The sequence below is a fragment of the Clostridium guangxiense genome (assembly GCF_021043395.1).
Classification (GTDB): Bacteria; Bacillota; Clostridia; order Clostridiales; family Clostridiaceae; genus Clostridium_S; species Clostridium_S guangxiense.
Window position 1 is genome coordinate 57672 of record NZ_JAJNKE010000005.1, and the last position, 57671, is coordinate 115342.

Genomic DNA, 57671 nt, shown 5'->3' on the forward strand with positions numbered 1-57671 from the left:
TAATACCAATTTACACCATCACCTTAGGTAAGGAGCAACTGCTTTAAAATATTTCTTCGTAAATAATTAAAACTTTGCATTATTCAGCAACCATTTTACTACCCCATCATTATTATTACTTTCTATAATGCCTGTTGCTATCTTCTTTAATTCACTATCAGCATTATCTACAGCATAACATTCATCCGATATTTCAAACATGGGAATATCATTCTTTCCATCACCAAATGATATTATTTTGTCACAGTTATACATTTTTTTTAGTTGTAAAATTGCATTTGCCTTGGTTGCAGACTGTGGCATTATTTCTAACCATTGTTCTTTAGTATATATATCCTTTTGATATACACAATAATATTTATTTTTCAAGGCTTCATATAAAGGTAATAATTTCTTTTCACTGTCTATACATGTAAAATAGAATATCTTTCCAGTAATTATCTCTTTCATATTATCTAATGGATTGTCACGAATATCATTTTTTCGGCTATCTAAAAATAGTTTCATACCGCTGTTAACTTTATAGCTTAAATACGAATATTTTTCCTTTCCATTAATCAAAGAATATACAATAGGGAAAACCTCATAATCCCTTAACATTTCCCAAATATTGTTTTTCTGTTCATCCAAAAAAACATTTGTCATCAATCTTTTCTTTGTTTCATTGCTCAATATGAAAGCACCGTTGTAAACTATCAAAGGAATTTTTGCATTCAGACCTTTTGTTACCTTTTGAGATGTAATTGCAGACCTTGCCGTTGCATAGGAAAATATCATTCCTCTATCAACTAAGTCATTCAAGACTTTACAACTATATTCAGATATTTGCTCATTACTATGTAATAATATCCCATCTAAATCTGAAACGTATATAATTTTTTCCATATCGCTTCTCCTTCAAATTATATAACCCCTATATTAAATAACTCCACTTTCCAGTATAGAAAATGTTTTATTATCACAATTAATTCTTTATTAGTTCATCTACAGCTTGTTTCCAAAACTTTTCTGGAATATCTGGCCACGCGCAAGCACCTGTTTTCTCCATGCACAACTTCATGGCTCTTGATAGAACTTTACCATGAGATATATTACCACCATGCAAAATACTTTCAGTTATAACACTCCAGTAAGGCGCGTGTTCATATAGATTTGCTTCGTGCATATCGCTAATTACCATATTAGTATCATACTCAAGACTAATAAATTCCTCTGACCATATTCCATCGTTTCCATGCAGTATCAAAAACTGAGTTTTTCCTCCACTAAAAAGAGGTATACCAACGGCTCCTGGATTTAAAGCACATTTATTGTTATGTACAATTTTTCTTTGTACATGGGAATGGCCACATAATATGATTGATGTTGTTACGGTATTCATAGGCGGTAAGTAAATTATAGGCATATAATAATGAGCCACTGCAAAAATTTTTATCCTTCCAACCCTTTTCACCACCAGCACGATATTTTAACCAATAATCTTCCTTATTTCCTTTGATAAAATAGCATTTATATTTTTCATTCAAATCATATAATATCTGCATTGTTTTTTCTGGGTAGGCTAACTCACCAATATAATCACCCAAAAATAAAAAGGTACTAATGTTGCGTGAAAATGCATATTCAAGGCAGCACTTTAGTGCAACGTAATTGCCATGAATATCTGACACAACTGCTATATCCATATTGTCCTCCTTAATCTCCGCTTCATTACGTCTGCAAATTATACTGCATGTTCTTTTGAAAAAAATTCTTGTTTGATACCCTTGTCATCTGTTCTTCTCGTTTCTGTATAATTTCCTTCTGTATATCTTCCAATAATTTTTCTCCAAAAACATATTGCAGGTTCATTAAAATCAAATTGAGAAACCCTCCATTTACCAGGAAACATATCAAAAATCATATTTGCAGCCCTCTCTCCAATTTTTAACCTTGGGTATTTTCTCATGATAAAGAAGTGCCTCAAATAATTAATACCTTCTTCATCAATAAATTTTATAACTGCTAAACCAGCTAATTTTCCTTCAACTTTAATTAAAAATGAACTATAGTTATCTTTAGTATAATACTCATCAACATCATTTAATGGCTGGTACAACCCATCATCATTTATATCCATCTTATTCAATTCACTAAAATCATAAGCAAATAATTGGTTCAAATTATAGAAAATATCTTTTTCATTTTTTGTAACCTTACTTAGCGATATATTTATCATTTTATCCTCCATAAATATGCAAACATCATGCACTTGATTTACTACAATTTCAATAAATACAACATAAGAGCGGTAAGTGAAAGTCCATCTTTTATTTTATTATCTTTTATCATTCTTTTTATTTCTTTTACAGAAATCCACTTTACTTCTTTTACTTCATTTTTATCAAAGTCACTAACAATTCCAAGGGTTGAGGATTTCACAATATTAAATACTTGATTGGACATTCCATTTGAAGGATTGTACGAATAAATAAAATCAGGTTCTGTGATATCATAGCCTGTTTCCTCTAACACTTCTCTTTTAGCCGCCATGCATGGAGTTTCTCCAGCTTCAATTCCACCAGCAGGTATTTCCCATTCTACGGAATTAGTTGTGTATCTATAAGAATGCACAAATAATATTTCCCCTTTATTATTTTCTACTACTGCTGCAACTGCTTGTTTAGGAAAATCTAACATGTGATGTTTCCCAATTATCCTGCCATCAGGAAAGAGAACTTTATCTGCATATAAATTTACCCATTTACTTTCATAAATAGTTTTTCGCGATAACCTCTTAGGTAACATATGATCTGCACTCCTTCGAAACTTTATTCTTCATTATTCTCCTAATTTATATATATTCCTCACTCTAAACGTAATGACGCCCCATTTCCCCAGCCGTCAGCTTCTGCAGTATCTTCTAAAATATAATATTTATTTTTAAATTTTACAACCACCCTCCCATCGCTAGAAGTAAATATTTCTGTCCCTCTTTTTATCCCATTAGATACGCCATTAGCTTTTGGTTTTAAGAAAAATAATATCTCTTTCCTAACAGTGCCAGCTTTAGTTAATCTAATGCCTTTTAGCTTTTGTGGATCTGCAGCAGCAGGTGAGCATATTACGTACAATTTGTTGTTATATCTTAAATATGTAAAGCATAAATCTGAAGGAATAAATCTATTAACAATCATAGGGCTAAATTCATATATCAATAAAATTATTGCAATTGTAACTATCAGATCTTTTAGAAGTCCTACTATAAAATTTTTTAATTGTTTAAATTTAAAATCAATTTCTATAGGCTTTTTCACTACAAACCTTCACCTCAAATTTTAAAATTTATTTAAAGATAAACCACCTTGAAACTTGAAATGGTTTATTTATAATTACCACAACCAATTATCTTTTTTTAACTCATAATACCTAAATACTTCATCCTCACAAACATATTGAAATCCTAATTTTTTCATAATATATTGACTTCTTGTATTCCTAAGAACAGCATCTGCATACAATGTATTTAATCCGAGCTGTTCAAATGCATATTGAATCATAAGTTTTTCTGCTTCTGTTCCATAGCCCTTTCCATTTACGCTATCGTTTACAAGATGAATTCCCAGATTTCCTTTTTTTACTATATTATTAATATATTTTATTTGAACTTCACCAATAGCTGTTTCATTAACAATAATAGCAAATACCTTTCTTTTAGAATCTTTTATACGTTCATTAGAATAAGCATCAACCTTTTCAACTGAGTATTCATAGGCTTCGTGTGTCATCATTGGATCTGCTACATACTTTTTATATATTTCATGGCATAATTCTCTTGTTAATGGCCTTAACGCAACACTTTTACCTATTATATCCACCTTTATAACCTCCAAATACTTTTCATAAATGAACAAGCTAAAATCTTAGAACTTCTAATATCAAATTCACTCATGTAAATTGGAATTTAGCAAGGTGATATTGATTTGGAATATTAAATAAAGCTAATAAATCTTGGTTCAAAAATTGTAAAATGCTTAGATATTTCAATCTGTTTGAGCGTATGCGAGTATAAACATACGCGGGGTTTGGGCTTTACCCATTATCCTTCTAGAACCCAAAGCAACCACTTTTTTTAAATAACCACTTAGATTTATAGGATTTTTTTAACGCAACGAAGCATTGTTACTTCACAAATTCCAGTTTGTATGGATGAACTTAGTATTTGAAATTTTCAAATTTTAAGTTGTCTATCTATTGCACTGCATTAACAAATTACTATCTATTTCTGTAATTGAAGTATTCTCTGTTTTAAAGTTCAGCATCTTATGAAAAGGCGTTTTAGTTAAATAGCATTGTATGCACATAATCACGGCACTATGAGTTACAATTGCAACATCATCGCAATTCTCATTAATAACTTTATGTAGTACTGATAAAACCCGCTCCAACATTTCTTGATATGATTCACCTTTAGGAGGTTTTGTATATCTTCGATTTATGTGCCATTCTTTATATTCCGCTGGATATTTTTCCTCAACTTCTTTCCATGACATGCCTTCCCACTTTCCAAAGTTAATCTCCTTTAAGTCTTCCATTGCTATATGCTCCACATTAGTAACCTTACTCAAAACCTCTGCTGTTTTAAGCGCTCTTTTCTGTGGACTTGAATAAATTTTTGAGAATTTATAATTATTTTTAAGTACCATATTACTCAGTTCCTCTGCCTATTTGATACCAGTATCATTAAGTTCAGTATCACAGCTTCCCTGTATTTTCCCTTTTACATTCCAGTCTGTTTGTCCATGCCTTATTAAAAATAGTTTCATAAATTATTCCTCCATATAAATATCATCTATAAACTGTTCTAATTCTTTATAATTGCTTATTACCTTTACATTTTATCCTTAATAAAGATTCTCACCTAAAATTCCGTAGGAACGGAGGAATTTTTTTCCTTGCGCTACCGTGGGGGCGAAGTAACAATGCTGAAGGAACAGTTTAAAAAAATTCTAATAAATCTTGGTTCAAAAATCATAAAATACTTAGATATTTCAATCTGTCTGAGTATTTTTTCAGCGAGTAAACATGCACGAGGTTTGGGCTTTGCCAATTATCCTTCTATACCTCAAGCAAGCACTCGCTTAGAATCACCACTTAGATTTACAGGATTTTTTTAATGCGACGAAGCATTGTTACTTCGTAGGTTTCCATAATAGTGCATCCTTAAATGTAGTTTCCTTTACATTTGGAAGTACGTCATAAATAGAACATCCAATTTGCTTTTCAAAATATTCCTTTATTTCAAAAGTGGCATTCCAGCGCTCAACAGTAAATGTAAATATTCCATATCGCCTTGTTGTATTAACAAAACGTTTTTCAAGCATACAAAAACCTTGAGCATCAGCCAATGAATCGCAAAGGATAATTAATTTATCATAATCGTCATACGTTATATTTTTTAAATACTGACGAACAAACTCACTCTCCTCAGCACTCATATCATTTTTTCCTATTTCTTTATCAAAGTCTTGAACTGGAAATGAATGTGTCAAACAAATTCGCCCAACCTCATCAAAATCTTTTTCCTTAGCAAAATTATATCCATCAATACCATGTCTCCTTGCACTTACACCATATCTTCTGCCAATATCATGAAGAAGTCCTAAGACATATGCCTTGCCTGGGTTAAGGCATTTGCACCTTTGCGCAATCATTTGAGCAGCTAGTCCCACATTAATGGAATGTTCTGTCCATGGTCCAGTATTTAATTGTCCTGCTATCTTCAATTCCTCTTCTGCCATTTCTTTATCTGGAAACATTTTTTACACCTCCAATATAAAAGCAACCCAAAAGTATAGGTGCCCAACCATCTTCTACTTTCAAACTTGGTAATGCCGGGAAATGATTATTTTCTAAATTACCGGATATTTTAACATTCCATAAATGTACTACCTCAGTATACCTTGCAAATTTTCTAATAATTTCTTTTTCATCAAAATCTGAATCTATCTTATTTTGTAGATGAAGTCTCCCTGTATCCAAGCATAACCTTACAGCTTTATATTTTTCTAATAAGCTTTCAAGAAAATTTTCCTCGCAAACATACTTATTTAGCCCATCAAATTCTAATACAGGAATAAAATTATACTCAAGACTTTTTTCAGATAACCAACAAAAAAGGTTTTTACTGTATTTCTTAAATTTATCAATGGGATAATCTTGCTCATACATATATTCACTTTCATCTGCAAATCTCCAGATATCTTTTTCATCTTTAAAAAGACATGCCTCTATTCCATAAAAGTTTTCTCTAAAATCTCTATCAAATTTTTTAACGTGACAAAGCATTGTTACTTCACATTATTTTCCCAAAAGTATATTTAAAAGCCTCTCAGTATCATTTAAAAAACCTTTCATAACTGAATAATGTTCAGTTTCTTCATATCTAACAACCCTAATTCCATTTTTTATTTCATATATTATTGAGTCAGGATATGCCATTATTATTGGAGAATGCGTAGCAATAATAAATTGCGAATTTTCCTTTACCAAATCATGCATTCTCGATATCATAGACATTTGCCTTGATGGAGATAATGCTGCTTCAGGCTCATCAAGTATATATAATCCATTTCCTCTAAATCGATTCATAAATACTGAAAAAAAGGATTCTCCATGAGATTGTTTATGCAGTGAAATTCCTCCATATGAATCTATTATTCTTGGAATTTGAGGTTGTTCTAAATCCAAATTATCAATATTGGTAGCAAGATTATAAAAACTCTCTGCCCTAAGAAAAAATCCATCTTCCGGCTTCCTTATACCTTTTATTAGCTTAATATAATTTTGGAGTTCAGAATGAGTATCACATGATGAAAAGTTAAAATTCTTAGTTCCACCTTCTGCATTAAACCCATATGAAGCAGCAACTGCCTCTAATATAGTTGATTTACCAGAACCATTTTCTCCAACTATAAAGGTTACTTTAGGATGTAATTTTAACTTTGATAAATTTTTTATTGCAGACAAATTAAATGGATACTTAGAAAAGGACTCTATTTTATCTCTTTTAAGTTCTATACTCTTTACATATTGATTATTTTCCCATATCTCCATATATAATCTCCTAAATTTAACTATCTTAATACTAATTTATACCATTACCCTAGGTAAGTAGCAAGTACTTTTTGCATTATTTTACACTTATTTAAAATATGCACTTTTACTAATTTCGAATTTTTTCTACATTTCTATTCATAAGCTTACGTCCAATATTTTGATAAATCCACCTTTTTAGCGGAGATAACCGCTGCTTATGCTTCTCGAAAAATTCATCAGGTGAATAGAATACTCCAAAATCGCAGTTAATGCCTTCTTTTTGAATATATGTATTATTGGTATTCCACTCTATTTGAGGATTTTGAAAATTATCCGTAGCAACACCATATCCACAAAAACTAGTTCTGCAATCATAAAACTTTTCTTGAAGCTTTTTCAAATATTCACCGTCTAAAATAAAGCCCTCTATGTTATAAAAGCATCCTTCATATTGAATTTCAACCCAGCTGTGAACAATATTTTGGCGAGCAAGCTTATAAATTAATCCTGTCATTGCACCCTTTTGCAATTTCTTATCAATGGTAAAACCATGAATTCTACAAGGTATCCCAACTGCTCTCAAAAGCGCCATAAATAAAGTTCCCTTTGTGTTGCACTGCCCATAACCATCATTTAAAACTTTAGAAGCGAAAATTGTATCATCTGTATTATATCCGAACCTTATATCATCACGAACAAATTTATAGATTTTTCTGATTTTTTCAAAGTCATCCTCCTTTGACCACTGCTTTTCCCTTATCAATTTCTGAGCTGAACTATGGCTAAAATTTAACATTTGAGTTTCCTTTAAATATTCATTCATTGTGTAACACTTCCTTTCTAATAATTACACAATATCAAAATATGCATCAGAAAACTTTCAAAAATCCGCTATCTCTTATTATATTTGTGGCAGACATTCCAGTCATCATTTTGTTTGTATATGCAAGGTGCGATGAACTATCAAAACCAGCATTAAGTGCTGCTGTCGTTATATTTTCCCCGTTAAATATTAATTCATATGCACGTTGAAGTTTACGCAAAACAATATAACTTTTTAATGGAATTCCAGTTTCTTTTTTAAATAAATGTGCTAAGTAGCTTTCAGAAATATGCATCTTTTGAGATAAATATTTTATTTGATGAAATTCATCTTCACAAGAATAGTCATTCAAAAGGTTTAGAACTTCCTCAATTCGTTCATCGAAGCTTATTATATTACAGGAAGCAAATTTATAATCAATGCTCTTAACAAAGAACATCAAAGCCTCTTTGCCTCTCTTTAAAAGTACGTTTTTAAGATTTTGCTGCATAACAGTTGCCTCTTTATGAGGAAAAACATAAAAAGACTTTTCTTTTAACCTTCTTCTCATAAGGCGCCCTAGCTGTGTTGTAGGATCAAGCAGCATAGTAAAATGGATTTTTCCCTCTACATTAAATGTATGTACCGTGTTCATATTTACAAGAGCAGCATTGCAATTAATAAGCTTTCCATCAACTTCAATATTCAAGTTATCTTCGCAATTAAGAAATATTTGCAGCATCCAATGTTTGTGAAGTTCAGCGCTTACAATATCTGAGATTGCAGCAAAATTTCTACCACATTTAATAATATAGTTCATTTTTTAATTTCTCCTTTTCATATGGCTTTTAATCACAAAAACAACTATAGGATTACCAACTCAACTATTACCTCATGAGTAAATTAAATTTATAGTTTTCCCTTTAATTCCACTGCAGCTTTTATCCAAATAAGCTTATCTTTATAGTTCATAAGCCTATCTTCGTGAACTTTACGATTTTTTTCAAACTCATTTGTCCATATAAACATATGCTTTAACATATCATAACTTGGCTTATAGTTGCTTTTTTCATATCCAATTTTCTGCTTTACAAATCTAGCAATTATCCTATATTTCCTAATATATAAAGGTGTATCTAAGAATATTATTTTATCTGCCAAATCATACAATACTTTTTGGCTTTCTCTATAAGTCCCCTCTACAATCCATGAGTTATTTTCATTTATTTTATAAATTATTTTTTTCTGCTCTTCATTAGAACGTTTATATCTTTTTTCATTTGGAAATCCCCACGCGATACAATCTCCCTCATAATAAGGTATATTTAACTTTTCTGATAAGTGTTTTGCTAAAGTTGTTTTTCCACTTGCGACAATACCAAATATAAGTATTTTCATATTTTCCTACATCCTTACAAGCTTTATTAAAGATAAACCACCTTGAAACTCGAAATTTATTTGTACCAAAATGCCGTCTTCTGGGCATTTTGGTGCACATGAATTTCAATAGTTGAAGCGGTTTATTTATAACAAGTAAATTATATAATACATTGAAATATTTTATAATACCAAATTTCCATAAAGCGATATATTATTTACATTTATGATAAAATAAAGAGTTCAAAACCGAGAATTTAACCCCTAAGCTTTGAACTCCTAATCTCATTATTTTGCAGACTTTAAACTACTTCATTCTTTTAACTGTTTCATCCACTGAAATACATTCTGCATATCTGCCATTCCACATAAATTGATTATAATACTTATAGCTTTGCTCTGAGGACATGAATTTATTATCAACTGTTGTATTTGCATATGCTGGAACTATAACATTAAAGCCATGTTCAAAACCGCATTTTATAGTAGCATCCATGCAATAATCTGTTTGCAGTCCAATAATGATTATATCCTTTTCTCCCTTATCCTTTAGATACTCTAATAAACCTGTTCCTTTAAAAGCGCTGTTGACATTTTTATCAAATATTTTTTCATTCTCCATAGGCTGAAACTTTTCATATATTTCAAAGCCATCAGTTCCTTTTGTTAATTCAGTTCCTGCTCCATCATTATGACGTATATATATTACTTCAATATTATTTTCTCTAGCCTCATGTATTATCTTTTTAACATTAGAAACAAACTTATCAAATTCATATAATTTTTGATTTACTATTAGCTTTTGTGTATCAACTACTAATAAAACCATTTTAATCACTCCTATAAATAGACAACTTAAAAATTTAAAATTAGTACTATTAAATTCATCCTGACAAACTGGAATTTGTGAAGTAACAATGCTTCGTCGCGTTAAAAAGATTCTATAAATCTAAGGTTCAAAAATCATAAAATACTAAGATATTTCAATAACTCGCTATCGCTCAGACAGATTGAAATATCTAAGTATTTTACAACTTTTGAACCAAGATTTATTAGAATTTTTTTAAATCGTTCCTTCAGCATTGTTACTTCACTCACACAGTAGTGCAAGGAAAAAATTCCTCCGTGCCTACGGAATTTTGGCGTGAATCTTTATAGTTCATTATTTAAACAATTTATCACTATTTTTATTGTAAAATCTCGCTAATAGTGTATTTTTCGTAGAGAAACGGAGAAAAATATTCCTTGCCTTTCGGGCCCAGTGAAGTAATGTTGACTTGGGATGGTTTAAATAAAGCTTTATAAATCTTAGATGATAAATCATAAAAGTCTTAGAACTTTCAATCTGTTTGAGCCAAAGGCGAGTTATTGAAAGTTCTTAGAATTTTAGGATTTATCATCTTAGATTTATTAGCTTTATTTAATATCCCAAATCAATATCACCTCGCTAAATTCCAGTTTGTGCAGATAAACTCAAATTTCAGTTTACTTTTGAATTAACTATTATTTCTGCAATTTCACTATGAATCTCTTTAGACACGTGTATTCCATCATCTAAAAAATGATCTTTTATTTTGCCTTCTTTTAATAAAATATTTCCTAAATCTATAACTGTAATATCCTTTTCTTTTCCATACTCAACTAATGATTTTCTCAGTTTAGATAAATTTTTATTTACCTCTTTGTAATCCATATCCTCAAACCATGTCTTCTCTACAATATCCTCATTAACTGGTAGTGGTGTTAATACTATAGGAACAATTTTATTATTTTTGCACATTTGAGTCATCATATTTATGTTATCTAAAACATCTGTTATACTGCTATTTAAAAACAAATCATTTGTTCCACCCATAATTATAACTTTTGATGGTTTAACCTCAATAACGTCCTTTATAAATCTTGCTTTCATTTCGCATGTTGTGTTACCCGGTATACCTTTATTAATAATTCTTTCTTTTATTTTCGTAGATAATACACTAACCCATCCCTCTGTTTCTTTAACTCTATAGCCAAAAGTCAGGCTATCTCCTATACATACAATGCTCATTTAAGACTCACCTTTCTTTTCAATTTCCACCAAAAACATTCATCGTCTTCTTTATAAAATGCCATGCCAATTTTCTGTAGTAACTTTTGAGATATTATATTATCTTTTAAAGTATCAGCAATAACACATTTAACATCGTTGTTCAAAAAAGCCCAATTAAAAATTTCTTTTACCGCTTCAGACATATATCCCTTGCATCTATATTTTTCTTGCATATAATATCCTATTATAACTTCACCATCTTCATTAGGATAACCTTTCAGCATTATGTGTCCAATAATTCTATTTTCTGATTTTAAAATTATGACCCAGGTTGTATACCACATATAATTCACAGGATTACTTTTTACACCTTTTAACCTTATTTTAAAAACATCTTTTTCTCTAATTCCAATGTTTTTTTCTGTAATAGTTAAACCTAAGTTTTTTTCCATCTTATTAAAATCACTTATTGATAGTTCAAGATTATATTCATTTAAAGGTAAAATATTTAATCGCTCTGTATTAAGTTTTAGCATACTTGCCTCCAGTTTGTCATATTTTAATTCTTATATTTTGAATCAAATATTATTTCTGCTATTACGTAATTTTAAGTACCATTTCCCTATTTAATTTTTCAAATCCCATTTTTTTATATAATAGGTAGCCATCATCTGTATAATCTAATTGTATTTTTCCTACTTTTAATTTTTTTGCTTCTTCAATAATTTTTGTAAGTAAATTACAAGCCAAACCTTGATTCCTATAATCCTTAAGTGTATACACATTTAACAAAAGGCCTGCTTTACCATTTAGACAACTTGGAGTAGGCAAAGTTTCATAAACACATAAGATACTTGATGAAACAACTTTTTCATTATCAATAGCAATAAAAGCAATTATAGAATCGTCTTCTAAATGTTTTTTTAAATACTCTCTAGTATGTATTTTAAATTCATCTATGTTTGCAACATTTCTAATTAAACACACAAATTCTAACCTATTATCTACTAACATATCAATATCATTTAATTTAGCTTTTCTTATTTCCACATTCTTCCGCCTCCTTTAAAATTATTTTTGCTTATTCTATGCAATCTTTGATTAGAATATTTCCTATACCTTGTCCTTGAAAAAAGGTATCAATATAAAGTTCAAAAATTTCAGCATCCTTACTATCTATTTTTCCCCATCTAATAAGTCCCTTTACGATTCCATCATCATATACATATAAATTGTCTAACTTATATTCTTTATCTCGAAAATCTAAGGCTAAATCTAAAACCTGCATTTCATTAAAGGAAACATTATCATTATTAAATACTTTTCTGTAGGCAGTTCTTTTTGCAAATATTAAAATTTCTGCAAGCCTTGATGCATCTTTTGTTTCTGCTTTTCTAATCATATTAATAGCTCCTATTATTTATTAAATGACCCAATCTCAATAAGATTGCCTTCCGGATCTGCAATATAGCATGTTCTTTGTCCCCAAGGTTCTGTTGTTGGTTTCATCACTGATTTTGCACCTTTGGAAATAACCTCTTCATATGTAAAATCCACATCTGCATGCTTAGGAACGCTTAAAGCAATTTCATAGTGACCATTTACACCCTTAGCATAATTAAATCTGTTATTTGTCATATTTTCAAAATCATTTCTTCCATAAAACATAAACAATACTCCATCTTTTTTAAGCATTACATTTGGCTCTTTTCCATCCCAATCTATTTCAAAGCCAAGAACATTTTTATAAAAGTCAACCATTACCTCCATATTGATAACAAATATTCCAATACCATCTAATTTCATTTTAAATCTTCCCTTCAATTAAAATTTACAGCTTCTCTGATAAAAATATTTCAATATCATTCTTGCCCTTTTTATCAAAATCAAATTTAATTTTATTATCATACCTAAAACCGCATGACTTAATTAACACATTCATTTCAAGCAATGTTTCATTTTGAATTTCATATGATTTTACATCCTTCCAACTGTGGTAAACTCCAAAACTTAATATTCCATTTTCTCCAATTCCATTACCAGCTCTATAATGCCCCCCTGTATCAAAGTTAATATTAGCATCATAAAGCATAAAGGAAATGGATTCATATCCATATCAGGTACAAGCAAAAATATTCCAAATATAAAAATTGTATTATCCTAACTTACTTTATTTTACCACAGTCCTGTATTTTAGGTACCAATAAATGCTAAGAATTTTATGGTTCAAAACAATGTAATACATTAATATATCAAAGTAAAATATTTAAAGAATAGAAACCCAATATATGTGTAACATGTTTGATATTTTGTAAATTATGTTATAATAAGTATTATTAAAAACTATAATCTAATGAATAATAGTAACTCACAGTACATAACAAAAATAATTTAGAGTATGTTTTTAAAGAGGTAAGGTGATTATTAATGAAAAAGAAAAAGATAAGTATAGAGAAACAGACAGAACTTTTATTAAATGATTTTCAAGAAAAATATGAGCCCAAAAACAAAATTATTGATGAAATTATATTGAAGGGACAAAATGAATTGAGCAAAGGTCAAATTCCTCAAGTTGTTTTAAAACATGTAGTCCTTGCAATTTATCGAGTAGTCTTTATTGAAAAAGTTACTGTTGGGGAAAGAGCTTATATGGTCGGTTGCCTTTAGGAACCTTAGTTCCTTTTTAAAAAATAATAGTATAGGAAAGAACTTATTTGTTATATTGAGTATTATAGTTGGACAATCCTATCTATAATTTTTATATTCTAACACCATATTAAAGCATGGCCTAATATTTCAATTGTTTTAATATCATGTTCTGTCTCGTGAACCCATTCTGTCACCTCCAAAATTAAAAAATCTAAAAACAATAAAGATGTTATTATCCATTATTTTTAACTTTTAATCAGAATAATTTTGTGCCCATAAATTAAGTTTGTCCTTGAACTGCATTTTTTAAGACTTAAATTTTATTCAGCACTACTTATTAATCATTTTTTAGTTTTCTTATAATTCTTCTATTTGCTATACTCCAATTAACGGCTGGATGATAGCTATGATATATAATTTTTCCATAACCTTCTCTGCACAGTTCAATATCAATATAATCTTTCAATTTCTCTGTGCATGCATTTATTATAACTAATGGTTTATAATATTCTATTCTTTGCAAAAAACACTCCCTCATATCGTCAATATTCCATAATTTTAACCAAACATCATTTCTTAACCTATTATTAAGTTTTCCAAATAGTAAGCTCCCTAATGATGTTTGATACTGAATTGGATTTACAATAAGAAAGTTATACGAATTATCCTTAAGTTTAATTCCTTTCAAAACATCACATAAATGTTTTTCAATTAAATTTCCTGCATCAAATGGCTTTTTCCCTTGTGCTGGGGCTATCCCCATATAATACCCATCCAAATCCAATTTAATCTCACTTTTATGTGGAGATTCTAAAAGTAATACAATATTATTTTCCAAATTTTTTGTGATTTGAAAATCACAAAAATTATTTATTTGCTTATTAACATATATCAAATTTCTACCAAAATTACCTGGAATTAACTTTTGTATTCCCTTCTTATTAACTTCTACTTTATACCTCCAAACATCTTGGACTTTTGATTTTTGGATAAAGAAATTATTTAACATATCATTATTATAAAAAAATTGATGTTTGCTTAACTCACATATAATATTATATTCAACATCTACTGAAATTTCTTCAAATTTATCCTTACATACTTCCACAGAAACCTTAAGCTTTTCCATTATTTCCTCCTTTACATTTAAAGTAACCGTAATTCTTGCTGAAGTCGTTACTTTTTTATTAATATGAATTGCATTATTATTATAAAACAAAAATGTAACGCGGTTAATACATGAGTTTTACCAGATGCATTATATCCTTCAATTATATTTATCATTTGTGATTTAAAATCAAAGCTTAATCTTTTAAATGGACCAAAATTAACTATTTCAAGCTTTTTAATATACATTTTATCCTCCTCAATAATATTAATCCTACACATAATTTATTAATCTATTTATTTAAATTATGTGGAGCAAATACATGCAATACTATTATTCCACTTATTGAATAATTTTCCTATACCCTATTTATTATTTTTGAAAATATCTTTTAAAGTTTATTTTGTACTCTTATGCTTACAATACAAAAATAAAAAAGTCGTTTTACATTTTTGTATACTTTTGTTATAATATTTGTAAAATATGGATTGTTAGGAGATATTTAAAAGTGGAAAATTGTACAGTACTAACAGATGGTGATAAATTAAAAAATATCAGAAAAAAATACGTTTTAAAGCAAGAAGAAATTTCAGGAAGTGCTATTACACGAAATTTAATTAGTGAAATTGAAACTAACAAGGCTACCATTACTAAAAATACAGCTGAAATTATAATCAAAAATTTGGCTTTATTGGCAAAAGAAAGACATTTTCAGTTCACCGAAACAGTAGAGTATCTATTAGAAAATGAGACCATGCAAGCAAATAAAATTGTGAATCATTACATAAATGAACTAAAGTCACTAAATATATCCAAGGATGGTAATTTTACTACTAAACTAAAAGAAATAGAAAGCTTTCTACTGAAATACGATATACCAGATAAAAAAATTATAATCTATGAATTAGCAGGTGACTACTACTGCAACAAAAATGAAATGAGTAAAAGCGTAATATACTATGAGAAAGCTATTACCTTGACAGGCAAACTCACATTAAGTAATACATCGTTAACCTTACTTAGAAAACTCTCAATGGTCTATGGATATCTTGGAAGATATAAAGAAAGTATAGAATGTTGCTAATTTGCATTAAATAATTTTACAAACATGTCAAATGAGATGCTGATAACTTTTAGGTATAATAATGCATTAAATTATTACAATCTTAAAAATTATATAATCGCATTAAATAACCTAAGAATAGCTGAAAAATTAGTATCTACATCAAATAAAGAATCTTATTTCTTGATACAAAATAATCTCGGCGGTTATCTCTTTGATATGGGCAATTATACTGAAGCTCTTGACGTTTTTACTGCACTTATTAGTTACTTAGATAAAAACATAACCGATAAATATGTGATGACTCTACTGAATGTAGTAAACGCTTGCTTATCCCTTTCCAAACAATATGAAGCACTTGAAAACTTTAATATAGCCTTAAATGAGTTAAAGAACTTAAATAATACCTCTTACATGGCAGATATCTATTACGAAATCGGAAAAATATACAAAAGACTTAATAAAATTGATTTATCTGAATCCTACTGTTTAAATGTGGTTAATTTTGCTGAAAATTACAAAAATTATGTTTTGTTAAGTAAAATATTATGTGATTTAATAGATATATATTCCAATTCACATAATATTAAAAAAATGGAATATGTTAAAAATAAATTGCTAAAATAACTCATTTACAGGGCTATTTTAGCAATTTATTAGTATATAAATTATTTATTTTCTATGTAGATCATAACAAAGAAACAGCCAAAAATATCGCTAATTTTGCCCTAAATTTTGAAAAGGAGGCTTAAAAATGTCAAAAAAATATTATAAATATTCACTATTAGCTTTAGGAGCAGTAGTAACAACTGCATCCTCAGTATTATTAAATCTTGGTACAAACTTAGGAGTTATAATAGGTCATTATATGTTTTATGTACAGCAAATACATTTGCTTAAATAAAAACTCAAAAGGATAGGTAAGCATTTTCCTATCCTTATATTTTGCACTATCTTTTTTATATTTAATTATCTACTAAATTTTCACACCAAATTTTTATATGTCCCATCTTAACTATCATTGCTTTAATAACTTATTTTATCTTTCTTAACCTTAATCCTTTGAAAATCTATTAAGATTTTCTCTATCTATGTTTCGTAATAAAAAACATCCCCATCTCTCCCACACCCTCTCACCCCTTATCTTTCCTCCCCTAAAGCCACATTCCAATTTCTGTATCATATTAAAAATCCCCAAGCAAAAACAGCTCTATTCTGGAACTTATCCACAGGTTGGAGTTAAGAATAAAACATCAAAATCATAATAAAGTTCCCCAAAAGATCCAATGAAAAAAACACGTTTAAAATGACTGGTTCTTTGCTTGCTTCCTTCAAATATGGAATCAATCTATTCTCAATGAATATTGCTTAATGTAGAGCTAAAAATAAAAAAGCATGAAAGAACACAAGATTTTCTCTTGCATTTGTTCCATGCTTTTAAATCGTACTTTTTAACCAATCCCTATCTATTTTTCCCGAACTTTTTTATGAGTTTGGGGATTTTGAGTTGTAGATGGGGAGGTTTTATTATTAGTATACAAATTTTATCCTATTTATTCATAGCCTCTTCAACAGCAACTGCTACTGCAACTGAAGCTCCAACCATTGGGTTGTTACCCATTCCGATTAATCCCATCATTTCAACGTGAGCTGGAACTGATGATGAACCTGCGAATTGAGCATCTGAATGCATTCTTCCCATAGTATCAGTCATACCATATGAAGCAGGACCTGCTGCCATGTTATCTGGGTGAAGAGTTCTTCCAGTACCACCACCTGATGCAACTGAGAAGTATTTCTTTCCTTGTTCGATACATTCTTTCTTGTAAGTTCCTGCAACTGGGTGCTGGAATCTTGTTGGGTTAGTTGAGTTTCCAGTTATTGATACATCAACGCCTTCATGGTGCATTATAGCAACACCTTCTCTAACGTCATCTGCTCCGTAGCATCTAACCTTTGCTCTTTCTCCATCTGAGTAAGCAGTTTCTTTAACTATTTTAAGTTCTCCAGTGTAATAGTCAAATTTAGTTTGAACATATGTGAAACCATTGATTCTTGAGATTATAAATGCAGCATCTTTTCCAAGACCGTTTAATATAACTCTTAAAGGTTTCTTTCTTGCTTTGTTTGCTGAATTAGCAAGTCCAATTGCGCCTTCAGCAGCTGCAAAGGATTCGTGTCCAGCTAAGAATGCGAAACAATCAGTTTCTTCTCTTAAAAGCATTGCAGCAAGATTTCCGTGACCTAATCCAACTTTTCTGTCATCTGCAACTGATCCAGGGATACAGAAAGCTTGTAAGCCTTCTCCTATTGCTTCAGCAGCGTCAGCAGCTTTTTTGCATCCTTTTTTAATTGCTATTGCAGCTCCAACTGTATAAGCCCAACATGCATTTTCAAAGCAAATTTGTTGAACGCCTTTAACTATATTATAAGCGTCTACGCCTTTTTCATCACAAACAGCTTTAGCTTCTTCTATTGAATTGATACCGTATTTTTTTAATACTGGTAATATTTGGTCTACTCTTCTTTCATAACTTTCAAATAATGCCATAACAATCTTCTCCTCCTATCTCTTATTCTTGTCTTGGGTCGATAATTTTTGCAGCTTCAGCATATCTTCCGTAAGTTCCTGTAGCTTTTTCTAAAGCTTCTGCAGGCTCGATTCCCTTTTTAATGAAGTCCATCATTTTTCCAAGGCTTATAAATTCATATCCTATAACTTCATTGTTTTTATCAAGAGCTATGTGCTTAACATAACCTTCAGCCATTTCAAGATATCTAGTTCCTTTAGCCTTAGTTCCGTACATAGTACCAACTTGGCTTCTAAGTCCTTTTCCTAAATCTTCAAGACCTGCTCCTACTGGAAGTCCACCTTCTGAGAATGCAGTTTGAGTTCTTCCATAAGCTATCTGTAAGAATAATTCTCTCATTGCAACATTTATAGCATCACAAACAAGGTCAGTATTTAATGCTTCAAGGATAGTCTTTCCTGGAAGAATTTCTGATGCCATAGCAGCTGAATGTGTCATTCCTGAACATCCTATTGTTTCTACTAAAGCTTCTTCAATTACACCATCTTTAACATTTAAAGTTAATTTACAACCACCTTGCTGTGGAGCACACCAACCAATTCCGTGTGTTAAACCTGATATATCTTTTATTTCTTTAGCTTGTACCCATTTTCCTTCTTCTGGTATTGGAGCTGGTCCATGATTTGGTCCTTTTGCTACGCATACCATTCTGTCAACTTCTGATGAATAAATCATAAAAAAATCTCCTTCCTTATAATTGATTATGTAGCTTGTTAAAATAAACGCAATCAATAATAATCTATTATTACCAATCTCATTATTCTTCAACTCTTTTATTTTAGCAAATCTAAAGCTTTCTAACAATACGTTTTTATAAAATAATATTTAATTTCTTCTTTCTATACATATTAATTCAAGTGAATTATTAATCTGATTCATGAAAAAAGCTTAAATGCGTTGAATTCCTTTTGATTAATTTTTTGACAAAATTCTTCAACAACTTTCTTTTTTACCACGGCTACAACATTGTTAAAATTATCACTACTCGCAGTTGCATCTCCAATTAAATTGATTTCTTCATGCTCTCAATTTTATCGTCAACATTTTTTTCAAGGATGTCAAAATTTAAATTCTCGGCATCACCGTAATCAAGTATTTTATTATAATCCACCTCATCAGAAATATCAATAATATATGAACGTGTTGGCGTTTCACTTATCTCCATTGATAGTAAAAGCCAACCATTCTCAAGAAGTAAATTTTGAAACTCATTTTTAAAATACTGGCATATATTTTCAAGGGTGGAATTTAATGTTTGAAATGGATCGACCTTATTAAGATATGAGTCTTGATATTTTTCTAAATATTTTTCTATATTCTTTTCTATATCATTAAAAATAATAAAGTTATCCTTTAGCTTTATTGTGTTAAGAGTAATTTCCCAGGTATGTGGATGCTCCTGCCCTAATACTCCATTTAAATATATAGAATGAGAGGCATTAAGATAAAATTTAAACCTATATTGATTATATCTCATTTTCTTACACAACCTTTTTATTTAATATTTTATACGCATATTTTCTAATAAAATACATGATAAAAAATGGTCCTACTATTGATACACCTTTACTTAAAAGTAATTTTATATTATTTTCCATAAAGTAAAATAAATATTCATATGATACATATATAAGTACATCAGCGCAAATAAGACCTAATATAAAAGTTAAAATATATACTGTAAACCCTTTTATTCCATAGCCAGTGTTAAAAACTGATTTAGAAGCTAGAATGTAATGAATAATAAAGCCTAGAATTACAGCTATTGTATTTGCATATATTAAATTCACATTTAAAAAATTTGTTAATGCCCAAACTACAAAAAAATCTATAACTGTAACAATAGTTGAGTAAAAAAGATATTTTAATATCAAAAATATTCACTCCATCCTCTTTTTTGTTCTCTGACACTTTTCTTTGCAGTACTTAAAACATCAAAAATATCATCATTTTCATCATTTTTTATTGCAATTCCAAAGGTAAACTTACAAAGGATTTCAATACAACTATTTTCAATTTTATCTTGAAGTTCATCTAATATTTTATAAGCATCCCTTTCATTTATACTAACAAGCACCAATGCAAACTCATCATCATTTATCCTTGAAATAATATTGTTTTGCCCGCAGTATTCCTTTAAAAGTTCTGCTGTTTTTATTAATGCCTCATCACCTTTGTTATGTCCAAAAGTTTTATTTATCTTTTGTATTCCTTCTATATTTATTACAATAATTGCTATGGGAAAAAACAGTTCAGAATTAATTTTTGATAGAAGTATATGCAAAAATTGACGATTATAAACCTTTGTAACTGCATCATACACACTCGCTCTTTTTAAACTCTGTTCCATCTCCTTTAACTTTGAAGCAGCTTCTTCTATCTGGATTCTCCTATTTTGAAGTTCCTTTTTCAATTCACTTACCTTTTTATGTGAAAAGAATATATAAAGTACAAAAGCAATAAAAGTTGCAGCAAACATCATAGTAAATATTAAGATAAAAGTATAAAATCTTACAACGTGCTTATCAAATGAAATATCATTTAACAAATAGCTTTCAGATGTTGACATTCCTAAAATATAAGTTTTATTTGATACTTTAAAAAAACACCAAGAAAGAATTTCGCTTCCATTTTTACTATCTTTCATTATTTCGGCTGTGCCATCTTGTTTTGTATTTATAAGCTTTTTTAAATCATCTAAATTATTTCCACCATTGTATTCCCATAAATTAAACACTTCTGTTAATGTTTTATCACTGTATTTTTTAGTATTTGAATCACTTTTTTCAAATACTACATGATTAGTATCATAAAAGAAAATGTACTTGTTATTAGAATTTGTCTCTTTCTTTATAACATTTTTTATAATATTTTTTTCAGTTGATTTTAAATCTAATTTATAGTCTTTCATGTAACCTTCCATAACAATTTTAACTTTATCAGCTAAATTGCTATTTTCAGAATACTGCTGTTTTAAAAAAGCATTTATTGTATTTTCTTTGTGATTATTTATTTCACTAACTGCTGCATACCAAAGCGCAGCAACCACTACTACAGCCAGTATAGTAATTATAAATATTTCAAATACGATTCTCTCCTGTTTTTTTATTTTCATCGTAGCTAATTTCCTCTCTCAAAATTATTACACATTGAGCTTTTCCTTTAATGTTATTAAAAATTTTATGCTATTAAAGGAAGTTTTCATAACATTCATCTTGCTTGCTCCTTTTTTTAAATCATATCTAAGTTCAAAAGGAACTTCTGCAAATACAGCTCCGCATATATAAAGTTTGTATAAAACTTCTACCATGCACGTAAAACCAGTTTCTTCAATAATTTTTTCACCAAATTTTTCAATTAGCTTTTCCAATATGGATCTTTTATATAATCTATAGCCACAAGTATAATCCTTAACATTAGTCACTTTAAGTATAGTTGAATAAACACACTTCGCTCCTATACAGGTGGTTTTTCTAAATAAAGAAAGACCTTTAACTGAAGAACCTTTTTCATATCTAGATGCTATTACAATATCCGCTTTTGTGAGTTTTTCTTTTTCCAGCATGCTAAAAATGTATTTAGGATCATGTGTGTTATCACAATCCATAATGCAAACATATTTACTTTCCGGAAAATTTTTTATCGCATATTCAATACCGCTCTTTACAGCCATTCCAAGTCCTTTATTTTTCTCATGATTAACAAGAATGAAATTATCATAATTTTTTTGAAGTTTTTCTCCTATAGCCTTTGTTTTATCACTGCTTCCGTCATTTACTAAAATAGTTCTCAAGGTAAGATTATAACTTTCTTTCAAAGCTTGCCTATGTCTTTGCCACTTATCTACAAGTTCTTCAACATCCTCTTCCTCATTGTAAGCGGGAAGTATAACTGCAATATCATTCATTGTTTACAACTCCCCTTATCTTTTTTATTATATTAACTACTCTTTTGAAATCTTCATTAATTACAGAGCAAAAGCTCTTGTATTCTTCTTTCAAATTTAAAGCTTTCCATTTGCTTCTAACTTTTGCGCTATTAATAATTCCAGCAAACCTTATCCAAAATATAACAAAATTATATATTGGCATTAAAAAAATTAAATATAATTTAAAGGCATAGTATTTTCTAACACCCTTATAACTTTTAAGATAGGACATTACATTAATATAAAACAAAAATGCAGACAAAACATACAGCAAATATATTACAAATACAGAACCAAAAACGAGTTCAAAGGGATAGTTCATAAATAATAGAAATATCATAGCAAAGTACCAAATCATCCTTGGGAAGGCAAAGGTGTGGTCGTACATCAAAGTCCTTATCATAAAATTACTTATAAATCCTCTTGCAGTAAGTGCCCTATTTTTAAAAAACATATGGGATACTTCCAGCTCGCCTCGCTGCCATCTCTGGCGTTGAGTATAAAGTTTGCTTAGATTATCAATTGGATCAACAAAGAATAGTGCATTTTCACATAGGTGTACCTTTTTCTTAAGCAAATGCCTGACTTGGAAGGTTATGTGTGTATCTTCACATACAGTTTCACTATTATAAAGCTGTGTTTTTAAAATTGTAGACTTTCTAAATGCAGAAAAAGCACCTGACAGCGTATATATACTATTTAATTCCGATTCAAAGTTTCTACCTGCTAAAAAAGCTTGAGCATATTCTAAAAATTCACACTTTCTAACTAGTTTTAAAAGCCAGCTTGAAGTATTTTCAATATATTCTTTATCCGTTAAAATAGCCCCTGTCATACAGTGAATATCCGGATTTTGTTCAAAACGAATGACCATATTTCTTATTGCATCAGGCTCAAGCTTACCATCGCTGTCAATATTAATTATGTATTTACCTTCACTATTAAAAAGCGCCATGTTTAAAGCCTTTGATTTGCCTTGTTTTGCATTCATATATTTTAAAGAAAGTTCTTTAAACTCCGCCTGGCACTCCGTAAATACTTCAAAGCTGTTATCACTGCTCATATTATTCATAAGCATTACATCCATAAGCTCACAAGGATAGTTTGAGTCATATACAGATTTAATACATTCTCTCAAAGTTTCAGCTGAATTATATACAGGAATAATTATAGTTATCTGCGGAAGTTTGCCCTTAAACTCTTCTTTTTTTACTGTTAGTCTCTTTTTTATTAAGATAAAAAATCCAGCAATAGCAGGTATAATCTCCATAATAAATGGAATAACTATCCATGCAATCCAAAAGATAATTTCTTTATATGTTCTACTTAACATCATCCCCATAAGCAATATCACCTACTCTCTGATTTTTAATTTGTGATTTAGTAAATACGTGAAAATATAAAATTATAGACAATCCATAAAAAACAAATCTAGCAAGTATGGTATGTGCAAAATAAAACATATTGTTTCCGTAATAATATACCAATATGCAAATAATAAAAATTCTTAAAACATTAGCTGCAAATATCCAAATTACACCTATTATGTTATACATAATCTTTTCCATGAAGTTATACACTGGAAAGAACCACAATAGAGATGTAAAAGCAAGAATTTCTATTACACCAGAACATTCATAATCTATGTACATTGACACAGTTGATGTTCCACTGGATATTAAAATAAGTGAATACTGATAAAACGCCTGATAATAATTAGTGATTTCTCCTATGACGCCAGCAACTGCTGTAACAAGCTGACTTAAAGCACCTACAAGATATGGCTGCAGTATCACTATAGTAAAGAAAAATAGGCCAACTGCTCCAACAATAAACTTAAAAAAATACAAATTTGCTCTTTTAAAAACCGATATGATATAGGCCCATAAAATTAGTAGAAAAACAATCAATATTTTCATGCTGTTTTCCTTTTCTTTCTGGTATAAATTATAAAACTAAAAAAAGCTACAGCACTGCAAATAGCTATGCCTGTATATGGATGGGTACTTCCAACCTCGAAATGTATAGTTCCCTTTCCTAAGTTTGGGAATTTCATCTCTATACTAAGCATCTGATCTTTAGCCCCATTTTCAAAAACACTTAAAGGTATTTTAAGTTCACATTTTACCTCACTATTTCCATAAAGACCACCACTATTAGGTATTACTTTGCCATTCGAAAAAACCTGAACACTATTACCAGTGCCTTTCTTAGCCTGTAATTCGTATTGTTGTCCAGTACCGTTTATTTGATACTTTATAGGACAACTTGGTTCTTGTCCTTTCTTACTATTTGACATGTCTATATATAAATACAGATAATTATCATCGGTGTACCATTTTACTATGTGTTCTTGCTTCATATTGCCGCTGCCTCCAGGAGTAAGTATTATTTGTGGTTTATCACTCCAATCATCAAAGTATCCATCTAGTGTTATTCCAACACCAGCAGCATGAACTGGTATACTAAAAATAAGGATTAGAAGTGTAGAACATAAAATTATTCTCTTAATTGCCTTTTCCATTTATAATTTTCCTCCTCTTATATATAAAAACGAGCAGTATTCCAAATCCTGTAAGACCTATTAAAGATACTACTATCCCATCGGTTAAATATGGATATGTAACTTTAATATTTGCTTGTCCTTTTTCAATATTTAATAAATTTTGTTTATCAGAAATCTTTCTTGTACTATTATAAGAATCTAAATATGCAATAGTTGTATTTACATTATCTTTTGGTGAATTTATAGAAAATGAATTATTATTATATTTAACACTTATAGGTACAATCTTTCTTTCTGGCAGTACAGATGAACTATTTCCAAGTATTGAATTCATAATGCTAATAGCGCCAGCATCATCATCCTGCATTGCATGAAACATTAAGTTAAACCCAACATAAGTTATATTTTTATTGTCTCCTACACCTTCGCCGACAAAGGTCAGCTTTTTATTTTTTATCCATGCAATACCCTCAACTTTAGGCAAATCCTGTAAATATACTGTATTCCAATTTTTATACTTTTCATCAAAGTTTACAGATATATATTTCTGCCCATTAAAGAACAAATCTGGCATTTTCTTGTCAAAGCTGATAGGTTGTGCTGTAATTCCCATAAAGGTCATACTTTTTGTAACTGCATCTGCTGGAATCTTGTTCATATCTATAATTATTTTTACTCCCATGCTGCTGAGTTTTGAAAGCATTTCTTCCGCTTTCTTTCTATCGTTGTAGCTAAAATCGGAAAGATATATAACCTTATATTTTCTAAGTTCGTCTATTGTATAATCTTCTATATTTTGCGATTTTCCTATTTCAAAGCTTGGATACTGAAGCGGTATCTGCTCTGCTGATCTGCCTATGCACAGTCCAGAATAATTTGTGATCACTCCAAAGTTTTTAGGTGTATCTCTATGGAATATGTAAGCATCTCCTGTTTCCATATCCAATTTAAATTTAGAAAGTTCTGCTGCTGAATTTATTTTATTAAAACTCCTCTTACCTTTTTTTAAAGAATTCTTTCTTACGATTACTGTATCGCATCCCAGTTCAATCGATCTATCAAACATGTAATTATAATATCCATTTTCAAGTGCTGTGTTTAATAAAACTATATTTTTAGCTGTAGAAGCTCCCTGCCATGCCCATCCATAGGAATAAGATACTTTTTTGCCACTGCCAATAATATAAAATGATGGATACGATTCAAATAGACTGCTGTCAAGGAGGGCAATTCTCTGATTAGTAATTCGTTTTGCCTCATCCATTATGGTTTCTACATTAGAGTTTTTTCCCTCCGGATATAATGAGAATCTAAATGATAAAGAACTGTCAGCAATTATTATCATTAAAAATATTGCCATAAAGCGCTTCTTACACTTTGTCCAGTTAAGCAAGCTAAGCATAAATATTCCATACGCTATTGGTGTAAATCTCATCATCCATAAAAGTTGATTTAAAGGTAATTTAATTAACACTGGTATAAAAGCTGTTGTTGTCCCTAAGAATACTATTATTACTGTAATAAAACCTGGCAAACTTTTTTTACTAGAAAGTATAATTCCTAAAACTGAAACTATTATAATTGACAGTCCATAATAAAAATATCCAAGTCTGCCACTGCTTCCGAGTCGTATAAAAGGATTTAGTGACGTTGTAAATGGTGTACTGAGTGATTTCATAACCTCCGAAGTCGCACCACTATCCATAGATACCAGTCCACCTTTTAGTGCTGGATAAATCCAAATTCCGCAAATTACAAATGCCAAAAGCATAGCTATAATAATCTGTGATGACTTTAAAAACTTTTTTAACACTACCGAGTAAATAGCCAAAAATATGAAAGTCGTAATTCCAAGCATGGCTCCTACCATCAAATGACTCATGATTATGAGGATCATAAATATAGTCATTGGTATAATAGCAGATTTCTTTTCGTGCTCAACAAATTCCCATAAGAAGAAAAATAAATATGGTATAAGCGCTGTTATAACAACCCTTGGTATATTTCCTTCAAAAAAAAGTACTCTCAAATTTTCTGGAAGAAAAAACCACATAATTCCAATAATTAATGCAATAAAAATCCTTTTTGACTTTATACCCCAAAGAAGCCATCCAAGTCCACCAATAAAAAATACAGCCCCTATAAAAATAATGTAAGCCTTAATTGGATCTCCACTTGAAACAAACTGAAACATTGCAAGCACATAATAGGAAAATGGAGCCCAGTATCTAAAAGGTTGTATACCGTTATACCAATATTCCGTAAAAAGTGGATATAAGTTGCCCTTTTTTATGTTTTGATATAAAATATCTGCTTTAAATATATGTCCATATGTATCCAATCCCCATGGATATCCCCAATGTTTTCCTAAATATATTGATAAAATTACAGCTCCAAATATTAAAACTAAAATCGAGGCTGCTATTTTAATAATAGGATTATTGATTTTCCATTTATTTTTATCCCTTTTCTGTATAATCTCACTTTCAATTTCTGGTTCATTTTCTGCATCTTTTTTTTCCAAAACATCCTGAGGTCTATTTTCTTCAGTTTTTTCAAGCATTTCTTTGCTTTGATCGAAATCTTCAAACTTTTTTACCAATTCTTTTGATGATAAATTAATAATATTATTCATCATTAACTTTGCTATTTTTTTCGTACTACTACCCGCTATATTTACTTGTCCATTGCCATTAATAACATAAACTCTTGTTGGAATTTCACTTATTTCTAATCGTAAAAGGTTAATGTTATTTTCTTTTAAAATTCTGCTAAGTTCTTCAAACAAAAAGTCTCCTATATTTTCAAGTGTAGGCTCAACCTCACGAAATGCTTCAAATTCATTAATTTCTTTTCCACTATATGCACTCAAAAATTTATTTACTACCTTTTCTACTTCATCATATATTACAAACTCTCCACCTTGCATTTCAACAAATAGTGAAATAAGAAAGGTATGCGAATGTGATGGTCCCCTTTTATTATTTATTAAAACGCTGTGAGAAGCATTCATATTAAATTTATATAAATATCCTTGAAATTTCATTTATGCCTCCCTTCAATTATTTTATACTTATATAATATCAGCGGTTAACATAAGAATCAACAAAAAAATGGGCATTTTTATTATTCTTTTATGCATTATATATATTTAAGTAATATGCTGTCATTTTTTAATTTTATTTTTAATAAGATAAAATTATATTTTAAATTTATGTGCAAATTTTATGAAGCGAAAATATATTATGTCAACTAGCAAAACCAGTGCACAATTCATAATGCATAGTTCACAGTAAAGGATGACTTTTCTCCGCTCTGCTTCAATTTCCAGTTTGTCGGGATGAATTAGTATTAGCAATTTTAACTTTTCAAGTTGTCTACCTAAAAAGCGTATCCTATAGAAAAAAATTCTTGACTCTAACAATATTCTATGATATATTATTACATGTCGATTAGATATGCCGAAGTGGTGAAATTGGCAGACGCAACGGACTCAAAATCCGTCGGGGGTGACTCCGTGCGGGTTCAAGTCCCGCCTTCGGCACCATTAGTATCCGCACTTAAGAAAGTGCGGATTTTTATTTTTTTGTTCTAATGCCTATGCTCTCATAACTAAGTGTTATTTTTAGTAATTCTTCACATCTTTACTCAAACAATTTAAAAGCTACATATCCTTAGTTATTTATAGCAGTAATCATTAATTTCGATTTACCTCCAGTAGGAGTCACTTCATTAATCCAAATATTATTTGAATTTTCACCAAACATTATTCCTTGCCAATTTGCAAACATATATTTTGTAAAGGCATTGCTAATTATTTGTTTATACTTTAGATAGAAAATTTGGTCATAATTCTTTATAAAATCATCTTTATTTTGTATTTTAGTAACCTTACTATTAATGTTGACAGTGATAGGGTAGGATATTTGTTCAGATAACTGTTCCTTATTATCATTCACTACATAACTTTGAACTTTACTAACAAAATTCTCTACATCTTGGTCACTCTCTGTCCCTACTGTTTCTGCATACCTTTTTCCATATTCAACCCCAGGGATAATACTTTTAAGTGATAATGTAAATTGATAATTTGTTTTATTGTCCGCTCCCATCCAGGTTCCTTTAATTTTATCAACACTGTTCAAAGTTCCTTTAAAAATTCCTGTATTTTTACTCGTATCATCATATTCATATAATACGATATCTTTCGCCCCTGCCTTTCCCTTTAGTTTGATTTCCTTTCCCTTACTGTCATAAAAGTATGAGCCAACTATATCTGTTCCTAATGGATAAATACTCATGTGAATTGACATATTATTACCTACAGTACCTTGATAATCATAGTACCCTTTTTCAAAAGGACTTTTAGCAGTATTTATATTATCAAGCGAACTGGACTTCGTATTACTATTAATATTTTTAGCACTTTGAGAGGTATTTTGGGGCTGTGACTGAGGTTGCTTAGTGTTACTTACTGAAGTATTCTCAATTGCAGTATTATTAGCATTCTTTTGAACGTTATTATTAACTGAAGGTTTTTCGTTTGAACATCCAGTGAATATAATACTTAAGGCAATTATAATTTCCATCATTTTTTTCACTTCTAATTCCCCCATATGATATTAATTTTTATCAGCTATTTCATTATTAAAAAACTAAAACCGCTTATATTTTTTCATATTCTATTGTTTCTAAAATTTATATTTAATTCTTGATTAAATCTACATCTTCCATATTAAGACTCCCATAACCATTCATATAGTTTTATTATACCATATTATTCAAAATATTAATTTATAATACCTATATAGCCTTATGTTTATTAATATCGTTTATCTTATAAGATTTTCTAAATTTCGCTTTATCCAAAGAAAGGCTGCCACACTAAATGCGGCAGCCTCCTTTTCACTATTTTTCCACCTTGTCACTAATTATTTCACTGTACTCGTTCAAAATAGAATCTAACATCTTGCTTGCAGCAATAACTTGTGGATCAAGTAAATTTTCCTTTTGCATAATTAATTCCGTCAGCTTTTCTCTTAAATTTTGTATTTCCACTTCTACATCATGAATTTTCGACATTTTAAAACCTCCTTTCTAAAAACATTTTAAGAAAGAAGGTAAATATAATATATATTAAATTGGTACAATTATTCTTTTTTTGTCTTTTTTTTACGAAAATACAAAAGTCCTTATAAAGTTGTTTAAAAAAATTTATGAAATTAGTTCAATAGTTTTATTTTTAGCATAAAAAAAGCCTAGCATTTAAGCTAAGCTTTAATCCTTTTTCTTCAATGGACAATCTTTACGACATCCTTCTTCTGGACAATGAGGCCTACTTCCTAAGCCATAACATACCATAACAGTATTGCCGTCTAAATCCAATCCTTTTGTTCCACTAAGCCTGCATTTATCACATTCAGCTTTGCCCTTAAACTCTAACTTTAATATATACTTCATAATATCCTCCTTAAGCGTCTATATATTTATATATGTATGCTGCAATTTCCTTATGTTTTCTCTTTTATTCCTTCATGTCTTACTTCTATTAGCTTGTCTAGAGATAAATCATTTGAAACTTCAAAATTAACTTGTGCAAAAATGATATCTTCTAGGCATTTTAATAGATATTTTTAATTACCTATATATTTCCCTAACCGAAATATTAACGCATTAATATTTTCCAAAATATAAATTATTGATAGTATGATAAAAAAATATTGCTTTAAACCAAATTCATTGTTAAAATTGTATTAATAATTTCGCTATAAGCATATAATAATAGCGATTTATTTGATTGAGGAGGGGTTTGGCAAATATAATGAAAGCAAACATTGATAATAAAATAAAGCTTTATGGTTTCAATAATTTAACTAAAACATTATCCTTTAATATGTATGATATATGTTATGCAAAATCAGCAGAAGATAGGGAAGCTTATATTTCTTATATAGATGAGCAATATAACGCAGAACGACTTACTCAAATTCTTACAAACGTTACTGAAATTATAGGTGCTCATATTTTGAATATCGCAAAACAAGATTATGACCCTCAAGGTGCTAGTGTTACAATATTAGTATGTGAAAATCCAATGGAAGAAAATTGTAAAGAAGCATTAGTAAAAGAAACTCCAGGGCCACTGCCAGAAATCGTGCTTGCTCATTTAGATAAAAGCCATATTACAGTGCACACTTACCCTGAATATCATCCTGATGAAGGTATTTGTACCTTTAGAGCTGATATAGATGTATCTACCTGCGGAATGATATCCCCTTTAAAGGCCTTAAATTACTTAGTACACTCTTTTGAAGCTGATATTATGACTATGGATTATAGAGTTCGTGGTTTTACTAGAGATATCACTGGTAGAAAGTTATTTATTGACCATAAAATCAACTCTATTCAAAATTATATACCTAACAGTGTGAAAAATAGATATAACATGATTGACGTAAATGTTTACCAAGACAATATTTTTCACACAAAATGTAAGTTAAAGCAATTTGATTTAGACAATTACTTATTTGGATATACAAAAAAAGATTTGAGTCCAAAAGAAAGAAAAATAATAACTCATAAGCTAAAAAAAGAAATGGATGAAATTTTTTATGGTAAAAACTTTGATGAATCATATAATAAATAAAGCAATGGAGGAATAATATGTTAGATCTTTGGTTTTCAGAAAGTCATGCAGATGACGCAAAATTTTCAATAAGGGTAACGGAGCATTTATATAGTGAAAAAACTCCTTTCCAACAAATTGATTTTTTTAAGAGTGAAACTTTTGGAACATTTTTTACTCTTGACGGTTATATAATGCTAACTGAAAAAGATGAATTTATATATCATGAGATGATTACTCATGTCCCAATGGCAGTTAACCCTAATATTAAAAAAGTTTTGATTATTGGCGGCGGCGATGGTGGAACTTCAAGAGAAATTTTAAGGTATAAAACTGTAGAAAAAGTAGACTTAGTTGATATTGATGAAAGAGTTGTTAGACTCTGCCAAAAATATTTACCACAAACAGCTTGTAAATTTGATAATGACAGCAGGCTTACTGCTCACTTTGAAGATGGTAAAGAATTTGTTAAAAATACTGCAAGTGGAACTTATGATTTAATTCTTGTTGATTCAACGGATCCAATTGGTCCTGGAGAAGGCTTGTTTACTAACGAATTTTACAGCGATTGTAAAAGAATACTCAGTGATGATGGAATTTTAATAAATCAACATGAAAGTCCTTATTATAAAAATTACTGTCATGAAATGAAACGAGCTCATAGTAAAATAAAAAATAATTTTCCTATTGCAATGGTTTATCAGTTTCATATGCCAACTTATGCTTCTGGGCACTGGCTCTTTGGATTTGCTTCAAAGAAGTATCATCCTTTAAATGACTTGCATGCTGAAGAATGGAACAAACTCGGACTTAAAACAAAGTATTACAATACAAACTTGCATAGAGGTGCATTTGCACTGCCAAACTATGTTATTGAAGAGTTAGATAATGCCAAGTAACAATGCTTCGTCAAATTAAAAAAATCCTATAAATCTAAGGCTTAAAAATTGTAAAATCCTAAGATATTTCAATAACTTGCTATCGCTCAGACAGATTGAAATATCTAAGTATTTTATAATTTTTGAACCAAGATTTATTAGGATTTTTTTAAATCGTTCCTTGTGCAGTGAAGCTGCGCTGAGCACTATATTTTACGCCATGCGCAAGCATTAGGTTTTAGATTTTTCGAAGCATTGCGGAGAAAAATCATCCTTCATTGTGAATTGCTTCAACTATACTTGAAACTCCATCTGGTATTAAAGTTATTTCTGCATCTTTTCCTACAATTTCAAATGCAAGCTCTAAAGCTCTTTTAAAGTCACGTGCATGATACATATGCATATCTTCTATTATTTTAGGATAACACATGTCCGTAACAATTATAACCTTGTGCTTATTCAGTATTCTAGCTAAAATTTGAAACTCCCATTGATCCGGTACAGTATCCTTCTTTGAAACTTTAAGTATTTTGCTTAGAAGTTCTTTAGGATTTTTAGCATCAGCTACATTTCTATAAAAAGACTCTCCACCATGTCCATCACAGCAGGAAGCAATCATTATTATAACTCCTCCATCTCTGCATAGTGATTCTCCAGCAGTCATGCCTTTTACAGCCTGATAAACATTTTGATCAAGAGGATATCCTCCATTAGTAGTAACTACAATATCTGATTTAGTTCCACTAACGCCATAAAACTTAGAGACAAATTCACAACCCTTATTGTGTGCAAATTCACTGTCTCCAGCAAAGGCACTTATTATTTTTTTATCTTTATCAAGAGCTACATTTAGTATGAAGGCAAGCTTAGATGCCTTAGCTGCATAAAGCATATCCCCATGTATTGGGTTATTAAAAAGTTTACCTGTTCTTGAATTTTCACTATTTATAAATTCTGAACAGTGGTTTGCCATTATGGTTTCAGCTCCAGAAATTCCTGGGAGTATGCTTTTTCTTCCTCCTGAAAACCCTGCAAAAAAGTGAGGTTCTATAAAACCTTCTGAAATCAAAAGTTCAGTTTCTACTGCCAATTTATTTATCCAGAGTTCTCCGCCCGATGGAAGGATACCTATTTTTAAAAGATTATCTTTATCCTTTGCTTTATGACAGATTATATTTTCATTTTTAACTAAAGTTTCTCCAAACTTTTCTACCATCTCCTCTTTTGTAGTTGGTCTATGAAGGCCTGCAGCTATGAGTATTTTTATATCAATGTTAGGATTTACCCTTCTTATACGAGTTAAAAGTATGGGGATAGTTATTTTACTTGGCACGGGTCTTGTATGATCACTGGTTATTATGACCATGTTTTTTTTATCTTTAACAAGTTCTTCAAGACTTTTAGAACCTATTGGATTGTCAAGTGCTCTTTCTACGATTTCTTTCTCTCTTAAATTCGTCTTATAATCAGCAGCCTTTGATATTAAAACCCCTTTTAAATTTTTCTCTGGCAGCTCTATTTCCATTATGCCTTTGTAATATGGTACACTAAATACAGGCATTTTACTCACATACCTTTTCTGGATTCAATATATTCTTAGGATCAAAAGCCTTTTTTATATTCTTCATAAGTGAAATATATTCTTCTCCATACTGCCTAAACAAATACGGTTTCTTTGCAAAGCCTATGCCATGCTCTCCTGATACAAGACCTTTTAATTCCATAGATCTAGTGTACATACATTCGAATACTTGTTTAAGCTTATTCTCCCATTCTTCTTTACTTAAATTATCTCTTAATATATAAACATGAAGATTTCCATCACCAGCATGGCCAAAACTTCTTATTCTTATATCAAACTGCTTTTGAAGTTCATTTGTATACTTTATAAATTCAGCCACTTTATTTCTTGGAACAACAACATCGCACTCATCCATTTCTGTGGTAGAAGCTTTAACTGCTTCAAGAAAAGCTCCCCTTGCATTCCAAACAGCTTCTTTTCTTTCATCCGTATCAACTATATAAACATCAAAAGCCCCTTCACTAAGGCAAATTTCAGCAACCTTCTCATAATCCTTTTCCACTTCTTCCTTACTGTTTCCATCAAAACTTAAAAGAAGATATGCATCTGCACTGTTATCAGGGAACTTTTTACCTAGATATTCCTCTGCCGAAAGTATTACCTCTCTTTGCATAAACTCTATAGCTGTAGGTATTGCCTTTGATTTTATAATTTTAGGTACAGTTCCTATAGCACTGTCAAGATCTTTAAAAGGTACTAAAAGACTTATAGTTTTTTTAGGAAGTGGAAGAAGCTTTAAAATTGCCTTGGTTATTATAGCAAGGGTTCCTTCAGAGCCACATATTAAATCCTTTATGCTGTAACCCGAACTGTTTTTAACGACCTTTCCTCCAAGATTAAGTACATCACCATTTGGAAGCACAACTTCAAGTCCTCTTACATAATCTCTTGTAACTCCATACTTTACAGCTCTCATGCCCCCAGCATTTGTACTTATATTTCCTCCTATGGTAGCAGACTTTTCTCCAGGATCTGGTGGATAAAAAAGATCATGCTGCTCAACAAATTTCCCTATTTCCATTAAAAGAACTCCTGGTTCAACGGTAAGTGTTAAATTTTCTTCATCTATTTCAAGAATTTTATTCATACTGCCCATATTTAGCATTATACCACCGAGAAGTGGTACAGATGCTCCAACAAGACCTGTTCCTGAACCCCTTGGGACGACTGGTATACCTTTTTCATAGGCATATTTCATAATCTTAGATACTTCTTCTGTATTTTGAACTTCTAAAAGCACTTCAGGCATTCTACTTACTCCACCAAGTTCATCATGGCTGAAATCTTCATTTATTTCGTCTCCACTAAGTACTCTGTCTTCTCCTAAAAGTGATTTAAAATATTTTATATCCTCTATATTAACCATAAAGCTTCCCCTCCTAAATTACCGATTCCATTTTTTTATTTTCTTTTAGCTTCTCAATAAGCTTTGGTACGATTTCATATATATCTCCCACAATTCCATAATGACTTGAGTTAAATATAGGAGCTTTTTCGTCTTTATTTACAGCAAATATATATTCGCTGTTATTCATACCTGCTGTAAACTGAACTGCTCCTGAAACCCCTAGGACTATTATAAGTTTAGGCTTTACAGTTCTCCCACTTAAGCCTATTTGACTTTTAGCATCAATCCAGCCTGCCTCCACAAGTGGTCTTGTTCCTGCAACTCTTGCATTTAGGAGTTCTGCTAGTTCATATACCATGTCCATATCCTTCTTAGCTTTAATACCTCTTCCAACTGCAATTATAACTTCTGCATCAGATATACTATTTTCAGGCTGCTTTTGAGTAATTTTTAAAACCTTTATATTAGAAGTAAGCTTTTCTTTATCTATATTGCATATTGAAATTTTTCCACCTTTACCTTGCTTTCTTTCCGGTGCACTCATAACTTTGTATCTAACCGTAGCCATTTGAGGTCTGCTGTTTGGATTTATAATTTGTGCCATTATATTTCCTCCAAAAGCTGGCCTTATTTGAACTAAATCCGTATTTCCCTTCATATCAAGTATTGTACAATCTGCCGTAAGTCCCGTTTTGAATCTTGCTGCAATTCTTGGTGCAAGTGATCTTCCAACCGTGGTTGCCCCAACAAGTATTGCCGTTGGTTTTATCTTGTTTATTAAATCTTCAAATACAGCTGTATAAGGCTCAATAGTAAAATCCTTAAGTTCTTCATAGTCGTATACAAAAACTTCATCAACACCATAATGTAAAAGTTCTTCTGCTTTTTCCTTTATGTTATGTCCAATAAACAGTGCATAAACAGGATGATGTATTTTTGAAGCAAGCTCCTTGGCCTTTCCTATAAGCTCAAAGGTTACAGGGTGTATATTTCCTTCAACGTGATCTACATATACCAAAATTCCATTCCATAAGCTTTTATCAATGGCCTTTACTTCTTCCTCTACAAATTCCATGATACCTTTAGGTCCTTTTCTAACGCACATTTTACAAAGCTTGCAGCCTGCATTTATTTCGATTTTACCGTTATGATCTTCTATAGCATTAAATGGACATATATTGACAAGCTCTTTTATATTTTCCTTTGTAAGTTTATCTTGATTAACAACTAACTTTCCCATAATAACTCCCCCTATTAAACATATTTTAATTGTTTAAGCTTTTTAAATATTTTTCCTGATACCTCTTCACCGCTGCCCTTCCAAATTTCCCTATCATTATTTACTGAAGGAGGAAATATTCTTTCCACTTGAGTTGCAGAACCATTAAGACCGTACTTATTTTCATCCTTGTCCTCAAAATCATTGAGGCAAATAGTTTCTATTTCTCTATCTTTAGTTTCAAGCTTTTTTCTATAGGAAGGAAGTCTTGGCTGGAATATATCCTTATCAATTGTAAGAAGACATGGATAGCTAACCTTATCCAGTTCTATAGTATTTGGCATATCCATTTCAACAGTTATATCTTTTTCACTTGCTTCTTCTACTTTTATTACATTTGCAATATGAGGTATTTTTAAATATTCTGCCATTTCAGGACCAACTTGAGCTGTATCTCCATCTGTAGTTTGCTTTCCGCAGAGTATTAAATCAAAGTTGCCCATTTTTCTAATACCTTGAGAAATTGTATAGGCTGTGGCAAGCACATCAGCTCCTGCAAATTTCCTATCTGATATCAGAGCTCCTCTATCAACTCCCATCATATATGCCTCTTTAATAACTTCTTTTGCCTGCGGAGGTCCCATAGTGATAACGCTTACACTTCCTCTAAACTTTTTTTTAAGTCTAAGAGCTGTTTCAAGAGCATATAGATCATACGGATTCATCTTAGAATCTACTCCATCTCTTTTTAGTACTCCAGTTTTTTCATCTACCTCAACTTTACTAGTACCTGGAACTTGCTTAATGCATACTAATATTTCCATTGTAACCCCTCCATATTTAATATTGGTATCGTGGTATGACCAATTTTTAAATAAATTATACCACAATAAAAAAGTTAATTCCATAAAAAAGCAAAAGTTAAAAATTTAACTTTTGAAAATAGACTTATTTATGAACTCTAAATGCTTTCTCATTTCTTCCGCAGCCTTTAATGCATCTTTATTTAGTAGTGCTTTATATATACCTTCATGTTGCTTTATTAATTTTTCCTTGTTTTCTTCTTTTTCTATAATTCTATATCTGGCATCACTAATAAAAGTATCTATTAGTACAGAGGTAGCAGATAAGATATTAACTAAAAGAAGGTTTTTGGAAGCCTGTGCAATTGCATGATGAAACTCAACATCTAATTCTGTATTTAACTTTTCATCCGCAGTGGCCTTAAATTTATCTATTATAGCTTTTATGTCTTTAAGTTCATCAGCTCCAATTCTTTTTGCTGCAAGCATTGCTGTTTCAGTTTCCAAAACCATTCTGAGTTCAAGCACATCTTTTGGGCTACTTTCCTGAAGCATAAACATAAGTGATAATGGTTCAAGGAGACTGTCATCAAAATTCTTTTTTATAAAGTTTCCATCACCATGTTTACTTTCAACAAGCCCCAGTATTTCAAGAGATCTTAAAGCCTCTCTTATTGAAGTCCTGCTTACCTTAAGTTCTTCTACAAGTTCTCTTTCAGGAGGAAGTTTATCACCTTTTTTAAGTTTCCCCGTTTTTATCATTTCTTTTATTTGTTCAATTACTACTTCATACACCTTTTGGTTCTTTACTGGAGTAAACATAACATCACCTTTTTCTATAAAGCTTTGTAACATAAATTATACTACAAATTTTATATTGTATCATCATTTAAATTAAAACATATATCACATCGCTAAATTCTGGTCATGTTTTGAAAATAGTACTCACCTTATTAAATTTGTTTTTGAACCTTTTACTAGTATATTGATTTCCTCCTAAAACAGAAAGTTTTCTTGAAAAATTCTTGACTTATATTATATTTTTTTAGTTACAAATTATTACCAACTTCAAATATATTTACTTCAGCAATTTTTTTGCTTTATCCACTGTTACTGTATTATTACTAGCATAAACACCAATCTCCTTAATTGAATATCCATATTGAGTTGCAGGAGACTTACAGTATATTCTTACATATTTTGCAGTAATAACCGAAAAATCTAAACTTACATCTCCGCCATTACCATCGGTAACTGATTTAACAGTTTTCCAACTGCTTTCATCTTCTGGATTAACTGCTGCTACCTGGATATCATATCCTTTAGCATAAGCATCTGACCAAGATATTTTTACATTATCTATAAAATAAGGATTCCCTAAACTTACATATACGTATTCTGGGTGATTATCTTTATTTGCCATCCAATTTGAACTCCATCTGGTTCCACTATTACCATCAGTAACATTCTGAGGTCCAAGCCCATCAGCTTCATTTGATGAGGATACTGCTTTTACATTAAGTGCTACATTAACATCTTGATCAGAAGTAACTGTTGTTTTCACTAAACCATTAACTGCACTATATAATTTTCGTACGGCTACATTAACTTGACCATATGTTGCTGATGAATTATTTGAAATATCCTTACCTACAGTTATAGCTGAAGCTAAAGTCGCCCAAGAATCAGTTGTATAGTCACTTGCTTTAAACTTGCTTACATATTTCAGTTCTGCTGCTAATGATGATTTACTCACAGAATCTTTTATCATTGGATTAACTGAAACTAAAGATTTTGCTGGTACAGTTGTATATCCAATTTCTCCAGAAGCATTACGAAATTTTACAGTTAAAGGAGTACTACCTGGATTCCATATTAAAGCTGTGAACGAATTACCATTTTTGTATACACTAGCATCTCCGTTTTCTGCCCATATTTCATTTGTACGTTGTCCAAGAGTTGCCATATTATTTACAAACCAATAAGTGTTATAGGTCTCATTATGTTGTACCTTTGATGGATCCCACTTAGTAAGCACTGCTGCTGGATCACTTAAGGATTCAATTGGCCATGTTACATGACGCCAGCCTGATTCTGGATCATTAGGGTCTGGTGCTGCTCCCTTATTAGGATCAGTACTATTATTATAGTTAGCTATAATGTCTTCCTTCATACCTTCATATAAAGCTGCTGCCTTGTCCTTATCATTTTCTATACCGTAGTTTGTTAAATACTCTGAAGTTGGAAGCCAGTGTATTCCATAAATACATACTGGATCCCCACTAAAGAAAGTACCATAAAAGTTAGAGGCTCCATATACTTGTCCTACTGTCTTATGTTTATAATCTGGCACCCAGTTATCTCCATCATAATTAAACCAATATTGTTTTACTGATCTTAATTCTGTAGTAAAACCATATATTCCAGCATCTCTATAGGTAGTATTTCCCGAAACCTTTCCCCATAGATATTCTCCTACCCAACCAAATAAGGATTCTCCTGCTGCTTCTTGATTATTTCCATCTTCATTATCAGCATATCCACCTGCCCAAGAATGACCTTCATATGGATCAAAATTTCTAAATTGAGGAAATTTATCATCTGTTTTTGATGGATTAGCATAATCTCTTATTAACATTTCTACCATTTGACCGTACTTCTTTAAGAAGGCATCATCATAGGAAGCTAATACTGCTGACGCAAAAGTAAAATATCCATAAGTAAAGTGGTGATCTGTAATACCCACATTTGCACCAAACTCACTATTTTTGTAAATTAATGTTCCCCATTCTGGGTTATAATCAAAATAATAGCCTTCAGTTTCTCCTGGTGTATAAGTTAACCAATTAGTTAAAATCCCCTTAATTCTAGCAAGGAACTTATCTCTATAATCCGTTGCATGAATCTGGTCTGCCACGAGCACACCCTCAGCTAACGGATGCAGTGCTTTTCCTTGCCAATAAGCATCTCCGTTCATGTAACCTGAAGTAGTATCATCATCTAACCCTTTAAGATACTTAAGCAATTCATCACGTGAATATCCATCGTTTAAAGGTTCAGTGAATTGAGGAACTATTCCATTAAACTTATCTACTGTACTAAAGGAATTTCCTTCATGTACCTTAAGAGTTCCTCTTACAGAAGGATATGATAGATTAGTAGTTGAATCTGAGCTAGCCTTCCATTGACCTGGAAGCATGCACATTAATGTATTCTTAGAGAGATCTGTACGCTTTAAGTCAGTAATAACTGTAAAGTTTGTAGTAACATTCGAACTTACAGGATCATAATTATAGTTTACTTTAGTATCTGTAACAAAAGCATAAGCATGTTGATAGAAATAATTTAAATTACTAGCAGCAGGCATAGTAGCAATTGAAAGATAGCCTTGTCCGCCTCCTAGCTGCATTTTAATCTTAGCTCCTACCTTTTTAAAGACAGTACCTTGAGGTGCAAATATTCCATAATATTTCTTAATATTACTTGGCGTAGGTGCCCCATCTACATTTGTTACTTCTATGCCAATATGATCTGCAGTTATAGTTTCTCCATCGTTTAATAATACAGCATTATTGTTATCATCATATATTTTTGTAATTACTGTTGAATATAACTCAACAGAATTAGGATCGCTAAACTGAGAGAATATATATGGTGAGCCTTTTACAAAAGTAGTTTTCATTTTTTCTGCATCGTTATCACTTAATACAACACTCGCAGAATAATCACCATATCCACTTATTTTACTGTTCATCTTAGCAGTATCTATTGTATTTGACATTAAGTAAAAATCTATGTTTCTTTCTGTCTCAACGGAGTTTCCTTGAACCCAACCTGCACTTGGAGTTAATACTCCTAAACCCTGTTTTGAATATTTAGCTTTTAAAGGTAACGTTATCAACGGATTTCCTAGATTTTTTATTAATATTGATTGCCACCAATCATTTGATGGAATTGGAGTATTTATATTGCTTGTTTTTTCATAAGGTTCAGCTGGCTGAGGAAATTTATTAGGATCCGTTAAGTAGCTGCCATTTCCAACTTGTGTAACTGCAGGGGTAGGTAAATCTGGTATTGTATAAACGGGTTGAGGATCTCCAGTAACATAATCGTAAACCTTAAATTCTTTTAATCCAAATTCACCCGTAGTAGTTCTTGTTATCCCACTCATTCTTACATATCTTCCAGTTGCATATAATTGAATATTTTCCTCTCCGCCTCTACCATTTAATTGTCTATAAACTTTTTTCCAGTTAGCAGCATCATCTGACACCTCTATATCATAGCTCCTTGCAGGTGAATCCCAATCTAATATGACTCTTCCTATAGTATGCGAACTTCCTAAATCAACGTATATCCATTGCAAATCATCCATTTCAGAGCCCCAGTGAGTACCTAGATTCCCATCAACTGCTTTATCAGGATCTACTTGACCATCAGTAATATACCATTGTTTATCAACTGAAGATGCTACTGCATGCTTGTTTAAAGCTATATTCTCTCCTAAAGGTGCTGGTGGTGGATTTAATCCTCCTGTACCATATACCTGAAAGTCATAAATTGAGTAGCCATAATTACTAAGTGCTCTTTTAATAAGATGCAGACGTACGTATCTTCCTGTGCCACTTACTACAATATCTTCATCTCCACCTTTGCCATCTATAACTGGACTAATTGTATGCCAGGTGTCTTCATCATCAGAAGCTTCTATTACATACTGTGAAGCATAAGCACCCTCCCATTTGATTTTAACATCTGAAAGTGATGCTGTAGAACCCAAATCTACATAGATCCACTCATTATCTTTTCCCCACTCCGATTCCCAACGTGAACTATTGTCCGAATCTACGGCTTTGTCTGAAGTATTTGCTCCATTTGAAGAAGATGCATAGGTTGCCCTATTTAAAGAAATTAAATACGGAGAAGTTTGAGCCTTTACAATTTGCGTGGAACGCATCTCAAACATACCAAAAATTATAAAACAGGTAAGTAAAATAGCAGTTAATTTTTTTAACATATACCTCTTCATAAACACTTTTTTATACATTATTCCACCCCTTTAATTTTTTTAATACAGCATACTTATTTAAAAAGTAAGTTATTAGGTATCATATATTATAAAATTTTAACTTCTAAATCGGTTTCGAAAATCTGTAATAAACATTAATTTTTATTTAATAATGAATTACTATGTCGAAACGTTTTCACCTCCTTATAATCAAATTTTTTATAATATAATAAAACTTCCTGAAAAATTAAAAGTAGCTTTGTTATATTTAACATATAGCAAATCTTATACCAAACACTAATATAAGCAATACACACAGGTTTTATTATATTTTTAAACGCAAAACAATGTGTTTAACTTTTTTAAAGTAGTGTAACAGCTAAATAGCAAAGTGTTTAAACACTTTGTTATCAAAAAATTTCTTAATCATATCCCCTAAAATAATCCCCTCTGATGTTAACTATTCGCTAGCAAAGGCACCTTTTTAATACATAGGAAAACTTTTTCTAATAAAGCTCTAATAATCTGAATTATTTCATAAAAAATAGCCTGTATAACAATTAATCATTTTAAAAATTATACAGACTACTTTGAAATTTGCATTTTATAATATTATTTAAGTATTATTTTTATAATATGCTTTGTCTCCTTATCAAGAGAAGTTATTATTTTTCTTTCTATCTTTGGATATTCAAAAAATTTATATTTCTGATCATCAATATAAATTTCACTTATACTATACTCGCCATATTCCTTCTTGTATTCATTCAAATATTCAATTCTAAGCTTTCGTTCCGCAAAATTCATTTCAATAGCAACTTTATTCTCATCATCAAATTGCCTCAATAGTACTTTGGGTAAAAACACTAAATTGCCCATTTCTCCTTTTATTCCAAACATTTCGGATATTACAGTAAGTATTAACCAGCTTGCCGCTCCAGTTAAATAGTGATACATGCCTCTTCCTTTTTCATTTATATATTCAGGTACACCTGGGTAAATTCTACTTACATCAAAATTATTGCAGTGATTATAAAGAGTATCAATAACTTTAAAACCTTCTTTTGCAAAACCTCTCTTATAAAGTGCATTTGCATACATGATTGCCATATGACTGAATACAGCTCCATTTTCTTTATGACCATAAGCAAAACCAAACATTCTTCCTAAATCAGTTTTTACTTCATTAAAATTAGTGTTTAATCTATATCCACCTATTGATTTATCATAAAGATAGTTATCTGCTGCTTTAATTATATTTTTTACTTGCTCTTCGGTAGCAATACCGCTCATTATGGTAAATACTTGACTTGTTAACATCATGCGAACTCCATACTTATTGTCCCCTTCAACTCTTCTAGCATTATTATCGTAATAACCGTTATACCAGCTGTATCCTTCTTTACTAGTAATCCATTCATTCTTTCTTATATGATTCTTAAGCCATTTTGCTTTTCCATTAATATTAGAAATGAGCTCATCACATTTCATATTAATAACTTTTCCACTAATATTACGTCTGCAGCTATAGCAATACCTTCTTAATAATTCTTGTTTTTCTTCTACATTATCATAAAGTTCATCATTCCCTTTTAAAAGTATCAACAGTTCCTCAGCAAATTCTACATTTCTAATATTCTTCTTGTCCCTTAAACATTTTAATAATTCTACAATATCAGAAAGATTTTCTGCATAAAGGGCACTAAAAGCAACACTTTCGCCTTTCTCACTTGCCATATCAAGTCCATCATTCCAATCAGCACCATGAAGCTTTAAATTATTATGCTCACCCACATCATAGAAAGCCGTTAAATGTTGTATTAAAATATGCTCCAAAATTGTTCCTTTATATTCTTCATGCTCATAAGTCATCAACTTATTTCCCTGTTCTAAGTTCCATAAAAGATCCTTTTCCAATCCTCTTACCTCTTGAAGATCTTTAAAATAATTCTGTTTTTCTAAAAGAAATTCTATATCTCCAGTTTGGTCTATATAAAGCTTTGTAGTTAAAAATGGCCATGATCCATGATCCATCCAAACACGAGTAATATTATTTCTGTCAGCGATAAACTCACCCTGCTTTGTTCCAATAATCGTAGCATTAGTTCCATCAAAGCGAACTCCACCAAAATTATCTAAAAGCATTCTTCTAACATTGCCTGTATCCATTGCCAATAATGCCAAACAATCTTGCCATAAATCTCTCCATCCCCTTCCGCCTTTACCATAATCGTGATACGGCAAAAACGAACAGCCATAAATTCTTCTAAGCATTGGTTGGAAATTAACCCAATGCATCCAAATGTCAAATTGCTTATCTTGTGTCTCATATAAAATATTTATTTTTTTATCCCAATACAATTTAGTATTTTGAAGAAGACTATCAAAAGCGGTTTCGGATAAGTATTTATGAAAAGCACCATCAAAATCTCCAAATCCTATGGCTATAATATATGTCTTAGATTCATTCTTTTTTATTATTTCATCTTCAAAACGTATTGCTCCAATTGCTTCATAGCCTTCTAATTTAGTGTTAGCCTTAACCTTAAATTGCTCATTTAATATTATAGTTTTTGGAACCTCAAAGGTTCCTCCTTCTCCAATAAACTCTTCTACTATTGGACAAAAACTTACTGTTTTTTCCCCATTTCCCTTTGCAGCAAAAACTCCATAACTTATCGTATTTTTTTTATGTCCTCTTTCATCAAAAGTTAACGTTGGATTTACGGCAACTCCATATTCAGTAGTTTTTATTCTGTTCAAAAGTGAAGTTACGTGTCTGTGATCTCTAATATTGTCTGCAGAACGGCAATATAATGGTATTGCTGCTGTTGGTGTTATTTTTTTATACTTATTATCAATATTAGTTACCGTTACCTTCATTAACTCTATTTTTTCATCTATCGCTGGAACAAATGATGTTATCTCACTTTTTATACCATATTTTTTTGATTTCCTAGTTACTTTATGCCACATTATTCCAGCTTCTAGCTCTGATTCTTCTTTATCTTTGCTAAAAATTTCAGCCTGTTGAGCTGATGAAACTCCAGTAGCGGACCATTCACCTATCCCATCAATATATATCCAAAAATTTCTTGATGACTTATTATTGTGAAGATTTTCACTACTTACTGGGGAAAGTATAAATGTATTTTGCCCCATCTTACAATCTCCATTTAAAGTTGGAGTTATACTTGACATAACTCCAGCCTCATTTGCAAGTGGAAAATACATATAGCTATTTCTCTCTGGATCTTTTAATTTAAAATCTCCTTTATTATTTAAAAATTTGTACCCTAACATACTGCAAACCACCTTTACAATATTTCTACTATTCTATTCTCTTACAAGAATTTCTTTCTATAAGCTCCACTGGTATTATTTTATTAATTTTGAGTTTAGTCTTTCCATTAATCTGTTTTACTAGCAAATCAACTGCGGTTTTGCCAATTTCTTCACGATTCTGTCTTATAGTGGTTAATCTTGGAGTTACATACCTTGCTAATTCAATATCATCAAATCCTACTATAGAAATATCACCTGGCACACTTAATCCTTCATCTTTTAATGCATCTATTGCACCAAGTGCTATCTTATCAGCAGCTGCAAATACTGCTGTTGGTATTTCTTTCAGCTTTAACAATTCCTTCATTGCTCTGTAACCACCGCTAACATCAAAATTTATCCCATCTGCAATATATCCATCAATTACTTCCAATCCTAACCTTTCCATAGCTTTTTCATAGCCTTTTCTTCTTATATTACTTGCCCAATTATCTGATTTGCTAGCACCAATTATATGTGCAATTCTTCTATGGCCTAAATCATATAAATATTTAACAGCTAAATAGCACCCTTCCATATTATCTGACGCCACTGTTGATGTATCTTCATTAAACATATCTATTACTACAATCGGAAAATCGCTTTCTATAAGTTCCAATGTTTCTTTATCATTTGGGTCAGTACAAATTATAGCAATTCCATCCACAGATTTATACTTAAAATATTCCAAAAAAGTATCGTTCTTTAATCTATCATTTTTAGAACCAAATAACAATGAATATCCATATTTATCTGCTTGTCTTTTAAAAGCCTCTATTACGCCTGAAAAAAATGGATGTGTAAGTCCCACTCCAAGATTTTCGAAATATACAATACCTAATGTCCAGGTTTTCTTGGTTGATAAAAATTGAGCTTGTGGGCTTGGTAAAAAGTTTTCTTCATCAAGTATTTTTTTTATCTTAGCTCTAGTCTTATCACTTACATCTGGATAATTATTTATTACTTTTGATACTGTAGTTGGCGAAACTCCTGCAATTTTTGCTATTTCATAAATTGTACTCATTATATACACATCTCTCTTCTTCAGAAAATTTCCGATTATTGTTCTTGCACAATAGTATAAATCGAATTTGCTTTTAGTTCAATTATTGTACTTACTTCATCTATTTCTAATTTAACCAATTTATCTTGGTTTCCTTCATTCATAATTACCATACATAAAGAATTATCTTCATTTATACAACTAACTGCATGTATTTTTTCACCATTGACATTGCTATAAATTCTTTCTGCATTTTTCTTTATAAACTTACTAAAATGTGCAATATAAAAAAATGAACTATTGTAATGAACTTTCTTTGTTACACTGTCAATTATTACTGGAGCATCACACAAATTATTAACATGATTTGGACCTCCTGTTTCATCAAGAGCAATGTTCCAATCCAACCAAGCTTCTATATAATTATTTAAATCTCCAATTATATTTCTACCATACCTTTCTCCTGTATCCCAAGATTCTAATTTTACTCCACCTTCTTGACATCCTTCAGTAAAAATAATATGTTTATCAGTAAACTCATCATGAACCTTTGATGTATTAGAAAATTCTTCAGAAACATACCAGTGTATTCCTGTTCCCCATACATATTTAGCTGCTTCCTTATCTTCAAGCACGGTTTTCGCTCTATCATAAACTATATCTCTATTATGATCCCAAATTATTATCTTCTTATCTTCTAATCCATTTTTATGCATTGTTGGTCCCAAGAAGTATTTCACAAAATCCCTTTCTTCTTCAGCTGTATACAAACAAGAATCCCATACCTGACATGCAGCTGGTTCATTTTGAACTGTAACTCCCCAAATATCTATGTCTTTTTCTTTCATCTTATTTATATATTTTACATAATAATCTGCCCACAATTGTTTACAGTCTTCTCTAAGCTTACCGCCATTATTCATTTCACCATTGGTTTTCATATATTGTGGAGGACTCCATGGACTTGCTAATATATTTAAGTTATCATTAGCCATCTTTTTAACTTTTCTTATTAATGGGAGTACATATTTTTCATCCCTTTCTAAGGAGAATGTTTCTAATGTTGTATCTCCATCTTCTACATAGCTGTAATTTCCTAAGGAAAAATCACAACTATTTATATGCACTCTGGCGAAGCTATAACCTATTCCTTTTTCTTTACTATAATAAGATTCTAACACTTTTTTTTGTTTATCTTCTTCTATTTTAGAAAGAGCATAGGCACTTGCTTCTGTTAAAGCTCCTCCAAAACCAAGTATCTTCTGATATTTCCTATTAGTATTTATTTTAACACTATTTTCAACTTTTACATCCTTATTTATAATAAAATTTTCTAATTCATAGCACTTTAGTCTATCATCTGTGTTTTTAGACGTTACATATACATTAAATTTATTCATTTTTATCCTCCTAATTTATAAGATAGCAGCTTGAATTTCTACTATTTCTTTATTTCTAATTCTTTCAGCAAATTCCATGCATACTTCATTTCCTTTAAATGTAGTTACACCGTTATTCTTATCAATCAACCTAATTTCGACTATACTTCCTTTTTCTTGTCCAAAAGTATCTTTATTGTTTACATTCGTATAAACAAGCTTTATATCGCCTAAAATTGTTGTAGTTAAAACACCATTGTTAAAGAAATCTTTCGTCAAAATAGGATTTAACCTAAATTTTAAAATTTCATTTTCACATGTAAATAAATTTTTTCCTACCATCATCAATTCCCAAATATTAAGCATTTCTACAGTAGTGCCACTTAATCTTGCTACAAACCCTCTTCCGTGATTTCTTTTATCAGGATTACTGCTGCTTGCAATAAAGGATGAATTTTCTAATATGCTTCTTCCATATACTTCTGGATTCATAAATGGTGGAAGTATAGTTTTTATATCATTAAAAAATTCTTCATATAATCCATTTTTTATTAACTCTAAAATATATTTAAATTCCATATGCATAAATACAGATTCTCTTTCAAGCCACCCAGCTGTGAAGGTTCTAGCTCTTCCGATTTCAAACGATACATCTTCCAATGACTCTGAAGTTTTATACATCTTTAATTTTTCATCATAAATGCCACTATTTTTAATTGACTTATAAATTTCTTTCTTTTCTTCAATATTTAATTTTGTCTTAAAATATCTAGCAGGTCCTTCTAAAAATAGCGGTAAAAAATTAACTTTGAACTCTATAGGCTTTATTTTTCGATTATCATCTATTTCATACCTTTTCGCCTCATAATACATAAACGTAGGAATGTTGTTTTTATTCATACTTTTCGCTTTTTTAATTCCTAAATCAATTTTAGAAATCATATTATCTATAATAGCCCTAATGGTATTAGCATCTACATTACAAACCTTCCCACTTATCGAATATTTAATTTTTTCCCTATACTCCTCTCTTATATAAGAAACTTTATCCCAATATTCTATTTCATCTAATTCGTTATTTAACTGCAATGAAAGTAATTCTTTTACTTTATATACTGCTTCATAAAATTCCTCGGGTATATTTACATGATTCTCCACAATCGACATATTTTCTTGTATAAATAGCAGCAATCTTTTTAATTCAGCCGTTTCTGCAAAACTTGAGCCTAACAGTCCTGGTAGTCCATTCATGGCGTCATTCCAACCTGGCTTTCCTGCTTCCATTTCTATTCCAATTCCCATAGGATCTAAAGTCATAAATTTAATTCCTGCAAGAATTAATAGTTTTGTAAATAAATTTGTTTTATATAAATTGCCGTTTTTATCACAAATCCAATTATCTTTTAATTTTTCTTTTTTTCCTAATGCTGCATATTGCCTTACTTTTCCATGATCCAAAACATACTTTTCACTTCTTGGCAAAACATATTCTGGCGAATTATAAAATTTATAGCTTTCATTTTCAATTAATAATTGTCTTATTTTATCTGGATAAATATTTAAATACTGCTCTATTAAATCAAGATTGTAAGTCCAGTGATCAATCCAAAAACCTTCTCCAAACTCTGCCTCTATTTCTTCTTTTGACAACTCTATAATACTATTCATTAATTCATTTATTTTTTCACTTTGAATATCCCCTATACTTCTTAAAGCAGAATATAATTCACCTAATGTAAATCTGTCACATAATACTTTTTCCAGTTTTTGTAGATCGCCTCTATTAAATAACTTTAATATCTGCTCTTTCACCTTGCTGTCTATATAAAATTTTTTACCTTCAATAACCAAAGGATTATAACCATCTAATTGTATTAAATCACTAAACAATTTAATATTTTCTTCTTTAGTAAATGGATGAATATACACATCCATTCTTCTATTTTGATTAACGTCTCTAAAATTTCCATTTCCTTGAGAATAAAAGTTAGGTTCTATGCTAAAAAAGTTATAATCCCTTTCTAAATCTCCATGTTTTCTTGAATATACATAATAAACCTTCTTATTATGATCACCTACCTCTAATGGATATCCTCCTCTTAAGACATTATCTATATAGCATTGTTTTATATAAGCATCAAATAAAGGATATGAAGATCTAGTATAGACGTTTTTGCTAATATTTTCTATTATTTCATTGCTTTCATTTACTTTAGCATTAAAATAGTTTTTATCACATATTTTATCCAATGATTTGTTAATATCTTCACTATTGTTCATATAACCTATGTAGCTATATATGCAAGTTTTATCCTTTCCATGTAAAAGTGCTGCTTTTCCTGTAAACGCACAAGGAACTTTATTATAGCAAACATCATTGTTATTTTGTAATTCCTCAATATTAACATTTTTAAATTCCAACGGTTTACTTAAAGATGTATCACATCCAAATATATTTTCTGGATCAACTATTGGATCTAAAATATTTTTATTTTCATCGAAAGCCACATAAAAATAACCGCTTTCCACTTTATCAACTTTTGTTGTATCTCCTGTTGAAGATCTAACTTTATATATAGCAGTTTTATCTTCTTTAATTTCTCCCTGCATCCAGCTTCTTAATGTATTACCACATTCTTTATATTCCATATTTTTAGATCCATATGGTAATATAGCTGATAATCCATCTAATATTTCAATATTAATTTTCTCATTAGATTTATTTATGATTTTCAGTTTCCTTCCTAATGCTGAAAATTTCTCATTAGGAAGTGTGAAATAGGTGATTTCTATATTTATATTTAATTCATTATTTATTTCAACTAATCTTAATTCATTATTCTTTATTTTTATAATTCTTTTTATTTTTTCATTTGTAGTCACAGAAAATGGTTCATAAACAAATTGTTTTTCCTCAGCTATAACTTTCAAGAAAGTTCTAAAACCATTACTATATACCATCTTATAAGCCTCATTAGCTGGAAAAAATTCCATTATGCAATTATTTTTATCTCTTATTCCAATACTACTTATAGCCTGTCCTCTATTAACATAGAACGACCACATGGGAACTCCTTCCACTCCAGCAATACCTGATAGAAAACTAGCAAATGGAGCTTTTTTATCATAGTTTTCTATAACATAAAATCCCAATTCATCTATAAAATCGTTTTTTATTATATTCTTTGTCTCCATAATAAAACACCTCTTACTTAATTTTTTATTCTTTAACGCCACCTGCTGATATGCTGCTAATGATATATTTTGAGAAAAACGCAAAAGCTATCATAATAGGTAACGCAGATATTGCAACTGTTAAGTAAGTTGCCCCTAAATTATTGACTATATCTTTTGATGCACTTAATGAACCTACCATAACTGGCAACGTAAATTTCTTTGGACTAGTTAACAACACTAATGGTATCAAATAATTATTCCAAGATCCTATAAATACACCTATTGACATTGTTGCTATTCCGGGCATCATAATTGGCATGCCAATTTTATGAAATGTTTTTAGTTCACTAGCTCCATCCATTCTTGCTGCCTCAATTATTGACATTGGCAATACTGAAGTTAAATATTGCCTTAAGAAAAATACTACAAAAGGACTTGCTATAGCCGGTATTATAAGTGGTATATAACTATCCATCAAATTTAACTTATTTACCAAATCATAAAATCCTAACAATCCTAATTGAGCTGGAACCATCATCAATACTAATATTATGGTAAATATGAAATCTTTACCCTTAAATTTATAAATTGCAAAACCATACGCTGTTAAAGCTGAAAAATACCCTGTTAAAAATGTACAACATACTGAAATAAACAAACTATTTCCAAGTCCTCTAAATATATTAAAGAATCCAGACATCAACTCCCAGTTTTTCATCAATGCATTTCCAGGAATAAATGTAAATCCAGACATTATCTCTTTACTGTCACGTGTTGCATTAACTAACATGACCAGAAATGGAGCTAAGCACAAAATGCTTAAAAATATTATTGCCGCGTATATTATAATTTTTTTGATTTTCGTAGCCATTATTTTGCCCCCTTCTTCCTTACTGAATGATACATAGATTTAAATGTAAATGCTGAAAATATTGCAATTATAATAAACATTACATAGGCAATTGCTGCTGCATAACCAACATTATTATATTTAAATGCAGTATTATATAAGTACATAACCATAGTATTTAACGAATTAGATGGGCTTCCAAGTCCGTCTGTAATCAAGAATGGAATATCAAATATTTGAAGGCCTCCAATAAGTGAAGTAATTGCAACATACAACAAAATTGGCTTTAAAAGCGGCAAAGTTATTTTACCAAATATTGTCCATCTTCCTGCGCCATCAATAGTTGCCGCTTCAAAATAATCTTTAGATATACCTTGAACTCCTGCCATTAAAACTATAAATGAATTTCCAAACCACATCCATGCTCCAATAATTGAAACTACAAGCGGTGCTGTTTGTGTTTGTCCTAACCAATCTATTTTGGAATGTATTATTCCAAGATTTAATAATAATTGATTAATTGAGCCATATTGCCAATCCATTAAGCTTTTAAATAAAAATGCTACTGACGCAGCTGAAATCAAATTAGGCAAGTAAAACAATGCTCTAAAAACACTTAATCCTTTAATCTTATATTTTATATCACTAAATATAATAGTTAATAAAAATGCTATTCCAAGTTGAAGTACAATATTAATACCCCAAATTTTCAATGTATTTAAAAAAGCAGTCCAAAAAAGTTTATCACTTAAAACACGAGTATAATTATCAACTCCTATAAATTTTGCTTCACCAAATCCATTAAAGCTAGTAAAACTTAAATATAAGGTTCTTAATATAGGATAAATGCTAAATACTATAAATGTGATTAGAAATGGCAATATGAATAAATACCCAAATTTATTTACATCATTTATACCTTTTGCTCTTTTAGGTTTTAATTTTACAATGCTGGCTTTTGCTTCTAATGCACTCTTATCTAAACTCAAATTCTTCACCTCTATCTAAATTTTTTAAAAGGTGAGGAAAATCCTCACCCTTTTACCCATTAATTAGGTACTTCTATTTGTGGATATACAGTTTTAACATTTTTATAGAAATCTTTCAAAGCAGCTTCTTTTGACATTTTACCTTTTTGAATTGATTCTATTGCTTGTCCAAAGAATTTTCCAATTTGATCATCATATTTAGTAACCAATGAGTAATCAACTTTTTTAGCTTGCTCTAACCAAAAAGCATAAGTCTTTTGACCGCCAAAGGCTTCATTTTTCATATCCTTATTAGCCTCAAGTGCTGCAATATTCGAAACAACATCACCTTTTGATTCTTTAATCCACCATTTAGCTGTATTCTCATTTAAAGTACAATACTTAATAAAGTTCCAAGCTGCTAATTTATTCTCACTATAGCTACTAATAGCCATAAATGTTCCACCAGCGAAATATGCATTAGGTCCTGTTGTGACTCCAAATTTACCAATATTGTTCTTAGCATTATCTCTTATTATTAAACTTCCCCATGTTGGTAATGCATATGAGAATACTTCAGTTTTAGCTGCTTTAGGATTTGCTTTCTTTAAATCCCCATTACCAGTATCTGTTGGAATTGAACCTGCCATTGACGCATACCAAGCTGGAGACCATTGGGGTGCAAATGCAACTAATTTTTCTTGATATAACTTTACAGCCGCATCTACATAAGCTAATCTATCTTTTGTAACCATTAATTTTTTATCCTTAACCCATGGTTCAGGATCTTTACCATAAACAAAAGGTGCTAAATCTCCTGTATCTGCAAATATTTTATATCCTTTAGCAGATAATTCTTTAGCTGTTTCAGAAATCGCATCAAAATCCTTAAACTTTCCAGCAATAAAATCTGGATCATCATTTCCCCAAACAGCTTTAGCTATATCTCTACGATAAGTAATTCCACCTGCAGTAACTTGATAACTTAAAGCTTTAACTTTCCCATCTTTAGGATCTTTACCGGCTTCATATACATAATTTACAATTTGATTTTTGTATTGCTTTACATTATACGGTTCTTTTGTTAAATCTTCGCAAAATCCAGCTTCAAAATAATTTGGAATCATTTGAGGCTCACCAACTATAATATCTGGAATTTTTGATTTACCTCTCAATGCAGTTGTAACTTTGGTTACATAATCTGCTGGAGCTATAACAGTGACTTCAACTTTTTTTCCTGGGTTTTGTTCTTGATAATGTTTTGCAAAACTCTTTAAGTCATCTGACAATGTCCATACTACTATTTTTCCGTTTCCATTATCTTTTGCTGTTTTACTACTTGATCCACATCCAACAAGCGATGTTACTATTAATCCTGATAAAACAAGTGACATTATTTTTTTAAGTTTCATAAGACATTCCCCCTATAATTAAATAAATTTTTACTAAAGAACAATATTTATTAAATTAGTTCTTTTCAAAAAGAATTTTAGCTTTTCGAAACCAGTTTCGAAAAACTGTAAAAAAAATTGCAATTTTTTTTTTGGCTTTTTTAGCTTTTAAAACAAGTTTTGAAAATTTGTAAAATAAAAGCTCCAATGTTTCATTTAAAATACAAAACCGATTTCGAACATGCTATCATGCCATAAATAACGTTTACAAATACATTGTATACCCTTTTTTAGATTTTGTAAAGTTCTTTATTTTTTATTTAATTAAATTATCTTTGAACTCAAGATAAAATAGAAAAGGACATTTAGTCCCTTACTATTTTATTTTGATAATTCCACCTCCACAAGAGAAGAATGATTTTTAACAATTTCTTAGATTAATGCCCACATAAACGCACTAATCATACCATTATTCCCCAGCTGATGCAATTTCATGTGAAATAAATATTACAGCATCTCATATTCTACTTAGTATTTAAACATACACCTCCATGTTTCCTTGCCCACTATTCCATCGACTACAAGCCTTTCACCATGATTTCTATTAACATTTATCTGAAAGTCTTTTACTTTACGTTCAGTACCTCTTCCAAATATACCATCTATTGATGCTCCAACACGCCATTGTATCCATCTTGTTGCATATTCATAGTGAGGATAATTTACTCCAGCTGTTGGATAACTTCTTATTTGATTTATGGCTCCCCAAGTCTTTATTCCTGGGATACCATCCGCAGAAAGACCCATTATTGTTTGAAATTTTTTAATTGAAGCTGTAGTAGCTAATCCTAAAATTCCATCAACTACAAGATTTGCATTTATCATACTGTTTAACTCTTGTTGCAGCCTTATAGATAAATTATTATTTGAGTTAGTGGAACTATTTGACTTAATATTAAAACTTGGGCCACTAACATTTAAATCTACATTTCCATTTACCCCATTAACTCTTCCAGTTGATGAATACTGCCATATAGCATAAGTACCCCACTTTGGCGTACTTGGACTTGACACTCCATAATGTGCTATCCACAAAGGATACCTTGTTATATTTGAATTTAGATGAAGATTTATATAATTAGGATTACAATAAATTAGCGCAGTAGTTATAGATGATATGCTATTTAAAAAAGCTAAACAAGCTTCTGTCATATCTCCACTGCATTGTTGTTCAAAATCTAAAACCACAAAGTCTACATTTGAAGGACAATTTTGTTTAAAAAAGCTAGCCTCCCTAATAGCACCAGCTTTATCTGTAAACCTTGCGAAATGGTATGCTCCAGCAATAATTCCGTTATCCTTCGTATTCGCTACATTTTGCTTTCCGTATTTATCTATAAAAGTACTTCCCTCAGTAATTTTAGAAATTATAAACCCATATCCACTATTTTTTACAGCAGCAATGTTTACACTTCCATTTAAATTGCTAATATCTATCCCATTCATCAATCATTCCTCCTAATGTTAACAGAAAAATCTTAACCCTTATATAATCATAATATTCATTTTATGCGTAGATTCTCACAAAAAAGATATTTAATATTAATTTGTGAAGCTATAAGTATAGTTTTAAACATTATAAAAAGCAGTCTTTAAATACTGACTGCTTACAAAAGGTTATTTTTCATGTTTACTTAAATTAGAAAGTTTTGATTGTTATATATACGAAAAGTACAAATGATGCTATGCCTATTATGTGGTCAAGTTTAGAACCACTTTTTACAAGTTTTAAAGTCACTTTACTTTTCATTGGATACATTAATTCCACTCCATTATTTGTAATCAAATCAGCTAATATGTGTGAAATAAATCCTATGGCAAAATATGATGACATTTCTCCAATAAGCATTCTAAATCCTATGTAAAACAAAATGAGTCCTAATATACTATGTGAAAAGCTTCTATGTTTGGTAAGCTTACTAAATGCAACACATGAGGCTACTACAATAATGCCATATTCAATCATTGAATTGGGTTTATAATTAAATTTAATTTGACTAAAATGTATATTTCCTTTATAAACTACAAATCCAGCTATAGCCAATATAACAAAAATATAAGCAAATACTGTCCTACCAAAACTGCTTATTTTACTTGTTTTAATATCTATATCTGGCATTAAAGCACCTATCATTCCTAATGAAAGCCCAATGATAAATTTTTGAGGTGTTGGGTGACTTGTTGATAAAAACGCTGCAGATGCAGCAACTCCTATTGTCATGTGCGTCTTACCTGTCATTCTAATACCATCCTTTGTGAATTTAAATTTCCAGAACGAATGTTCTTATTCATTATATCACAAAGCATATAAACTAGGCTAGATAAATTTATTAGGTAAATAAGGTTCCACTATTATAGAATTTCCCTTTAATTTAGCTACTTCTGGATAACTAGGTTTTTCATCATTATCCGGCGATCTAGAAATCCTCTTAGCAATCTGCAAAATTTCAGGTTCAAGCTTAAAAGCAGCTATTATAGCTCTTTCATTTCCATTTATGCCTGCATGAACTTCGCCTCTTAAAACTCCAAATACAATTATATTACCTGCTGCATAAACTTGAGAACCAGGATTTACATCTCCAATTATTACTATATTTCCAGAATAATTTACTATTTGTCCACTTCGTATTGTTCTACGCAAAAATTTAGTTCTTCCTTCATATATTCCATTAAAAACTTTACTGCTTTTTTCTTCAAAATCTTCAAAGATACAATCTTTTATAAGAAATTCATCAAAAAGAATATCCTTAAGCCTTCTTAAATTTCTATCACTTATCTCCTTAAGAGATATTGTTATTCTTAAAGTAGCACCTTTATAAAATCTCTTGCCTTTAGATAGTTTTTCTATTAAAACCTCCAGCATCTCATCAAAATCTCTAAAATTATTTATGCTTATTACTACATTAAGTCCTTCTCTATTTCC

58 protein-coding genes, 1 tRNA gene and 1 pseudogene (1 of these 60 only partly in view) are annotated in these 57671 nt (G+C 30.4%); 7 read left to right on the forward strand and 53 right to left on the reverse strand.

Annotated features, from left to right (window positions below; all coding sequences use genetic code 11):
* Nucleotides 1–66 precede the first annotated feature (66 nt).
* The 21 genes and pseudogenes from LQK79_RS05575 to LQK79_RS05675 form a co-directional block, all read right to left on the reverse strand.
* Complete coding sequence (locus LQK79_RS05575) at nucleotides 67–885, reverse strand: HAD-IIB family hydrolase (protein ID WP_231015832.1); 819 nt, start codon at nucleotides 883–885, stop codon at nucleotides 67–69.
* A 79-nt stretch (nucleotides 886–964) separates the two neighbouring features.
* Complete coding sequence (locus LQK79_RS05580; protein ID WP_231015833.1) at nucleotides 965–1381, reverse strand: metallophosphoesterase family protein; 417 nt, start codon at nucleotides 1379–1381, stop codon at nucleotides 965–967.
* Complete coding sequence (locus LQK79_RS05585; RefSeq protein WP_231015834.1) at nucleotides 1314–1685, reverse strand: metallophosphoesterase family protein; 372 nt, start codon at nucleotides 1683–1685, stop codon at nucleotides 1314–1316. Before LQK79_RS05585 ends, LQK79_RS05580 begins: the two co-directional genes overlap by 68 nt.
* A 38-nt stretch (nucleotides 1686–1723) precedes the next feature.
* A complete protein-coding gene (locus LQK79_RS05590) occupies nucleotides 1724–2230 on the reverse strand; it encodes a GNAT family N-acetyltransferase (protein WP_231015835.1) in 507 nt (168 codons plus the stop codon).
* A 29-nt stretch (nucleotides 2231–2259) separates the two neighbouring features.
* On the reverse strand, nucleotides 2260–2787 hold the full coding sequence (locus LQK79_RS05595; protein WP_231015836.1) for an NUDIX hydrolase: 528 nt from the start codon (nucleotides 2785–2787) through the stop codon (nucleotides 2260–2262).
* A 59-nt stretch (nucleotides 2788–2846) separates the two neighbouring features.
* Nucleotides 2847–3296, reverse strand: a complete 450-nt coding sequence (locus LQK79_RS05600) for a hypothetical protein (protein ID WP_231015837.1) — start codon at nucleotides 3294–3296, stop codon at nucleotides 2847–2849.
* Between the two features lie 75 nt (nucleotides 3297–3371).
* Nucleotides 3372–3857 carry a GNAT family N-acetyltransferase gene (locus LQK79_RS05605; protein WP_231015838.1) on the reverse strand — a complete coding sequence of 162 codons (486 nt, stop codon included), beginning with the start codon at nucleotides 3855–3857 and terminating at the stop codon, nucleotides 3372–3374.
* 369 nt (nucleotides 3858–4226) lie between these two features.
* Nucleotides 4227–4805 (reverse strand): annotated as a pseudogene (gene cobC / locus LQK79_RS05610) (alpha-ribazole phosphatase).
* 366 nt (nucleotides 4806–5171) lie between these two features.
* Nucleotides 5172–5798, reverse strand: coding sequence for an HD domain-containing protein (locus LQK79_RS05615; RefSeq protein ID WP_231015839.1), 627 nt, complete (start codon nucleotides 5796–5798; stop codon nucleotides 5172–5174).
* On the reverse strand, nucleotides 5785–6327 hold the full coding sequence (locus LQK79_RS05620) for a hypothetical protein (protein ID WP_231015840.1): 543 nt from the start codon (nucleotides 6325–6327) through the stop codon (nucleotides 5785–5787). Before LQK79_RS05620 ends, LQK79_RS05615 begins: the two co-directional genes overlap by 14 nt.
* Nucleotides 6328–6339: 12 nt before the next feature.
* Nucleotides 6340–7095: an AAA family ATPase gene (locus LQK79_RS05625; protein ID WP_053243128.1), complete on the reverse strand. Its 756-nt coding sequence runs from the start codon at nucleotides 7093–7095 to the stop codon at nucleotides 6340–6342.
* A 109-nt stretch (nucleotides 7096–7204) separates the two neighbouring features.
* On the reverse strand, nucleotides 7205–7900 hold the full coding sequence (locus tag LQK79_RS05630) for a transglutaminase-like domain-containing protein (protein ID WP_231015841.1): 696 nt from the start codon (nucleotides 7898–7900) through the stop codon (nucleotides 7205–7207).
* A 46-nt stretch (nucleotides 7901–7946) separates the two neighbouring features.
* Entirely contained in the window at nucleotides 7947–8699 is a 753-nt protein-coding gene (locus LQK79_RS05635) for a helix-turn-helix transcriptional regulator (RefSeq protein WP_231015842.1), read from the reverse strand.
* Between the two features lie 89 nt (nucleotides 8700–8788).
* The gene (locus tag LQK79_RS05640) at nucleotides 8789–9277 is read right to left on the reverse strand and encodes an AAA family ATPase (RefSeq protein ID WP_053243130.1); all 489 of its coding nucleotides are present in this window, start codon (nucleotides 9275–9277) and stop codon (nucleotides 8789–8791) included.
* A gap of 286 nt (nucleotides 9278–9563) precedes the next feature.
* On the reverse strand, nucleotides 9564–10085 hold the full coding sequence (locus tag LQK79_RS05645; protein ID WP_053243131.1) for a cysteine hydrolase family protein: 522 nt from the start codon (nucleotides 10083–10085) through the stop codon (nucleotides 9564–9566).
* A gap of 651 nt (nucleotides 10086–10736) precedes the next feature.
* A complete protein-coding gene (locus LQK79_RS05650; RefSeq protein WP_231015843.1) occupies nucleotides 10737–11306 on the reverse strand; it encodes a GDSL-type esterase/lipase family protein in 570 nt (189 codons plus the stop codon).
* The gene (locus tag LQK79_RS05655) at nucleotides 11303–11824 is read right to left on the reverse strand and encodes a GNAT family N-acetyltransferase (RefSeq protein WP_231015844.1); all 522 of its coding nucleotides are present in this window, start codon (nucleotides 11822–11824) and stop codon (nucleotides 11303–11305) included. The genes LQK79_RS05650 and LQK79_RS05655 overlap by 4 nt, the downstream gene beginning before the upstream one ends.
* Before the next feature lie 61 nt (nucleotides 11825–11885).
* A complete protein-coding gene (locus LQK79_RS05660) occupies nucleotides 11886–12338 on the reverse strand; it encodes a GNAT family N-acetyltransferase (protein WP_231015845.1) in 453 nt (150 codons plus the stop codon).
* Between the two features lie 31 nt (nucleotides 12339–12369).
* Nucleotides 12370–12690, reverse strand: a complete 321-nt coding sequence (locus LQK79_RS05665; protein WP_231015846.1) for a GNAT family N-acetyltransferase — start codon at nucleotides 12688–12690, stop codon at nucleotides 12370–12372.
* Nucleotides 12691–12704: 14 nt separating this feature from the next.
* A complete protein-coding gene (locus tag LQK79_RS05670) occupies nucleotides 12705–13094 on the reverse strand; it encodes a VOC family protein (RefSeq protein ID WP_231015847.1) in 390 nt (129 codons plus the stop codon).
* A gap of 25 nt (nucleotides 13095–13119) precedes the next feature.
* Nucleotides 13120–13380: a DUF5673 domain-containing protein gene (locus LQK79_RS05675; RefSeq protein WP_231015848.1), complete on the reverse strand. Its 261-nt coding sequence runs from the start codon at nucleotides 13378–13380 to the stop codon at nucleotides 13120–13122.
* Nucleotides 13381–13715: 335 nt separating this feature from the next.
* Here LQK79_RS05675 and LQK79_RS05680 point away from each other — a divergent pair, with 335 nt between their 5' ends.
* The gene (locus tag LQK79_RS05680) at nucleotides 13716–13955 is read left to right on the forward strand and encodes a hypothetical protein (RefSeq protein ID WP_231015849.1); all 240 of its coding nucleotides are present in this window, start codon (nucleotides 13716–13718) and stop codon (nucleotides 13953–13955) included.
* Between the two features lie 319 nt (nucleotides 13956–14274).
* Here LQK79_RS05680 and LQK79_RS05685 read toward each other — a convergent pair whose 3' ends face one another.
* On the reverse strand, nucleotides 14275–15066 hold the full coding sequence (locus tag LQK79_RS05685; protein WP_231015850.1) for a hypothetical protein: 792 nt from the start codon (nucleotides 15064–15066) through the stop codon (nucleotides 14275–14277).
* Nucleotides 15067–15113: 47 nt separating this feature from the next.
* Nucleotides 15114–15293, reverse strand: a complete 180-nt coding sequence (locus tag LQK79_RS05690; protein WP_231015851.1) for an AAA family ATPase — start codon at nucleotides 15291–15293, stop codon at nucleotides 15114–15116.
* Nucleotides 15294–15553: 260 nt separating this feature from the next.
* Here LQK79_RS05690 and LQK79_RS05695 point away from each other — a divergent pair, with 260 nt between their 5' ends.
* The 3 genes from LQK79_RS05695 to LQK79_RS05705 all read left to right on the forward strand — a co-directional run bounded on the left by LQK79_RS05695 (nucleotide 15554) and on the right by LQK79_RS05705 (nucleotide 17012).
* On the forward strand, nucleotides 15554–16129 hold the full coding sequence (locus tag LQK79_RS05695) for a helix-turn-helix domain-containing protein (RefSeq protein ID WP_231015852.1): 576 nt from the start codon (nucleotides 15554–15556) through the stop codon (nucleotides 16127–16129).
* A 24-nt stretch (nucleotides 16130–16153) separates the two neighbouring features.
* Complete coding sequence (locus LQK79_RS05700; protein WP_231015853.1) at nucleotides 16154–16735, forward strand: hypothetical protein; 582 nt, start codon at nucleotides 16154–16156, stop codon at nucleotides 16733–16735.
* A gap of 127 nt (nucleotides 16736–16862) precedes the next feature.
* Nucleotides 16863–17012, forward strand: coding sequence for a hypothetical protein (locus tag LQK79_RS05705; protein WP_231015854.1), 150 nt, complete (start codon nucleotides 16863–16865; stop codon nucleotides 17010–17012).
* Nucleotides 17013–17162: 150 nt separating this feature from the next.
* Here the strand turns inward: LQK79_RS05705 and LQK79_RS20830 are convergent, their stop codons facing one another.
* The 11 genes from LQK79_RS20830 to LQK79_RS05755 all read right to left on the reverse strand — a co-directional run bounded on the left by LQK79_RS20830 (nucleotide 17163) and on the right by LQK79_RS05755 (nucleotide 28179).
* Nucleotides 17163–17291 (reverse strand): hypothetical protein, encoded by a 129-nt coding sequence (locus LQK79_RS20830; RefSeq protein WP_269144060.1) that lies wholly within the window; start codon nucleotides 17289–17291, stop codon nucleotides 17163–17165.
* Nucleotides 17292–17657: 366 nt separating this feature from the next.
* Nucleotides 17658–18659, reverse strand: a complete 1002-nt coding sequence (locus LQK79_RS05710) for a GGGtGRT protein (RefSeq protein WP_231015855.1) — start codon at nucleotides 18657–18659, stop codon at nucleotides 17658–17660.
* 22 nt (nucleotides 18660–18681) lie between these two features.
* Entirely contained in the window at nucleotides 18682–19374 is a 693-nt protein-coding gene (locus LQK79_RS05715) for an iron-sulfur cluster assembly scaffold protein (protein ID WP_231015856.1), read from the reverse strand.
* Between the two features lie 328 nt (nucleotides 19375–19702).
* Nucleotides 19703–20176: a 6-carboxytetrahydropterin synthase gene (locus tag LQK79_RS05720; protein ID WP_231015857.1), complete on the reverse strand. Its 474-nt coding sequence runs from the start codon at nucleotides 20174–20176 to the stop codon at nucleotides 19703–19705.
* A 4-nt stretch (nucleotides 20177–20180) separates the two neighbouring features.
* Nucleotides 20181–20573, reverse strand: coding sequence for a GtrA family protein (locus LQK79_RS05725; RefSeq protein ID WP_231015858.1), 393 nt, complete (start codon nucleotides 20571–20573; stop codon nucleotides 20181–20183).
* On the reverse strand, nucleotides 20570–21814 hold the full coding sequence (locus tag LQK79_RS05730; protein WP_231015859.1) for a GGDEF domain-containing protein: 1245 nt from the start codon (nucleotides 21812–21814) through the stop codon (nucleotides 20570–20572). The genes LQK79_RS05725 and LQK79_RS05730 overlap by 4 nt, the downstream gene beginning before the upstream one ends.
* A gap of 27 nt (nucleotides 21815–21841) precedes the next feature.
* A complete protein-coding gene (locus LQK79_RS05735; RefSeq protein WP_231015860.1) occupies nucleotides 21842–22606 on the reverse strand; it encodes a glycosyltransferase in 765 nt (254 codons plus the stop codon).
* Entirely contained in the window at nucleotides 22599–23969 is a 1371-nt protein-coding gene (locus LQK79_RS05740) for a TIGR03111 family XrtG-associated glycosyltransferase (protein ID WP_231015861.1), read from the reverse strand. Before LQK79_RS05740 ends, LQK79_RS05735 begins: the two co-directional genes overlap by 8 nt.
* Complete coding sequence (xrtG, locus tag LQK79_RS05745) at nucleotides 23950–24546, reverse strand: exosortase family protein XrtG (protein ID WP_231015862.1); 597 nt, start codon at nucleotides 24544–24546, stop codon at nucleotides 23950–23952. The genes LQK79_RS05740 and xrtG overlap by 20 nt, the downstream gene beginning before the upstream one ends.
* Nucleotides 24543–25151, reverse strand: a complete 609-nt coding sequence (locus LQK79_RS05750) for a Firmicu-CTERM sorting domain-containing protein (RefSeq protein WP_231015863.1) — start codon at nucleotides 25149–25151, stop codon at nucleotides 24543–24545. The genes xrtG and LQK79_RS05750 overlap by 4 nt, the downstream gene beginning before the upstream one ends.
* Complete coding sequence (locus tag LQK79_RS05755) at nucleotides 25135–28179, reverse strand: 6-pyruvoyl-tetrahydropterin synthase-related protein (RefSeq protein ID WP_231015864.1); 3045 nt, start codon at nucleotides 28177–28179, stop codon at nucleotides 25135–25137. Before LQK79_RS05755 ends, LQK79_RS05750 begins: the two co-directional genes overlap by 17 nt.
* 414 nt (nucleotides 28180–28593) lie before the next feature.
* On the opposite strand from LQK79_RS05755, the gene LQK79_RS05760 reads away from it, so the two are divergent.
* Nucleotides 28594–28680, forward strand: a tRNA-Leu gene (locus tag LQK79_RS05760).
* Nucleotides 28681–28807: 127 nt separating this feature from the next.
* Here LQK79_RS05760 and LQK79_RS05765 read toward each other — a convergent pair.
* The 3 genes from LQK79_RS05765 to LQK79_RS05775 all read right to left on the reverse strand — a co-directional run bounded on the left by LQK79_RS05765 (nucleotide 28808) and on the right by LQK79_RS05775 (nucleotide 30593).
* A complete protein-coding gene (locus tag LQK79_RS05765) occupies nucleotides 28808–29734 on the reverse strand; it encodes a hypothetical protein (protein ID WP_231015865.1) in 927 nt (308 codons plus the stop codon).
* A gap of 307 nt (nucleotides 29735–30041) precedes the next feature.
* Nucleotides 30042–30215 carry an aspartyl-phosphate phosphatase Spo0E family protein gene (locus LQK79_RS05770; protein ID WP_231015866.1) on the reverse strand — a complete coding sequence of 58 codons (174 nt, stop codon included), beginning with the start codon at nucleotides 30213–30215 and terminating at the stop codon, nucleotides 30042–30044.
* 195 nt (nucleotides 30216–30410) lie between these two features.
* Nucleotides 30411–30593 carry a hypothetical protein gene (locus LQK79_RS05775; protein WP_231015867.1) on the reverse strand — a complete coding sequence of 61 codons (183 nt, stop codon included), beginning with the start codon at nucleotides 30591–30593 and terminating at the stop codon, nucleotides 30411–30413.
* A gap of 361 nt (nucleotides 30594–30954) precedes the next feature.
* On the opposite strand from LQK79_RS05775, the gene speD reads away from it, so the two are divergent.
* The gene (gene speD / locus LQK79_RS05780; protein WP_231015868.1) at nucleotides 30955–31779 is read left to right on the forward strand and encodes an adenosylmethionine decarboxylase; all 825 of its coding nucleotides are present in this window, start codon (nucleotides 30955–30957) and stop codon (nucleotides 31777–31779) included.
* A gap of 17 nt (nucleotides 31780–31796) precedes the next feature.
* A complete protein-coding gene (speE, locus tag LQK79_RS05785) occupies nucleotides 31797–32657 on the forward strand; it encodes a polyamine aminopropyltransferase (RefSeq protein WP_231015869.1) in 861 nt (286 codons plus the stop codon).
* A 247-nt stretch (nucleotides 32658–32904) separates the two neighbouring features.
* On the opposite strand, the gene larA is transcribed toward speE, so the two are convergent.
* The 16 genes from larA to minC form a co-directional block, all read right to left on the reverse strand.
* The gene (gene larA, locus LQK79_RS05790) at nucleotides 32905–34197 is read right to left on the reverse strand and encodes a nickel-dependent lactate racemase (protein ID WP_231015870.1); all 1293 of its coding nucleotides are present in this window, start codon (nucleotides 34195–34197) and stop codon (nucleotides 32905–32907) included.
* Between the two features lies 1 nt (nucleotide 34198).
* On the reverse strand, nucleotides 34199–35584 hold the full coding sequence (locus LQK79_RS05795; RefSeq protein ID WP_231015871.1) for an FAD-binding oxidoreductase: 1386 nt from the start codon (nucleotides 35582–35584) through the stop codon (nucleotides 34199–34201).
* A gap of 13 nt (nucleotides 35585–35597) precedes the next feature.
* Entirely contained in the window at nucleotides 35598–36806 is a 1209-nt protein-coding gene (locus LQK79_RS05800; RefSeq protein WP_231015872.1) for an electron transfer flavoprotein subunit alpha, read from the reverse strand.
* Between the two features lie 14 nt (nucleotides 36807–36820).
* A complete protein-coding gene (locus LQK79_RS05805) occupies nucleotides 36821–37609 on the reverse strand; it encodes an electron transfer flavoprotein subunit beta/FixA family protein (protein WP_231015873.1) in 789 nt (262 codons plus the stop codon).
* 105 nt (nucleotides 37610–37714) lie between these two features.
* On the reverse strand, nucleotides 37715–38410 hold the full coding sequence (locus tag LQK79_RS05810) for a FadR/GntR family transcriptional regulator (protein WP_231015928.1): 696 nt from the start codon (nucleotides 38408–38410) through the stop codon (nucleotides 37715–37717).
* A 256-nt stretch (nucleotides 38411–38666) separates the two neighbouring features.
* The gene (locus LQK79_RS05815) at nucleotides 38667–42605 is read right to left on the reverse strand and encodes a galactose-binding domain-containing protein (RefSeq protein ID WP_231015874.1); all 3939 of its coding nucleotides are present in this window, start codon (nucleotides 42603–42605) and stop codon (nucleotides 38667–38669) included.
* A gap of 603 nt (nucleotides 42606–43208) precedes the next feature.
* Nucleotides 43209–45899 (reverse strand): GH36-type glycosyl hydrolase domain-containing protein, encoded by a 2691-nt coding sequence (locus LQK79_RS05820; RefSeq protein ID WP_231015875.1) that lies wholly within the window; start codon nucleotides 45897–45899, stop codon nucleotides 43209–43211.
* A 28-nt stretch (nucleotides 45900–45927) separates the two neighbouring features.
* A complete protein-coding gene (locus LQK79_RS05825) occupies nucleotides 45928–46944 on the reverse strand; it encodes a LacI family DNA-binding transcriptional regulator (protein ID WP_231015876.1) in 1017 nt (338 codons plus the stop codon).
* A 35-nt stretch (nucleotides 46945–46979) separates the two neighbouring features.
* Nucleotides 46980–48323 (reverse strand): glycoside hydrolase family 30 protein, encoded by a 1344-nt coding sequence (locus tag LQK79_RS05830; RefSeq protein ID WP_231015877.1) that lies wholly within the window; start codon nucleotides 48321–48323, stop codon nucleotides 46980–46982.
* A gap of 15 nt (nucleotides 48324–48338) precedes the next feature.
* Complete coding sequence (locus LQK79_RS05835) at nucleotides 48339–51497, reverse strand: hypothetical protein (protein ID WP_231015878.1); 3159 nt, start codon at nucleotides 51495–51497, stop codon at nucleotides 48339–48341.
* A 25-nt stretch (nucleotides 51498–51522) separates the two neighbouring features.
* Entirely contained in the window at nucleotides 51523–52350 is an 828-nt protein-coding gene (locus LQK79_RS05840) for a carbohydrate ABC transporter permease (RefSeq protein WP_231015879.1), read from the reverse strand.
* Complete coding sequence (locus LQK79_RS05845; protein WP_231015880.1) at nucleotides 52350–53318, reverse strand: carbohydrate ABC transporter permease; 969 nt, start codon at nucleotides 53316–53318, stop codon at nucleotides 52350–52352. The genes LQK79_RS05840 and LQK79_RS05845 overlap by 1 nt, the downstream gene beginning before the upstream one ends.
* 59 nt (nucleotides 53319–53377) lie before the next feature.
* Nucleotides 53378–54709, reverse strand: a complete 1332-nt coding sequence (locus LQK79_RS05850; protein ID WP_231015881.1) for an ABC transporter substrate-binding protein — start codon at nucleotides 54707–54709, stop codon at nucleotides 53378–53380.
* A gap of 507 nt (nucleotides 54710–55216) precedes the next feature.
* A complete protein-coding gene (locus tag LQK79_RS05855) occupies nucleotides 55217–56194 on the reverse strand; it encodes a GH25 family lysozyme (protein WP_231015882.1) in 978 nt (325 codons plus the stop codon).
* 193 nt (nucleotides 56195–56387) lie between these two features.
* Nucleotides 56388–56987, reverse strand: coding sequence for a metal-dependent hydrolase (locus LQK79_RS05860; RefSeq protein ID WP_231015883.1), 600 nt, complete (start codon nucleotides 56985–56987; stop codon nucleotides 56388–56390).
* 78 nt (nucleotides 56988–57065) lie between these two features.
* Nucleotides 57066–57671, reverse strand: the 3' portion of a protein-coding gene (minC, locus tag LQK79_RS05865; RefSeq protein WP_231015884.1) for a septum site-determining protein MinC. The gene runs 27 nt beyond the window's last position; the window shows 606 of its 633 coding nt (coding positions 28–633); its start codon lies beyond the right edge, outside the window — the gene reads right to left on this strand; the stop codon is at nucleotides 57066–57068.

Excerpts from the sequence above, each read along its gene's own strand:
- xrtG (WP_231015862.1), bottom strand. The coding sequence starts at position 24,546 with ATGAAAATATTGATTGTTTTTCTACTAATTTTATGGGCCTATATCATA.
- LQK79_RS05820 (WP_231015875.1), bottom strand. The coding sequence starts at position 45,899 with ATGTTAGGGTACAAATTTTTAAATAATAAAGGAGATTTTAAATTAAAA.
- LQK79_RS05705 (WP_231015854.1), top strand. The coding sequence starts at position 16,863 with ATGTCAAAAAAATATTATAAATATTCACTATTAGCTTTAGGAGCAGTA.
- LQK79_RS05635 (WP_231015842.1), bottom strand. The coding sequence starts at position 8,699 with ATGAACTATATTATTAAATGTGGTAGAAATTTTGCTGCAATCTCAGAT.
- LQK79_RS05795 (WP_231015871.1), bottom strand. The coding sequence starts at position 35,584 with ATGGTTAATATAGAGGATATAAAATATTTTAAATCACTTTTAGGAGAA.
- LQK79_RS05860 (WP_231015883.1), bottom strand. The coding sequence starts at position 56,987 with ATGACAGGTAAGACGCACATGACAATAGGAGTTGCTGCATCTGCAGCG.
- LQK79_RS05625 (WP_053243128.1), bottom strand. The coding sequence starts at position 7,095 with ATGGAGATATGGGAAAATAATCAATATGTAAAGAGTATAGAACTTAAA.
- LQK79_RS05810 (WP_231015928.1), bottom strand. The coding sequence starts at position 38,410 with ATGTTTACTCCAGTAAAGAACCAAAAGGTGTATGAAGTAGTAATTGAA.
- LQK79_RS05670 (WP_231015847.1), bottom strand. The coding sequence starts at position 13,094 with ATGAAATTAGATGGTATTGGAATATTTGTTATCAATATGGAGGTAATG.
- LQK79_RS05690 (WP_231015851.1), bottom strand. The coding sequence starts at position 15,293 with ATGTATATTAAAAAGCTTGAAATAGTTAATTTTGGTCCATTTAAAAGA.
- LQK79_RS05800 (WP_231015872.1), bottom strand. The coding sequence starts at position 36,806 with ATGGGAAAGTTAGTTGTTAATCAAGATAAACTTACAAAGGAAAATATA.
- speE (WP_231015869.1), top strand. The coding sequence starts at position 31,797 with ATGTTAGATCTTTGGTTTTCAGAAAGTCATGCAGATGACGCAAAATTT.
- LQK79_RS05735 (WP_231015860.1), bottom strand. The coding sequence starts at position 22,606 with ATGAATGATATTGCAGTTATACTTCCCGCTTACAATGAGGAAGAGGAT.
- LQK79_RS05650 (WP_231015843.1), bottom strand. The coding sequence starts at position 11,306 with ATGAGCATTGTATGTATAGGAGATAGCCTGACTTTTGGCTATAGAGTT.
- LQK79_RS05700 (WP_231015853.1), top strand. The coding sequence starts at position 16,154 with ATGTCAAATGAGATGCTGATAACTTTTAGGTATAATAATGCATTAAAT.
- LQK79_RS05615 (WP_231015839.1), bottom strand. The coding sequence starts at position 5,798 with ATGTTTCCAGATAAAGAAATGGCAGAAGAGGAATTGAAGATAGCAGGA.
- LQK79_RS05675 (WP_231015848.1), bottom strand. The coding sequence starts at position 13,380 with ATGCTTTATGATGCTAATATTAACTTTGATACAGGGGGGCATTATAGA.
- LQK79_RS05805 (WP_231015873.1), bottom strand. The coding sequence starts at position 37,609 with ATGGAAATATTAGTATGCATTAAGCAAGTTCCAGGTACTAGTAAAGTT.
- LQK79_RS05825 (WP_231015876.1), bottom strand. The coding sequence starts at position 46,944 with ATGAGTACAATTTATGAAATAGCAAAAATTGCAGGAGTTTCGCCAACT.
- LQK79_RS05715 (WP_231015856.1), bottom strand. The coding sequence starts at position 19,374 with ATGATTTATTCATCAGAAGTTGACAGAATGGTATGCGTAGCAAAAGGA.
- LQK79_RS05585 (WP_231015834.1), bottom strand. The coding sequence starts at position 1,685 with ATGGATATAGCAGTTGTGTCAGATATTCATGGCAATTACGTTGCACTA.
- LQK79_RS05685 (WP_231015850.1), bottom strand. The coding sequence starts at position 15,066 with ATGGAAAAGCTTAAGGTTTCTGTGGAAGTATGTAAGGATAAATTTGAA.
- LQK79_RS05575 (WP_231015832.1), bottom strand. The coding sequence starts at position 885 with ATGGAAAAAATTATATACGTTTCAGATTTAGATGGGATATTATTACAT.
- LQK79_RS05590 (WP_231015835.1), bottom strand. The coding sequence starts at position 2,230 with ATGGAGGATAAAATGATAAATATATCGCTAAGTAAGGTTACAAAAAAT.
- LQK79_RS05640 (WP_053243130.1), bottom strand. The coding sequence starts at position 9,277 with ATGAAAATACTTATATTTGGTATTGTCGCAAGTGGAAAAACAACTTTA.
- LQK79_RS05620 (WP_231015840.1), bottom strand. The coding sequence starts at position 6,327 with ATGCTTTGTCACGTTAAAAAATTTGATAGAGATTTTAGAGAAAACTTT.
- LQK79_RS05710 (WP_231015855.1), bottom strand. The coding sequence starts at position 18,659 with ATGGCATTATTTGAAAGTTATGAAAGAAGAGTAGACCAAATATTACCA.
- LQK79_RS05815 (WP_231015874.1), bottom strand. The coding sequence starts at position 42,605 with ATGTTAAAAAAATTAACTGCTATTTTACTTACCTGTTTTATAATTTTT.
- LQK79_RS05630 (WP_231015841.1), bottom strand. The coding sequence starts at position 7,900 with ATGAATGAATATTTAAAGGAAACTCAAATGTTAAATTTTAGCCATAGT.
- LQK79_RS05855 (WP_231015882.1), bottom strand. The coding sequence starts at position 56,194 with ATGAATGGGATAGATATTAGCAATTTAAATGGAAGTGTAAACATTGCT.
- LQK79_RS05770 (WP_231015866.1), bottom strand. The coding sequence starts at position 30,215 with ATGTCGAAAATTCATGATGTAGAAGTGGAAATACAAAATTTAAGAGAA.
- LQK79_RS05645 (WP_053243131.1), bottom strand. The coding sequence starts at position 10,085 with ATGGTTTTATTAGTAGTTGATACACAAAAGCTAATAGTAAATCAAAAA.
- LQK79_RS05595 (WP_231015836.1), bottom strand. The coding sequence starts at position 2,787 with ATGTTACCTAAGAGGTTATCGCGAAAAACTATTTATGAAAGTAAATGG.
- LQK79_RS05665 (WP_231015846.1), bottom strand. The coding sequence starts at position 12,690 with ATGATTAGAAAAGCAGAAACAAAAGATGCATCAAGGCTTGCAGAAATT.
- speD (WP_231015868.1), top strand. The coding sequence starts at position 30,955 with ATGAAAGCAAACATTGATAATAAAATAAAGCTTTATGGTTTCAATAAT.
- LQK79_RS05755 (WP_231015864.1), bottom strand. The coding sequence starts at position 28,179 with ATGAAATTTCAAGGATATTTATATAAATTTAATATGAATGCTTCTCAC.
- LQK79_RS05840 (WP_231015879.1), bottom strand. The coding sequence starts at position 52,350 with ATGGCTACGAAAATCAAAAAAATTATAATATACGCGGCAATAATATTT.
- LQK79_RS20830 (WP_269144060.1), bottom strand. The coding sequence starts at position 17,291 with ATGATACAGAAATTGGAATGTGGCTTTAGGGGAGGAAAGATAAGGGGT.
- LQK79_RS05680 (WP_231015849.1), top strand. The coding sequence starts at position 13,716 with ATGAAAAAGAAAAAGATAAGTATAGAGAAACAGACAGAACTTTTATTA.
- LQK79_RS05740 (WP_231015861.1), bottom strand. The coding sequence starts at position 23,969 with ATGGGGATGATGTTAAGTAGAACATATAAAGAAATTATCTTTTGGATT.
- LQK79_RS05835 (WP_231015878.1), bottom strand. The coding sequence starts at position 51,497 with ATGGAGACAAAGAATATAATAAAAAACGATTTTATAGATGAATTGGGA.
- LQK79_RS05730 (WP_231015859.1), bottom strand. The coding sequence starts at position 21,814 with ATGAAAATAAAAAAACAGGAGAGAATCGTATTTGAAATATTTATAATT.
- LQK79_RS05580 (WP_231015833.1), bottom strand. The coding sequence starts at position 1,381 with ATGAATACCGTAACAACATCAATCATATTATGTGGCCATTCCCATGTA.
- LQK79_RS05720 (WP_231015857.1), bottom strand. The coding sequence starts at position 20,176 with ATGAGATATAATCAATATAGGTTTAAATTTTATCTTAATGCCTCTCAT.
- LQK79_RS05850 (WP_231015881.1), bottom strand. The coding sequence starts at position 54,709 with ATGAAACTTAAAAAAATAATGTCACTTGTTTTATCAGGATTAATAGTA.
- LQK79_RS05775 (WP_231015867.1), bottom strand. The coding sequence starts at position 30,593 with ATGAAGTATATATTAAAGTTAGAGTTTAAGGGCAAAGCTGAATGTGAT.
- LQK79_RS05655 (WP_231015844.1), bottom strand. The coding sequence starts at position 11,824 with ATGCTAAAACTTAATACAGAGCGATTAAATATTTTACCTTTAAATGAA.
- LQK79_RS05830 (WP_231015877.1), bottom strand. The coding sequence starts at position 48,323 with ATGAATAAATTTAATGTATATGTAACGTCTAAAAACACAGATGATAGA.
- LQK79_RS05750 (WP_231015863.1), bottom strand. The coding sequence starts at position 25,151 with ATGGAAAAGGCAATTAAGAGAATAATTTTATGTTCTACACTTCTAATC.
- larA (WP_231015870.1), bottom strand. The coding sequence starts at position 34,197 with ATGCCTGTATTTAGTGTACCATATTACAAAGGCATAATGGAAATAGAG.